Raw genomic sequence first — 57,671 nt, forward strand, 5'->3', positions numbered from 1 at the left:
TTTTAAGACATTAACTCAGTCCTCCGTAACTCCATAGGGCTGAGCTTTTTTCAACAGGTAATGATTATTCTACCTATCCTCCCTACTGAGCTACCTTACTAGCCGTGAATGAAAAATATTAGAAACATAAGTTCTCCAAAAAAGGACAAACTGTATTTGAAAAAAGAAAGGAGATGTGAGACATGACAAAAAAATTCAATAAAGGCAGCCGTAACCAAAATTCGCCGCAATTACACGGACAAACCCCTGTTAGTGGGGACAACAGCAAAGGAAATAAAAGAAATAAAGATCAGAGCTCTAAATCAGAGTAACTAATGAAACAAACCGGTCATATTCAGACCGGTTTGTTTCAATTGCAGGCACTCTTCATTGTTAAAAGAACAATTCTCAAAGGTCCCCTTCTAGCGATCATTGAATTATCCTGTGTAGACTGGACCACCTTTGATTCCAAAAAGCTTAATGTCCGCCCATAACAATAAAAAAGCTGCCTCAATGACAGCTTCCATTTCTGGAATCCTCTACGAATGACCCGATCCAGCCATACTTATCACTGGTCATAGGCAAATCCGCAGGAGCAACGATTTTTCCCAAATAACAGGTGATAAGATGCGGGGAATTCATGATTGACCCGTTGAACTTCATGTGCAAATTCCTTACTATCTTTAGGCACTGTTGAAAGTGAATCCGCTTTTTCTTGTGAATCAATATTAGCTCCTGGCGGTACAAACCTACCAGGCGGTATTCGAACGCCATTTGTTACTACTGCATTATAAGAAATAAATGCGCCTCTTCCTACAATTGCCGTATAAACAATGGAATTAAAACTAACAAATACCTTATCTGCAATATAACAAGGCCCATGGACAATCGCACCATGAGCAATGGTCACTTCATTTCCAATGAATATCGAATAACCATTTGTCCCAACTAAAATCCTTTTATTGAATAATCCATGTAAAATTACTCCGTCCTGTATATTTGAATTGGATCCTATATAAAAAGGAGTTCCTTCATCCGCACGTATACTTACATTAGGCGCTACATAGACATTGTTACGAATGGTAACATCACCTATGACACTGGAAAACTGACTGACAAATGCTGTTTTATCAATTTTAGGAAAGCGTTGAACAGGATTTAATGAAGTAATGGGGTTGGGGCTTATAAATGGTTCAAAACAGTGAGAATGGTTATTGGAAGAGGCGTTTGATCCTTTTTTTTCACCCAAGCAATTACCTCCCTCACAATCTATCGGGCTCAATTATTTTATGCAGGAAGATGGGTGGCGAATGGGCCATCATTCAGGTATCGGTCCCTTTCCTGCAGTACAGTCTTGCCTTGGTATAGAAATAGTTATTTCGCGTGTTAGAAACTAAGGATAATACCCTTCGATCCTGTTATGCACCTGCGAGTTTGTAACTCAACCAAAAGAATCACGAAGTTTCTTCGCCACTGGGGATCTAAAACGTGAAATATACCACAATCAATACAGATATCAATGGAATTAAAAAGAATGACCCCTTTTAAACAAAGATCATCCTCCTAAAACTAGCCTTATTTACTCTGTTCGTTACAGCGGGTGAGCTTTTAGCAGAAACCGCCATATCCTTGGACCGCGCCATTACCGCTACCATAACAAGTAGCTCCAACAATGATTAAGAGTATAAACAATACGACTATAAAAGCGAAACCTCCACTAAATCCACCAACACCGTTATCAGAATCACAATTTGACAATAGAAACATCTCCTTCTTTGTTTTAAGGAGGAATTAATTAAATGGGTTCCTTTACTTTATGTTCTAATTGGGATATTGGCACAATAATCTCACCGGAAACCGAATTTCATTTACGTGAATACGAAGTACGTCAAGGTGTTACTTTTTTAACATATAAATTTTACGAGGTCTTCCCCGAGGTGATTGAAGTTCTTCTCCTTTGTACTCCACTAAACCACTTTCACTCAAACCACTAATGATTCTCTGGGCATTTCGAACGGTCATGGATAAATGGGAAGCTAAGTCCGAGGACGTGAAGCCGTCCCAGCCCATACGATCGATCAATGCTTCAATCTTTTTATACGTTTTTACACTAATGTTAGCCTGATTCAATTTATCCAGCAGTTCTTTATCATTGGAACGGAAGGTATATGCCAATTGTTCTTCTTGACCTACGGACTCGATCATTACACCATCTTCCTGGATAACAACAATTCCAGAAATTTCTTTCTTTTTTGAATGACGGATCGCCTTGCGGGCATTGATTTCTGCTGAGGCAGCCGTTTCACCAAAACCAATGCCGACTGCAACAGAAACATCCATCTCAAGGGCCAGTTGTTGAACAGTACTTCGCAAGCTGCCAATTTCCCGTTTCAATGGCCTTTCGTGAACTAAATATTTGATAGCGTCCGTTTCCATTTTCGATGAGGGATCCATCTAATTTTTCACAAAATGTAAGTAATGTTTGTTTAATCTTAAGCTCCAAATGCTGCAGATGGTAACGAATATTAACCTCGTCAACAAATTGATCAAACTGATCAATTTCAATGATTTCGACACCTATAAATCAACGGCCAAATTGTACAAGCCATAAACAAAACTGTGGCCAACTTGTCTAAAATCTCAGGGATCTTCGATTGGAAGATCCCTTTTCCATTTGTGCTTATGAGCTCGCTGTTAAGATCAGGAAAGACCCAGTTTCGAAAATCGCTAAGATTCATAAAGATTAATGGTAAAAAGCCTATCCCATCACATTCATCAGATATCCTTCAATTTCGTGCTTGCTTTTTAAAATGACTATCACCTTTTCAGAGTCACTCTTTTGAAGATCGGCAAATCTGGCTTTCATTTCTTTCTTGCGAGGAAAGTAAGTGGATATGATAAATTTAATAAACTGCCAGTCTAGTTTTTCATTGCAGCCTTTAGCCATATCAGGCCTTGTTTTACCTAGATTAGACAACCAGCGTTTTATCACACGGTAAAGGCAAACACCGAGGGGAAGTTCTAAATAAATAATCGTATCGGCTAGCTCCGAACGTAGGTTAAAAGAATGACTATAATTGCCTTCCATGATCCACTTGTCATGACTCAATACCTTCTTCTGGGCAGAAATAAAAGCCTCTAAAGGAGCCTCCACCCAGCCAGGCCTCCAGTAAAATGTATCCAAATGATGCACTTCAATATTCAAATTATCTCCAAGTCTTCTTGCAAAAGTAGATTTTCCGACACCCGCGGACACTCCGATAACCATGATACGTTCCATCGATATACTATCCACTCTCCCCTTTTATGTTCATAAGAAAAGGCGACCCTTCTTGAAGAAGAATCGCATCAGTTTTAGAAAATGAAGTATGGTTGCTGCGGTGTCCTGTCAAAGAACAAGCCAGCCTTACATTTTATCTCTATTAAATCAAATGCCCTAAATGTTTCTTTACCTCGTAATCAACAAGTTTTTCATCTTTCTTAATTCGTGCCAGATAATCCGGGTTGGCGATAAGCGGACGGCCAATCGCCGCAATATCAATGATACCTTTTTCCAGTGCGGCTTCTGCTGTTTCGGGATCTAGCCCCCCCACACCAACTATGATTCCATCCCAATGGCTGCGTACCAATTCATGCATGGTCAATCCTCTTGCAATCGGTTTGGTAAATTCCATCGTGGATGGGTGAATCATTTTGACTCCTGTTTCATTGAACGCTTCAATAAATGTTTGGATCGCTTTTTCAGGGTCTTCCCACATATAAGACGGCTGGTCAATTTTCAAAGCCGAGAAACGAATAAGGGTACGTTCCGCTCCTACCGCATCAATAACTGCTTTTAGCACTTCCTTCATAAATGTCAGACGCTGTTTTAAATCACCACCGTACCGATCGGTCCTTTTATTGGAGGTGTCAGAATTGAACTGGTCTATTAAGTAGCCATGTGCACCATGAATTTCAACGCCGTCAAAACCAGCAACCATTGCATTCTTTGCCGCTTGTTTATATTGGTTCACAACTTCAGCAATATCCGTCTCTGTCATTTCTTCAGGAATGTCAAAAGGTTTGCCGAATCGTGAAACCTTACCTTCCGCAGCGATAGGTGACGGAGCCTGCGGAGGAAGTCCTCCTATAATTTCATGGTGACTTGCACGGCCCACATGCCAGATTTGCGCAATAATCGTTCCGCCTTCTGCGTGTACTGCTTCCGTTACTTTTTTCCACCCGTCGATTTGCTCTTGAGTATATATTCCGGGAACCCCAGGATTGCCCTTTGCTCTTGGTGAAATCACTACACCCTCAGTAATGATAAGTCCGATTCCATCTTGAGCGCGCTTTCGGTAATATTCAACGGTCAGGTCATTCACAACACCAGTTTCGTTATCGGCAAACGACCGAGTCATAGGAGCCATTGCCGTTCTTGTTTTTAAGTTCCATGCACCTATTGTTACAGGTTCAAACATTTTGGTTTTTATTGTTTTCATTTGAGTTCCTCCTGTTAACCGCTTTACCTGAACTGAATTTTTAGTAACTTTCATTGTGTAAGATTATCCGATAAGTGATTAATTTTCAAATAATTCAATCTGATTTTATCGCTTTTGATAAAATATGGTAATAAAGACCAGTAAAAAAGCCAGACAGAGAAACTCTATTCCCTGCTGGCTAATTTATCTTATTAGTCTCGTGCTGTTCTGATAAAAAACGATACGATCAAACCAATGATTGCAAGGACAAGGCCGAAAATAAAGGCATCTTGAACGCCTGCAGTCAATGAACCGCTAATGGCAGATGGATCGAACGGATCTTCTGCATTTGCCATATAATTTTTTTGGGATGCTGACATGATCGTAATGGCAACGGTTGTACCGATGGCCCCCGATACTTGTTGCAATGTATTCATTAGAGCCGTTCCATCCGGATAAAGATTTTTTGGCAGTTGATTCAGGCCATTTGTCTGGGCCGGCATCATGACCATCGAAACACCAATCATAAGGAGGGAGTGCATGACGATTACCATTATGATCGTTGTTTCAGTCGTTACGTTCGTCAAAGTCCATAACATGACAATCATGATAATGAAGCCTGGAACCACTAACCCTCTTGGACCGAACTTATCAAAAATGCGCCCCGTAACCGGAGACATGATACCATTAAGCACTCCACCCGGCAATAGTACCAGCCCAGCAGAAAACGCAGCTAATGCAAGACCGGTTTGCAGGTATAACGGTAAGAGAATCATGGATGACATGATGATCATGAAGGTGATGAAGACGGTTATTAACCCTAACGTGAACATCGGGTATTTAAAGACGCGCAAGTCAATCATCGGTTTATCCATATTGAATTGCCTCACAGCAAATAGGAATAACGCTATAAGTCCAACAATGATCGAGGATAGAACGATCGCATTGCTCCATCCTTGCTCTCCGACAATACTAAAGCCATAAACAATTCCCCCAAAACCAATGGTCGATAAAATAATGGAAGGTCCATCGATTTTAGGTTTGGTGATTATTGAAACGTTTTGCATATACTTGAGACCGAATAGTAAAGCGATCACAAAGAACGGCAAAGACACCCAGAAAATGTAATTCCATTTTAGATTTTCAATAATCAAGCCTGAAACTGTCGGTCCGATGGCTGGGGCAAACATGATCACCAGCCCCATCAATCCCATCGTCGCTCCCCTTTTATGAATAGGGAAAATCAATAAAATGGTATTGAACATGAGAGGTAATAAAAGACCCGTTCCGATTGCCTGGATGACACGGGCTGGCATCAAGATGCCGAACCCGGGTGCAATTGCTGCAATGAGCGTACCAATGATGGAGAACACCATTGAGGCAATGAATAATTGACGAGTATTGAACCACTGAATCAAGAGTCCCGAAACGGGAACCAATATCCCCAATGTCAATAGGTAACCCGTTGTCAGCCATTGCACGGTTGAAGGACTGACATTGAATTCTTGAATTAGATCCCCCAGCGCCATGTTTAATGCCGTCTCGCTGAATAACCCGATGAACCCTGCAATTAAAAATGCAATTAATATAGGGGTCGTCCTAATGACTGGGTTTTGTTGCTGTGTTGCATCTGCTGACATAAAATAATTCCTCCAATTACTAACTGTTCGACCTAAGCTTAAGATAATTTTTCCGCATGACTTATTTATTTATCAGCAATAATGGTATCTGTTCCGCAATGGTTTGGAGAGGTTCCCCGTTTTTCGCCGTTAAAGATAAAAGGATACCGCCTTCAATCAAAGCATTAATTACGATACTCAATTCTTTTGCCCGTTTCTCACTGAAGTCCGCTTCGAGTAATTTCTTCACATAAATGGATTGCCAATCTTCCATCGCTTCTTGACAGGCCATTCTTATTTGCTCGCTCGTCGTATATGTTTCCGCTGCAATCGTCCCGATTGGCAGTCCTAATAGATTTTCACTATGACCAAAAACCTCGGATAAATGAAAAATATGAGACTGAATGGCTTTAATAGGGTCTTCAATTTCATCAAATCCCCGTTTAATTTCATCTATCACGAATTCTTTTGTATGAATAATCGCCTCGATCGCCAATTCTTCTTTGCCTTTCGGAAAATAATGATACAGCGAACCTTTTGGGATACCACTTTCCTCAATAATGTCCTTAAGCCCCACACCGTAATATCCACGTATACGAAAAAGTTTTGAAGCAGCTTCAATAAGAATGTCTTTCGAGTTTCGTTTCTCTGCCATAGCTGGATCACTCCTTAAAATTATATCAACCGGTCTATTAGGAACTATACTTGTATATCATTGTTTTGTCAAAGATGATACTTATGTATGCATGGATATGCGATTGAAACTCATTGGAAACAAAAAAGAACACCTCATAAATGGTGTTCTCTGCAAGTTATAAAAAATCGAGAAAATCAATACCTTCTTTAAACAACCCGGAATTTTTTAAAACGCTTCCATTATTAATCAAACACATCGGCCTGCCTCAATATCTTCAAGGATTCTTGTCATGATTTTTGAAATCAAGAATAGCAATTACAAACATGCCAAAGCTTAGCATCAGGGAAATAACTTCGAAAGTACCCATTCATACATCGCCTCCTTATATCCAGCTTTTCCTGATCAGAGATTGTCCTATACAAGAAAAAGACGAAGCAGTGGCTTTTAAACAAAAATAAGCAAACCCAATCAGGGTCTGCCCTTGTACTCCATTTGAATTTCTTTTCAAAAGACCGATCGCTGTTAATAACCAAGTTTTTTTTCTACAACGTTCATTAGGGGTTTACCGTCAGAAAAAAGCTTTAAATTTCTCAGGAATAATTCCATCACACGATCTAGGTGCTTGGAAGAGTTGTAAGCATTATGTGGGGAAACCATGACGTTTTCCAGCTGCCAGAAAGGGTGGTCCTTAGGTAAAGGTTCTACTTCAAACACATCCAGAGCCGCTCCTGCTATGTGCCCATTGCTCAAGGAATGAATTAAATCTTCATCGACAATCGTATTACCTCGGCCGACATTAATTACATAACTGCCTTTTTTCATTTTATTTAAGCGTTCTTTATTGAAAAAGTATGAAGTATCTTTTGTAAACGGAAGGGCCAAGACGACAAAGTCGGACATGGAAAGGACCTCATCCACTTGATCCATTCCCATTATCAAATCAGCAGGTTCATATTCTGTGTTCCTCTTGGTGGGATTCCGGCGGCACCCAATAACGGTCATACCCAGCGCTTTACATCTCTTGGCTATTTCATGGCCAATATCACCATACCCAATTATCCCCACTGTCGCATTTTCAAGATCTTTCACTGGAATTTCAACCCACGTTTTGTTTATTTGATTTCTGATCATTGTCGGTACGCCTCTTGCTAACGAAGATAGCATCGCAATCGTATGCTCGGCTATCGGGACAGATGTGCAGCCTTTGACATTGGTGATGATGACATCGCTGTTTTGTATATCTTCATTCAGCATGGCCTCCACTCCAGCACTGTCTGAATGGACCCATTTAATCTTTGGAGCTTTTTTTATAATGTTAAGATTATCATGAAGCCCCAGCGTATATAGGACATCAAACTTTGTTAAATCAACCGTTGGCTGTGGTTCGGGTTCGCCGAATTCCCATGGCTCGACAACAACTTCCGAACAAATCTCCTTAAACTGATTGATGTATTTTTCCGGTATATCGACCCTGATATAAAGTGAGGGTGCTGCTTTCTTAGAAGCGGACATTATAATACCTCCTCAAGAACATACGATTCCTTTTTCCCTCTTTTACGGGAAGGCAATCCGTTGGGATTATGCCATGCCGTGCTTCATGGTCACTTCAAGAAATCTGGTTGCTCTTTTCTGATCCTTTCCCACAGAGGCTGGAAACTCAGCCATCCCTCATATTCCGTTCCCGTTTGTTCTGCAGTCAATTTTGCATACTCTTCTTCTATAAAAATCGGCTTACCTACAGATTCAGCCATTATCTGCGCTTGACATGAACGTTCCATCGTTATGAACCACCAAGCAGCTGAATCTACAGATTGGCCGACCGTTAACAACCCATGATTGCGGAGGATGACAGCTTTGTATTGACCTAAAGCCTTAGCAATGCGCCTACCTTCTTCGGATGCATAAACGACACCAGTAAAATCATCAAATAATGCATGATCATTGTAAAATTGGCAGGCATCTTGCGTAATCGGATCTAACAGTCTCCCTAAGGAAGACCATGTCTTTCCATAGACCGAATGAGCATGTGCCGCTGCAATCGCATCCGGCCGTGCTTTATGAATTTCAGAATGAATGGCAAAGGCAGCACCATTAATAGAATGTTCACCCTCTACAATATCGCCTTTATGATTAACCAATATAAGATCCGAAACGGAAATTTGACTAAAATGCATCCCAAACGGATTGACCCAGAAATGGTCTGTATATTTAGGATCACGGACCGTAATATGGCCTGCTATCCCTTCATCGAAACCAAACTTTGAAAAAAGGCGGAATGAAGCTGCCAACCGTTCCTTCCTGTGAATGCGTTCTTCTTCCATTGTATTGAATGTTGCCGGTTGCAGGGAAATTGTCTTTGTCATATTTCATTCCTCCTCGAATCTTTTTCCGTTTTTTTTGCTGAAACATCAATTAGCCATGGTATCCATGTCAGCTTTGCCCTTTATATCTTGCTTTACTTCACTTTCATTTTTATGATCATTATTGGAACTTAGGAGAGTGATCGTAGTAATGACGACAAAACTAGTAGCGAGCCCGTACAGAATTGGTTGAGTGGAGGAAGGTCCATTAATCACCAATCCGACAATGATAACGATCATGCTGGCGAGAATCGAGTAAAATGCCGCTGTAGCCGTGACCCTTTTCCAAAAGAAACCAAGGATGATCGGAAAGAACACAGCTCCGGATAAAATTGCGTAAGCTACATCCAATGCAACTAAAATATCTTGAATCCAAATCGAAACGATTATGGTCAATACACCAATCGTTAAAGTTGTAATTCGGGATGTTTTTAAAAATTGTCGTTCACTCATTTTTGGACCAATATATTTTTTAATGATGTCATTAACAACTAAAGTGGACGAAGCAAGCAAAGTACCTGAAGCAGTGGACATTAGGGCTGATACCACACTCGCAATGACAACCCCCAATAGACCAGCAGGTAAAGTTACCATCGCTATACTGGTAAATGCATTTTGGGGATCGCCTAAATCAGGAAGGATAATAAAAGCGCACATTCCAATGATACTGATTGCAATCGCATAAAAAACACTATATAACCCCGCTCCAATCGTTCCGCCACGAGAAACAGCTTTGGTTCGTGCAGTGAATAGACGCTGCCAAATATCTTGGCCAACAACTACCCCGAGGGTAAATAATAGGAAATATTGAAAAATCGTCTCTCCGCCAATGTTCCCTAACTCGAAATGTGATGCTGGGAGATTTTCTTTAAGCGAGCCCCACCCTCCTGCCTTAGAGATGCTCATCGGAAGCATGATAAAGAAAATACCGATCGTCATGATGACGAATTGCACGACATCAGTCATGGTGACTGACCACATACCTCCTAATATTGTATAAAATAAAACGATCCCGCCCCCGACTATCATGGAAACCGTTAAATTCCAGCCAGCCAGAACATGTAAAATTGTCCCCATCCCGATCACTTGGGTTACAGTCAGCATGAATGTATAGATAACAGAAACAAGTGCACTGATCAATCTTGTCTGAGAGTTGTAGCGCTTCTCAAGCATTTCACTGATCGTCAATACTTTTAAATTAAATATCTTATTTGTTAAAAACAGCCCAATAGCGATAATGCCGAGCCCAATCATCACCACTAGCCAAATACCGGATATCCCAAACTGATAACCTAACTTTGCTGTCCCTAGAGTGGAAGCCCCCCCTAATATAACAGCTGCTAAACAGGATAAATACATAAAATGACCAAGATTGCGTCCTGCCACAATGAAATCATCTGCTGTTTTTGCCCGTTTAGATCCGATTACTCCCACAATGATTAAAACAGAAAAATATAGAATCATGATCGATATATCCAAAATATGCATGTCCACATCTCCTTTTGGGCTTGTAATGTCCTTATCGCTTTGTAAAGAGGAAAGAAGGACTTTACCGCTTCCCCCCTTCTTTACAATTAAATGAAGAAACTAGTTATTAAATTGCGTTTCCAAATCTCCGACTCTCTCTTTCTTCTCCATTTTCCCTTTTTTTGCGAGTGCGATGAGTGTGATGAATTCATAGACAATATTAGCGGCTGCGGCAGCCGTTATTTGTCCGTGATCGTATGATGGTAAAACCTCAACAAGATCGAATCCAACAAAATCTATATTCGTCAATCCTCTCACAAATGCTAAAGCATCATCAATGCTGGCACCGGAAACTTCTGGAGTCCCCGTCCCCGGAGCATAAACCGGATCTAAAAAATCAATGTCAAAAGATAAAAACACCGGACCATTCGCAACACGCTCATGAATGACCCTTAACATCTTTTCGACCCCGATACGCTTATAATCGTTTGTCGTGTAAACTCCCAAACCTAAATCCCGGGCATCCTGAAGATCTTCGGGTCCGTACAGACCGCCCCTCATACCAATTTGAAGAGATCGCGATACATCGATGAGCCCCTCTTCTATTGCGCGGCGAAAAACGGTTCCGTGATTATACTTTTGATCAAAATAACTATCCCAAGTGTCAGAGTGAGCATCGAACTGAAGCAGGGCAACGGGTCCATGTTTTTTTGCGATTGCACGTAACTCCCCTAGTGTAATGGAATGATCGCCTCCCAATGAAATCGGAATGATCCCTTTTTCAATGACGGGGGTAAGCTCTTCTTCGATCTTTTTATATGTTTCCGAAATATACCCCGGGATGATCGGAACATCCCCATAATCTATTCCTGATATATAGTCAAAAATATTAATATCTTGTTCTGGATTATAAGGACGTAAAAGGATTGAAAAATCGCGAATGGCTTCTGGTCCGAATCTCGCACCCGTCCTAAATGATTGCCCGGAATCAAATGGAATTCCTGTAATGACAAAATCCATATTTTCATCTAACTGTTCAACAAATGGGAGCCGCATAAACGTACGCACTCCACAAAAACGGGGTGATTTGAATGAGTCTTTCGGTTGATACTTCGTCATGTAACATCCTCCTAAATTCTAATTCTACTATTATTTTTTTCACTCCATTGCAATTGCAGATGTCATACAAACTTCCATCTTTTCTAATAGAATGGATATTCATAACACCCTTGTTTGGAAATTCCCTTCTTACCTTTTACATAAGCAAGATTCAGGCCAACTATTTCGCTGCGGTATATAAGGCTTTTCATTATTTTGTTTCATCAAATGATTAAAAACTTAATCATTTTCTTGGTTTTTGATTTAATTTTTGATTATTTAGACTTTTTGATTTATATTTTAATTAAGCAGCACCCCAAAACCCAAAGGAGCGTAACGTATGTACGATGATATGCTGGAGGAAGAACTAAATAAAATTATTGAAACATCGAATAATAACATTCTCATTACCGATCAAGATGGAATCATTTTATATTCCAACCCAAAGCTTTGGGAGATTTATGGTATGAAAAGTGACTCTTATATCGGTACCTCCGTCTATCAATTAGAAAGCGAGGGCCTTCTAGCACCTTCCATCAATGCGATTGTTTTAAAGGAAAAGAAAGCGAAACGCATAATGCAAGAAACAAAAACGGGTCATGTTGTCATGTCGACTGGCTATCCCATTTTTAATAAGGAAGGTCACCTCGTTAGGGTAATCAGCTATGGTCAGGATCAAACCGAGATCCTGCAATTGCAGGATCAATTTGAGCAATTACAACGAAAAGTTAAAGGCTATCAAACGGAAGTCGAGGATTTAAGAGAAAAAGAACTGGATTACCATTATCTGATTGCCAGAAGTAATGAAACGAAGCATATTTTAAAAACGATCCATAATGTTTCAAAAACCGATGCCACGATTCTCTTATTAGGACCTTCCGGCGTAGGGAAAAGCACTTTTGCCCGTGCTGTTCATGACCAAAGCAACCGAAAGAAAGAACCATTTATCGAAGTGAATTGCAGCACGATACCTGAAAGTTTGTTTGAATCAGAAATATTCGGGTATGAGGCGGGATCATTTACAGGGGCAAATAAGCAAGGGAGGCAAGGCCTGATCGAGCAGGCTGACAGCGGAACTCTTTTCTTGGATGAAATTGGGGAACTCCCACTTGCCATGCAAGCTAAATTACTGAAAGTACTACAGGAGAAAAAGATAAAGCGCATCGGTGGAAAAAAAGAAAACCATATTAACTTCCGCCTAGTTGCAGCAACTAATCAAGATTTGAAGGAGATGGTAAGTCAAGGTAAGTTTAGATTGGACTTATTTTATCGTTTGAATGTGATTCCCATCCAAATTCCGGCATTGCATGAACGTAAAGAAGATATCCCTCTCCTAATTCAGCATTACTTAGAAAAAACCAATGATAAATACCAGAAATACAAAAAAATCCATCCATCGACATATGAAGTTTTGACCCATTATCATTGGCCCGGAAATATACGGGAATTAGAAAACTTAATTGAACGGTTAATCCTGACCATCGAAGAGCCAATTATATTTCCCGAACACCTTCCACAATCCATCACAGGGCAAGTGGAACCCCCTGAAGATTCCACCTTCCTCACAATCGAACAGGAATGTATAGAGAATTTCGATTTAAAGAAGACATTGGAAAACGTAGAAAGGCAACTGATTGCAAAAGCATGGAAAAAATGTAAAACCACATACGAAATGGCAGAACATTTGGGCATCAGCCAGCCAACAGTCATCTATAAATTAAAGAAATACAAAAAGTATTTGTAAATTCATCTGGACTGAAATCCCCCGTAATCCATGAATGGTCCTTGGCCTTCAGCCATAGATGCTGTTCAAGCTAAGGGCGCTTTTTGCCCAATGAAATAAGCCCTGAATTCATCCATCGAAAAAAAATCCACATTCAAATTGGATTCAGAAATATCATTTACGTTTCCATATTATTAAGGTTAAAGCTTACATCAATTAAACGAATGATGTCAGTGAAGCTCCTGCAACACCTGTTAGCGACCATTCACAGGAACGGTAAACACAGTGTTGGCTCCATTCACTGTAAATGACCCTGAATTTTGGTTACTTATAAGCGGAAACCGGTTGCCTCCACTATTCCTGTTGGACCGGTTTCACCTGTTATTCCTATCGATCCTGTTGCTCCGGTTGTTTCCCTGCTTTAAAGACTCAATAATTCATACTGTGAAAAATCCTCCTAGTATGTCTTCCCCACAAATGTGGTTTATTCACATCTTAGTCTGCATGTAAAAAGGCTCCCATAAAAGGAAGCCATCTATTACTAACATAGCAATCTTGCCATACACTTTATGCATTAAAGCTTTTTTCCAATTTGGAACCGCAAGATTCGCGGATGATCAACTCATCTTCCAGAACGAATTTTTTCTTTTCAATGGTTCCGCCTTTCATTAAGGTCAGCAATAAGTTCGTTGCCTTTTGCCCTATTTCGTACTTAGGCTGGTCAATGGTCGTCATATGCGGATTAAAAATCGATGCAATTTTCAAATTATCAAAACCTACGACAGCAATATCCTCGGGAACGCTCAACCCATGATCCTGGATTGCCTTTACAGCTCCCAGCGCCATTTCATCATTAAAAACGAACACTGCTTCAGGCTTGTTTTCAAGCGATAATAATTTCACCATCTGGTCATAACCTGAGTCAATGCCATAATCCCCTTCCTGGATGTATTCAGGGTTTACTTTCAAGTGATGCTTCTTCATTGCCTGCTGGAACCCCCCTAGGCGATCCCGGCTAAGAATGATGTTCATAGGCGCTGTTATATGGGCAATCCGTCTATAACCAAGCTTGATTAAATGTTCCGTTACTTTTCTGGCACTGCTTACATTGTCGATCGAAACAGTTGGAATGTCCAGTCCGTCCACGTATTCACATGCCAATACAATCGGAAACTGATTTGATAGTTTTTCCAGGCTTTCCCTATTCATTCTAGCAGTAAGGAGTAACGCTCCATCTGCCTGCTTTTTGTATAGCAAATCGATATATTCCTTTTCCCGTTCAATATCGTTCTCCGTATCTCCCAATATAACCTGATAGCCATTTTCTACAGCTGTATGCTCAATGCCCCGAAGCACTTCGGAAAAAAAGGGCCTTGTTATATCCGGAACGACGACGAGAATGATCTTTGTCTCTTTCGTCCTGAACTGACTGGCAATCATGTGAGGCTTGTAATTCATCTCTTCAATCACCTGCATCACCTTTTGTTTAGTATCCTCGCTGACTAAATCCGGCTGTCTGAGCACTCTTGAAACGGTTGCAGGAGATACGTTTGCCAATTTCGCCACATCGCTCATTTTCATACTATTATCTCCACCTGCCAATTTCTTTTTTTTATTTTCATTAAGTCCATTATAAAGTAATTTAGACTTCATGTTAAAACATCGAATTCTCTAGGCAACGTTTCTTTCAAAACATTCATGGATTTTTTCACGCCCGTTAGTGGTTCCATTGTCAAATCTTCCATTTCGAGAACGATGGGCCCTTCATAACCTATCATTTTAACGATAGTAAAAAACTCCTTCCACCAGCCACTGTCGTGTCCATAACCGAGTGCAACATAATTCCATGATCTATCTGCATATTGGTTCATCGGTTTCACATCAATCAATCCCTGGACATCATATATCCCTCTTTCTAAGCGAACATCTTTTGCATGAATATGATAAACAGCGCTTCCTAAATTCCTTAATGCTGCGATGGGGTCAACGCCCATCCAAAATAAATGACTCGGATCAAAATTCATTCCGACCGTATCACCGACTTCATGCCTCAATTTAAAGAGTGTTTCAGGATTGTAAACTAAATTGCAGCCTAGATTTTCGATGGCAACCTTTCTAACCCCGTTTTGTTTTGCCGTTGTCACAGCTTTTTCCCAATAAGGGAATGCCACTTCATTCCACTGCCAATCAAGCATCTCAAAGTGTGAGGGCAAAATGGGATGTGTCAGCCAATTTGGCGTCCTGTCGCTTGGTCCGCCGCCGGGACACCCCGACATCATGACAACCGTTTCAACACCTAAAAGCCCAGCTAGCTGAAAGGTCTTATTAACAACGGCTTTATGCATGGTTCCTTCATCTGATGGATCAAGCTGATTGCCAGAACAATTCAACGCTGCAATGCTAATCCCCCTTACATTTAATTCATTTAAAAATTGCTTTCGTTTTGCCGCATTGCCAAGAAGTCCATCGAGATCGAGATGTTGAGCCTTCGACCAATTCCCGCATCCTAGCTCCAGTGTCTCTATTCCCTGATCCACACACGTATCCAGCATCTCTTCAAATGGCATGTAACCTAAAATATCAGTAACTAAACCAACCTTCATAAGTGCTCCCCCTCTACTAAACTAGCATCGCTTTCACATCGCTTAGTTCAATTTCAAATTATGTTTTGTTGCTTTCCTTTCAAGGTGGCTCCATACAATCATAAAGAATACAGCGGTTAAACCTAATGACCCCGCAAAATAAAATCCTGAAGAAATACCTAAATGAGAAATCAATATTCCTGCAATGAAAGGTCCAGCGAACATACCAATCGCGTAGATTGCTTGATACGCCCCCATGGCCGTTGCCCTTTTTTCAAGGGAAATCGTCTCTACCGCCATTCCTAAAAACAAGGGAAAAAGAATGCCTAATGAGAATCCATTCAATCCTTGAATCAGAAAAAGCAGCCCTTTTGTTTCTGCTAATGGCGTACATGCTGTAAAAATGGCCGTTAGAGCAAAAGCTAGTTTCAGTAACTTCCATTGTCCGAATAATGGTACGAATAATTTCCCGCTAAGCATGGTGGCAATAGCATGAGGAATCATGAATGAAAAGATGACCATGCTGATCTCATCAGTCTGGAGACCAAGCTCTAAAGCAAATGTCGGGGTGAACCCGAACATTGTCGTGAAGATGATGCCATGTGCGAGAATGGATAGAAATGATACTTTTATAAGCTCCGGTTCAAGCATGACTGATACGAGTTCTTTCAATCGAATGGGCTCTTTCGGAAAATCCTCGTTCGATTCGTAAATAAAAAGTGAAAGGACGATACCAATGAGACCGATAATTCCTCCCATCCAAAAAGGTGCTTGCCATCCCCATTGATCGACAATGTACCCGCTGACCACCATTCCAAGCAGCTGTGCCAGAACCACAGCTAACGAGATACTTCCCATCGCTCGGTGAAGATCACGTTCTGAAAAATAGCTGGAAAATAAAATGGTGAAGGCTACCCAGGTGGCGGCGGCAATTCCAGCTAACGAGCGGGCCAAAAGGATCCAGCCTAAACTATCGGCCCATGCAAATGTCACGCAGCTCAATGTACTTACGACCATTCCAAATATAATAAAAGGTTTTCTTACTTTTATTAGGTCGGATAGGATTCAGAACGGAAGCCTGAAGAGAAATTGCATCAGCCCATAACTGCCTAATACCATGCCGATAAATGTATAATCCCCTCCAATCGTCTTAAGGTAAGGAGACAAAATGGGAATATAAATGAAATTTGAAAACCAAAAAATAAATGAGAGCACTAAAAATAAAAATCTATTACGTGCGTTATGTAACAAAGTCATTGCAACACTTCCCCTAACCAGCGAACTATCTTTCAGCAATGGCATCTCATGAAAAAAAGTGAATGTACAAAAAGGTGCCCGCAGCGTAATCGGGAACACCTTTTCATTCTTAAGCCTTTCCACTTGTATTGAACTCTGCCATTTTTCTCTTCACGACGGAGATGATAGCTTCTTTCGCTGGTGTGATAATGGCGCGCGGCTCATATAGTTTTCCTTCAACAGCCAATACTTCCCGAATGGTTTTTGCCCACACTTGTATGCTTTCGGTATTAACATTTATTTTGGCGTGTCCAAGTTCAATAGCTTTTTTAATTTGGTGCAGCGGAATACCTGAGCCTCCATGTAAGACAAGAGGTACATTAGTCATGTTCGAAATTAATTCCATTTCCTCAAAACCGAGTTTAGGTTCTCCTTGATACGGGCCATGAACGGAACCCAAAGCAGCAGCTAGTGCATCAATTTCTGTTTCTTTTACAATCAGCGTGCATTCATGGGGATCTGCATATTGAATACCGCCAACGAGTCCATCTTCCGTCCCACCGACTGCCCCCACTTCCGCCTCAACGGAAACGCCGTTCTTTTTGGCATAGTCGACAACCATTTTGGTGATTTCAATATTTACATCTATTGGATGATGGGAGCCATCGATCATGACCGATGTAAAACCCGCATCGATCGCTTTTCTGCATCGTTCCACATCCATTCCATGATCAAGATGAAGGGCAACCGGAACCGTAATGTCCATTTCTTCCATAAGGCTTTTTACCATGGCCGCAATCGTTTTAAATCCGCCAAGATAATCAACAAGCCTGTCCGATGCCGCAAGTATGATCGGCGCTCGTTCCTCATTGGCAGCTTGTAAAAACGACTGGGCGAATGCCAAACCATTAATATTATATTGACCCACAGCATACCTTTCTGCTTTTGCTTTTAAAAGCATCTCTCTCATTGATACTAAAGGCATTATTCCTTCACCCCCTTATTCCCGAGATTACATGATCCACTTTATGAGTTTTGCAGTGCAAAATGTTTCGAAATAACTTGAATTGTCGTTTCTTTTGCTGTCTTAATGGCTTCTTCAGCATCGAGTTCATAATATTCCGGACGGAACAATTCCACAGAGGCAACGTCGGAATAACCAATTCCCTTCAAGATGGTTAATATGCTGTCTAAATCTATGGCACCATGCCCAGGCCATACCCGGTCTTCATCCGTCAAAAAGCCGATTGGAAAATCCTCTGTATCATCAATGTGTAAAATGAAGATTTTCTGCCCATCTGCTTTCTTCAAGTCATCCAAACTTGAACCCATGGCATGGAAGTGAAAACAGTCCAGCACCAACCCAACATTATCACGGTTGACTGTTTCAACGATATCGTATGCCTGACCGAATGTATTCACAGTACATTGCGGATGCCCGACAAATTCCACTGCAATTTTGACGCCAAACGGTTCAGCGATCTCGGAAAGCTCAGTCAATACTTCCACACAGCTGTTTTTAATATCTTCTTTCAATATTTTCGCTTCCGTTACAAGCGGAACCGCCACCACATATTTCACACCCAATTTCTCCGCCATGATCATCATGTTTTTAAATTCGGCTATTATCGCCTTATGGCCGTCTTCATCTCGGTTATTAAAGAATACAAGCGCGTTGAAGGCAAGTGGCTTAATATGATTTGCATTAAAAAATTCGGCCAGTTCTTCAATTGTGTGTTCTTCCAAATACTCAGGCAATTTATCCATGGTACGGATTTCGATATAATCGTAACCGTGTTTTTCACAGTGTTTGAGATCTTTGACCAAGTTGGAATTTTCAAGTGTGGTCGCTTGGTTGAAACAAAGTTTCATTCTGTCAGCCTCCAATTCTTTCTGCTAAACCCAATCCGTCTCTCATTTTTTGAAGCATAAGCTTACTTGACCAGTCTGCTTTGTCGATCCAAGCAAATACTGCATTTGTCGCGATGCCGTCAAAATTCATTTCTTTCAGTTTTTTGAAGATCGTATCAAAGTCAACTTCGGCTTCGCCGATGTTCAAATGCTGATGGACGGTTGCCTCGACACCTGGAGGGTTGACGATATAACGGAGTCCGTTGGACGCTTTATGATTGAATGTATCAGCAAACAAGACATGTTGCAGGCGATCCCCGGCAGAATCGAACATAGGGGCAATATCGCCTTTGCCATCATCATAGAAAAATGTATGGGCTGTTGAATATACTAGGTTGATCCACGGACGATCAAGGGCACGGATCATATCCATAGCTCCCTCATGCGTTTCGATGAAATCGAATGGGTGTGCCTGCAAATTAAGTTTAACGCCTTCCCTTTCAAATACCGGAAGGAGTTCATCCATTGATTTAATGAATTTCTCTTCACAGATAACTTCATTGAATTTAGATCCGTTAAATTCACTATTCATCAAGTCAACATCCAATTCCACTGCCACTTCAATGGCGCGTTTCCAATTACGGACTGCGGCCTGGCGCCGTTCCTCATCAGGACCGGCCCAGTAGTAAAGCGGAAGCAAGGATGATATCTTCACACCTGCGTCACTGCACCAGCGTTTCAAATTTTTAATCTGTTCCTTATCCACTTTAGGATATTTATAGAATGGACAAAAATCTTCCCTCGGTGACAGTTCGATATATTCATAGCCTAGTTCCGCTGTTTTATCGACCATTTCTTTTAATGATAAATTGGCATACATCGTAGGATCCAAAGCTAGTTTCATTGGTCTTTCCCCCTATAATTTTTTTTGTTCATTGCATAATTACGTTCACTGAACAGTGATTTTTCCGGTATAAAAAACGGGCTTCTCTTCAAGGTCAACGGATTCTTTCTGTCCGGACTCCTGTGCTTTTACACAAGCATCAGCTGTTACAGCAGCAATGTATCCATCCCATGAAGTCGGACCATTCGGCTGACCTGTCTTTATAATGGAATCTATGAAATCCTGTAATTCTATGTCATATGCATCCATAAAACGATCCTTCCAATCTACCAAGATATCCGTGCTCCGTTTAGCGCCTTTCCTTGTTACGATGCTCGCTGGTTCAGGGAGATATGCAACACCGTCCTCACCAATGACTTCACATTGGATATCATATCCATATTTACAATTCACGAATACTTCAGCTTGGATGACTACCCCACTCTTCGTTTCCATTATGATAAGTTGGGGATCTTTTAAGTTAACATGCGCGCGGCTTGCTTTCTTCGGGTAAATGACTTGAACTGATTTGTAATCATCGCTGATTAACCAATGCAATACATCAATCTCATGAATCAATGTATCAACGACCGCCATTTGCGTCGTATATGTTTCATCCACTTCTGGATTGCGGTGTACACAGCGGACCATAAGCGGCTCGCCAATTTCATTTCTATCAATGGCTTGTTTCAGTTGTACGTAACCGCTATCATAACGTCGCATAAAACCAACTTGCACCAAACGCTTCCCGTGTTTCATTTCCGCTTCTGCAATTCTCCTGCTGCCTTCCGCCGTTGTCGCCAGTGGCTTTTCACAGAACACATATTTGCCAGCCTCAATCGCATTCAATACATTTTGCTCATGTGCTGGCCCCCAACTCGTAACAAGCACTGCATCGACATTTTCCGAGTTTACCAGTGATTTGTCATCCGGATATACAAGTGCCTCAAGTCCATATTGTTTTACGACCTGCCTTGCCGCCTCTTCATTCACATCGGTTACAGCCACAATTTTCCCTCCGGATAATTTGTCTGTGATTCTTTTAATATGCTCCCGGCCGATGGCACCCGTTCCTATTACACCAAAATTTAATGTCATGATCATATTCCTCCTTTTATGCATATCCGGTTTATTACTCTATAACTCTTAAATTATTTTTGTCATTTCCTTTGCAGGTTCTTTTCCATGATTGCGGAAGTTCTGTTCAAGCTGTTCAAGTGTAAGTCCTCTCGTTTCAGGTAAACATTTTTTCACAAAGGTGATAGCCATGATGCCAAAAGCGAAAAAGATATAAAATGTGGTGGACAATCCGACTTTATCTAGTAAAACCGGGAATGTTAAGCCGATTAGAAAGTTCACGACCCAAAGGAAAAATACGGTGACACCCATACCGAGCCCACGAACTTGAAGCGGGAAGATCTCTGAAAGCATCAACCAGGTAACCGGTGAAATGGCCCCCTGCTGAAAGGCAAGGAAAGTGACAGTCAAGGACAAAATGATATAGGGAAGGGCAGCCGTCCCTTCAAGAAGGGAAGATAAGACGCCAATCAATAGCAATGTGGTCGTAGTTCCTATCAAACCGGTTAAGAGCATTGGACGGCGCCCGATTTTACCAAGCAGCCAAATACCTAAAAATGTTGCCAAAACGGAAATGATACCGTTTGCAATATTCCCGATCAAAGCAGCTTTTGTCTCAAACCCTGCATCTTTTAAAATTTGGGTACCATAGTACATGATGGAATTAACGCCCGTTATTTGCTGAACGATGGCAATCCCGATTCCAAGAAAGACGATTCTCCTTATCCATGGGACGGTCAAATCTTTATATGTCGCTTTTTTAACATGGTTCTCCTCATCGAATGTCGCTTTGATTCCCTGAAATTCCGATTCAGCCTCATCCATTTTACGTATTCTTTTCAAAACCTTCAGAGCCTCTTCACTTTTGTTCTTGGACACAAGCCACCTTGGACTTTCAGGCAACCTGATCATGCCAAAGAAAAGAAGTATGGCTGGAAGTGATGCAATGGCCAGCATGTAACGCCAAACATGTGAACTGTCACCCATCGTTGTCCCAAGTATTGCGTTGAAGATGAATGCAAGCAGCTGTCCGCTAACAATCATTAATTCATTTTGGGTGACGATCCGGCCTCGTCGTTCAGCAGGAGACATTTCCGCCAAATAAGTAGGAACGGTTACTGATGCCCCGCCTACCGCAAGCCCGAGTAGAAAACGGCAGATAATCATGACCGTAACATTCGGTGCAAACGTGCATCCAATGGTGGAAAGGAAAAAAAGTATCGAAAGAAAAAGAATGTTTTTTCGGCGGCCCGCATAATCCGAAAGCCTTCCTCCCAGAAACGCTCCAAGTGCCGCGCCTAAAAGAAGTGAACTGGCAACAAGTCCTTGCGTAAGTGAATTGAGGTTAAGTTGATCCGCTTCGGACATGAACGGCAAGGCACCATTAATGACACCTGTATCATATCCGAACAAAAGACCGCCTAACGTCGAGATAATAATAATCTTGCGTAAGAATGCCATTTGATTTCCATCATTATTCAAATTAATCACTTCTTTCCCGTTTTTAATCTTGAACTAGGAGCAGCCTTTCATTTATATACTTGCGAGCGATTAATGCGTATTCCAATGGATGGGCAACGGAAGGATCTTGTTCCGCCTCTACTACAATCCAGCCTTTATAATGATTTTCCAGTAATGTATGGTAAGCTTCTACAAAGTCAATGCAGCCGTCACCAGGCACCGTGAACATGCCGGCTAAAAAAGATTCTTGAAATGATTTTCCAACTTTTCTGCACTGCTCCAGCACGCTATGCCTCACATCCTTGAAATGAACGTGCCCAATGCGGTCGATATGCTTTTGCAGAAGTGACATGCAATCGTTATCCGATACATAAATATGTCCAGTATCATATAACAGTTGCACTTTCTTTTCGGTATTTTCCATAAGGCGGTCAATTTCACTCAGTGTCTGGACGCCCGTCCCCATGTGGTGGTGATACACCAGTTTTAAGTTGTAAAGTCCTGCAATATCCCCTAACCGATTCAGGCCCGTACACAATATTCCCCATTCTTCATCAGTAAAGCGGGGCTTTTCCTTAAATACATCGTACCTTTCGCCTTGGATACTGTAAGTCTGTTCGGATACTACCGCTACATCTCCATCGACAGCCTGTAAATATTTGCAGTGTTCATGGAAATCCTGTTCTGCTTTGTCGATGCCATCACGGATGATGAAACTGCTGAACCACTGACCGGCTATTTTTAAGTTCCGAAGCGCCAGCTCTTTATTCAGGACCTCCGGTTCCGGGAAGAAACCTCCTACTTCGGTCCCCTGAAATCCCGCCACGACAATATCGCTTAAAAGGTGGGATAAGGTGTTTTCAGCTCCGATTTCCGGTATGTCATCATTACGCCAGCCAATTGGGGCAATCCCCCACGAAATCTCCTGCATTTTCCGACTTCCCCCTTTTAATATTGTTTGGCCATTTTTAATTTTTCTTGTCTCGCTTCATATGCCCTTTGTATACTTTTCCGTTCAGAGACCTCTGCCACGCCAACATTCCACCAGGAGTCATACCCATCCGTCATCGTTTTCGGCAGAACCTTCATTTCTATTAATGTAGATGCCGACTGTTTCTTTGCATCCTCCAATGCAGCTTTCAGCTCATCGACAGTATTGGCCCGATAAGTTTTGGCTCCATACCCTTCGGCTACTTTTGCGTAATCAATATTCATGATTTGGTTATCATGTGTTCTGAACTCACAGCAATATGTTCCGCTGCCATTCTCCATTTGCAGATTATTGATGCAGCCAAATCCAGAATTATCAAACAATAAAATGTTGATTTTATGATTATATTGAATGGCTGTAATCAATTCCGAATGGAGCATCAGAAAACTGCCGTCCCCTACCATTGCATAGACTTCCCGGTCTGGATGGGCAAGCTTAGCTCCTAAAGTTCCTGCAATTTCGTACCCCATGCAGGAGAATCCATATTCAAGATGGTACGTGTTTGGCACGCTTGAATGCCAGAGGCGCTGCAAGTCACCCGGAAGTGATCCGGCTGAACCGACCACCACACTTTCCTGATCGACCGTATCGTTTATTGCGATCATCGCAGTGGATTGTGCCAATTCAGTTTTTAATGCATCCGAGTATTCATTCAAGACTTGCTGTGAAAACTGGCTTTTGATTTCAGGCATGAAATTTTCACGGCTGAAAGTGACTTGACTTAAACGGGTCCGTTCGGAAAGCCACTCCTCCTTCCAATCTCCAAGCATCTCCCCATATTCGGTTTCATAGCCTACTAGTAACGCTTCAAGGTTCTCAAGCGCCACTTTTGCATCAGCGACGACCTGAAATCCATCTAATTTATAGGTTTGAAGGCGGCTGACGTTAATGTTCAAGAACTTTGTCCTTTCAAAATCAAATGCAGTTTTGGAAGACGTCGTAAAGTCCGTATAGCGGGTCCCGACACCAATTACGAGATCTGCCTGGCGGGCAGCCTTATTGGCAGCCATCGTACCGAGAATGCCGACACCGCCCAAATTCTTAGGAAAAGATGATTCCACCGTCGATTTACCTGCCTGTGTTTCCACAAGTGGAATGTTATGCTTTTCTGCCAGCTTCATCAAAATATCCCGAGCCCCGGAATATCTTGCTCCGCCACCGACGATGATGATCGGCTTCTTACTTGCTCTAATTCTCTCGGCAGCTCCTTGCAGTTCACGTTCTACCGGAACTTTCCGATCTAAATAATGGACGCGTTTTTCAAAAAAATGTTCATCGAAATCGAATGCTTCCCCTTCTACGTCCTGTGAGATGCATATCGTCGCTGGCCCGGCTTTCCCGGGATCGGTCATGACCTCGAAGGCCCGGATCAGACTGGACATGAGCTGCTCAGGGCGAGTGACGCGATCCCAATATCTTGATACTGCCAGAAAAGCGTCATTAGTTGTGATCGCCGTACTATGCTCATGCTCAAGTTGCTGAAGAACCGGATCCGGCTGACGTGTCGCAAATGTATCAGCAGGAAGTAAGAGGACAGGAATATTGTTGGCGAGTGCCGTCCCCGCTGCCGCTATCAAGTTTGCCGAGCCTGGCCCGGCAGATGTAGTGACGGCATAAATTTTCCTTCTTAGCATTTCCCGGCTGTAGGCAATTGCAGCGTGTGCCATCCCTTGCTCATTCTTTCCTTGAATCACTTTCAAGTGGCCAGCGTCCTGTTCGAGTGCCTGACCGATACCAACTACATTCCCATGGCCGAATACATTAAATATCCCTTCTACAAACGGAGACTCTTCACCATCAACATGAATGTACTGCTGATTTAAAAACTTGATCAAAGCCTGGGCTGTAGTCAACCTCACTGTTCCCATCTTCTGTTCACCCCTCTATGTAGATAAATTCCTTACACGCGCTCGGCAATCAAATCCTCTATTTCTTCTGCAACAGGCATCGCCTCAGATGAACTGTGCTTGCTTACAACTATGGAAGCGGAAGCACTGCCAAACTTCAAAGCGCTTTCAATCCCTTTGCCGCGCACTAACGCATATAAGAAAGCGGAAGCATATGAATCCCCTGCGCCGAATGTTTTCAATACTTTCGTCTTATAGGACTTCGCTTTAAATACTTCTCCTGATTTGGCATAGGCATATGAACCCTCGACGCCGTGTTTGATGACGACCAGGTCTGCGGAATGTTCAAACAAGTAACGGACGGTCCTTTCATTCGTACCTTTTTCGGTATTTTCCATTACATCATATTCATCACGTGTGCCAATCAAAATGTCTGATTGCTCTGCGACTAACGAATAGTAAACGGAGGTTTCTTCAATGGAATTCCATGTATAGGGACGGTAATCCAATTCAAATATGACTTTTACATCATTTCTTTTCGCAAGGCTGACGGCTTTTAAAACCGCCTCACGTGATGGACTTTTTGCTAAAGCCGTTCCTGAAACCAATAGAATCTTTGATTTTTTGATATATTCTTCATGCACTTCCGAAGGTGCTAAATGAAGGTCGGCTACATCATCCCGATACATCAGGATACTGCATTCTTCAGGACTTTTAATTTCCGTGAAGGCCAGTCCCGTTTTATGCCCTTCTTGATCGATTACCATATTCGATGTATCAACACCTGCCCCACGCATATAACTCTCGATGAAACGGCCGTGCTGATCATCCGCAAGCTTACCGATGAATCCGACTTTCAAGCCTAATTTTGCACTTCCGATGGCAACATTGGCAGGTGAACCGCCCACGTATTTTGTGAATGTCATGGTCTCTTCCATCGGACGGTTATATTCATTGGCATTCAAGTCGATGCAGGCACGGCCAATGGCAATCAAGTCAAATTCCTTATCGATATTAAATGTATAGTTCATCCGGTTAACAGCTCCTTTTCCTTTAACGATTCAGGATCCACTCGTGATCGGGATCATTGAAAAATTTCCATGTCCTTGTCGGACCGGCCATAACATTCAAATAATAGGATTCATAACCGTCAGGTACGCCTACCGGATGATAACCGGCCGGTACAAGTACGACATCGCCGTTTTCAACCGACATGGTCTCATCAATCGAACGGTCATCTGTATATACTCGCTGAAAAACGAATCCTTGAGGCGGGTTCATTTCATGATAATAGGACTCTTCCAATAACGACTCATTTGGTAAGTTATCCTGATCATGTTTATGCGGAGGATAGCTCGACCAGTTTCCGCTTTCTGTATATACTTCAACCACCAGAAGGCTATTCGCATACGGAGCTGAATCCGGTAATATATTATGCACCATCCGCTTATTGCTCAAAATGCCCCTATGTTCCACGTCAACATCCCCCGCTTTAATCCATTTAGTCGGAAGTTGCTTATCAGAAGGCGAATAACACAGCGCCACTCTGGCCTTGGTTATCGCTTCCAATTTGAAGCCTCTATCATTTGACACGTAAATGCTATCAGTCGGCACTTTATCAAATACACTATCGCGTGTGCCTAAATCATGGTATACATTTTCGCCAACAGCCACATTGATTTTTCCTGTAAGAGCGACAATGCAGCATTCCGTTTTATTCAACAATTCCGTATACTCAGCACAAGGAGCCAACTCCACTATTTTGAATTCAACAAATTCTAAAGGAGAATTTCCTTTCGTTACTGCTTGAACGACTGTAACACCTTCAGCGACCTCTTTTTTTACCGGTTTTTGAAGCAGCTTACTCATATGTACCTCCTTAGTTTTCAAAAAATCCGGCCCGTATCCAAACGGGCCAGCTTGCAAGGCTTTTTCGTTTCACTTATTTCACGTAGCGTGCAGTCACCATTTTTTTACGTGTATAGAACTCCACACCGTCGGTTCCATTTGCATGAAGATCACCATAGAATGAATCTTTATATCCAGAGAATGGGAAGAATGCCATCGGTGCTGGAACACCCACGTTAATGCCCAACATCCCGGCATGTATCGTTTCACGGAATTGGCGTACATCAGCAGCACTGTCCGTATAAAGGCAAGCCCCGTTAGCCAGTGCTGAAGCATTGGCAATCTCAACGGCTTCCGTTAAATCTTTGGCACGGACAACGGAGAGCACTGGTGCAAAAATTTCATCTTGCCAGATTTTCATTTCCTGTGTCACATGATCAAAAATCGTAGCTCCGAGGTAATATCCATTGCCGCTTGCTGCCTCATCTTTACGGCCATCGCGTACTAGGGTCGCGCCCTGAGCTATACCTGATTCGATATAATCAATAGTCCTCTTCTTAGCTCCTTCCCGGATTACAGGTCCTAGAAAAACGCCGTCATCCAGACCATTCCCGATCGTAATGGCATCAGCTGCCTGTTTCAATTTTTCAACTAACTCGTCCGCTATACTTTCTTCTACGACAACAACCGCAGCGGCCATGCAACGCTCACCGGCAGAGCCAAAAGCCGCACTTGTTATTTCCTTGGCTGTCATATCAAGATTGGCATCTTTCAAGACAATCGAGTGATTCTTCGCTCCCGCAAGAGCCTGGACGCGCTTCAAGTTAGCCGTGCCTGTTTTATACACATATTCTGCAACTGGCTGTGAACCGACGAAGGAGATGGCTTTCACATCTTCATGCTCCAGAAGCCCATTAACCACATCATGTGCTCCATTAACAATGTTCAGTACTCCTTTAGGAAGACCTGCTTCCTCAAACAGTTCCACAATGCGTGCTGCAAGCAATGGTGTACGTTCAGATGGCTTTAACACGAATGTATTGCCACATGCGATCGCAAGCGGGAACATCCAGCAAGGGACCATCATTGGAAAGTTAAATGGGGTGATGCCGCCGATTACACCGATTGGGTAACGGTACATACCCGATTCAATGTTTGTCGCGATATCCGGAAGCTGCTTGCCCATCATCAGCGTAGGTGCCCCCGCCGCAAACTCGACACACTCGATGCCCCGCTGTACTTCACCCATCGATTCCGATAGGCTTTTACCATTTTCGATAGTGACCAGCTTAGCAAGTTCTTCCCAATTTTCCACAAGGAGCTGCTGATATTTGAACAATATTCGAGCCCGTTTCGGGACAGCGACCTGCGACCACTTTTTAAAAGCCTCATCCGCCACTTGAACCGCACGATTCACATCTTCCCTAGTTGAAAGTGGCACCTCGGCAATTGCCTCACCAGTTGCAGGGTTGAATACAATTTCCGTTTCCTTTGAAGTGGACTCAATCCACTTACCATTTATATAGTTTTTTAATTTTTTCACCTCATGTGTTACTGAAGACATGTTTTTTCCTCCTTAAAATAAAGTATTTTGTTAGATCATCAAGCCAGTATAACCATCGCCGTCAATGAAATCGATTTCATTTGACTATGGAAGAAATCCTTCCATGTTTTTTAGGATTAATCAATAAATTTTCTAGCTCAATCCTAATATTCAAGAATATATTCTGCGAATGAAATCGATTTCATTTATTATCAGGGGTCTACCTTAAGAAAAAGTAAAGACCAAACCACTCCCCCTTAATTTATAGCCTGTACATAACCTTGATTCGGGATGAAATCGATTTCATTTACTTTATAAGGAAATACTACAATGAAAAATTTTCCCTGTAAACACTTTTTTTGTATTTTTTTAAATATTCTCTCTTCTCCACATTTCAAAACATTGATAAATATGGAAATGTGCTGAATTATTTAATAAAAAAACATCTTCAGCGGTTTTAAAAACTGACCAATACTTTATTGATATCGGTAGTGGTATTTTGATATATTAATATTCCTAAACTCAATTGACTTTATCATAGGAATTCCAGCTAACAATAATATCCCTAGTTTTTCATATATGTAAACTTTTCAGACTACCTTCCTGCTCCCCTTTTCTTTACATTTCCATGAATGTCTCCATTTCAATGAAAATAAATGATATTTTACTATATCAACAGACTTGGAGTTACATAACCTATCCCGAGATTTCATCAACAAAAAGAGGCACCCATAATGGGAGCCTGAATTTTAGTGAAGGTAAGCTATTATATGTGAATGTTAACCATTCCGTATCCTTAGCCTAACAAGATGATTGAGAAATGGGATATTCCACCCAGTTACTTATTTGTACGGAATTTAAAACAGGCTAGCTTAAGGTCAGTTATATCACTGCCTTTTTAATGGCCTTCACTTCATATAATGATCCTTCCGAACTGACGATATATTCAGGCTTTGGTTTCCCTAGGTTTGCTTTATGGCCTGCGATATGGGCTTCACTCTTTTCCCACTGCTTCCAATGCGCCTCCGACTCCCAATTGATCATGATGATGACCTCTTCATCCCCGCGTCGCACTTTTTTCACCATTACACTTAAATCGATGAACCCTTCCTGCTTTTCTATGATCCCTTCCCCGCTGAACCGTTTTACTACTTGTTCTGCATTCCCTTCTTTTACCACCATTTTTCTCATCTGAACGAACAATATGAACAACTCCAATCGATATACTTGTAATTTAATCATTTTATTCAATAACGATTCTCATTGTCAATTAATGAGACTTTTACTTAAGTGCACTACTTAAGACTCTGATTCCCAAAACAAAATAGAAAATGGATCAGGAAGTTTTGCATATCTTCCTGATCCATTTTTTATTGTCACTCACCTTTTATCTTTAAGACTTTTGGGAACATAGTCATTCAGTTTGTTAAATAAAGAAGTAATGTAGGAGCTGAGTTCGAATCGATCCTCCTGAACAAATTCAACTAAAGACACTCCATTCTTTTTCATAACTTTTTCCCCCTTTTAGTTTTTATCCCGGTGCATGAACTTTTCAGCAACTAATACCTGTGAATCCCGCCATTAGCGCACTTACACGCTTCTCTCCATCGTTTCTTTATTTGATTATACAAGAAAGCGCTTACAATGTAAAATATTATAATACTATAGATTGCTATTTACTTAGTATGTTCCAGGTAAATGAAGTTTTCTCTTCAGCATATTTATGGTTATCAGCTGTGCTGGCTTTTCAGTGTACATTCCATATCATAACTACTTGTCTTGTTCACAGAGAATAAAATTTCAGGAAATGCCCTTCAATATCTCAGTTAGACGTAGGAACTCTTCCTTATCACGATTTCTTAATGAGTCATCGATTTCTTTTTCGATTTGGGCTTTCCGGTAATCACTAAGGGCCTTTTTCAAAACCATTTCAGCCATCTCTTCAGGTTCAAGCGATGTTCCTGGCAATTGCTTCTCCATACGAAACCAACTCCTTAACCTTTTTTCTATTATACTAAATAACTTGGAGATTATTATTATTAATTAAAATCTTATCCTTTCCTCTTTTTCATTTTTCATTTCCTTATCCACATGATTTCCACTTTGTCACTCTTCTATACAAAAATATTTCTAAATATTCGGATTTCTAATCAGTAACACATTTTCTTTTTATTCACATAGTCATTTTACCCGGGAAAATCGGATCGTTTATTTCCATTACTTTAGAATTAATTATATACCATTACAGGTGAAGGGAGCTAAGTTATTCGCTTCATTTTTTCAGAAAAGTCAGAAATATATTGACCGGCATGGATAAGCCCTCTAAAATAATCTAAATAATCCAGTTTTTTACTTATATTCATTTACCATCATTTTTGTTCATTTCGGCTTTATTTATCGTTGAAAACAATATTGATGAAAAACTTAGCATTAAAGGAGCATTTATCATGAAAAAAAGTCGAGTTCTTTTCGCTAGTTTAGCGGGTTCCGTCATTGAGTGGTACGATTTCTATTTATACGGGACAGCAACGGGCCTGGTTTTTACGACGCTATTCTTTCCCAATCATGATCCAGCGATTTCACTTCTTCTTGCCTTTGTCACATTCGGGGCTGGTTACGCGGCCCGTCCAATCGGCAGCATCCTGTTCGGTCATATGGGTGATCGCATCGGACGGAAGGCAGCACTCATGTTCACCCTTATTGGTATGGGAGGGAGTTCAATGCTAATCGGTGTTCTGCCCACTTATGCCCAGGTTGGGTTGGCCGCCCCCGCCATCTTGGTGGTGCTGAGGTTGATTCAAGGAATTTCCTTGGGAGGTGAATGGGGCGGAGCCATCCTATTGGCAACGGAATCTGCTCCTAAAGGTGTCCGTGGGTTATATGGATCCATTCCCCAACTAGGGGTCCCCATCGGCTTGGTTGCCGGTTCGTTCAGCCTAACCCTCATCAGTTCCTTGACAACCGATGCCCAATTTTTATCTTGGGGTTGGCGGATTCCATTCCTTTTAAGCGGTGTACTGATCGGGTTGGCAATTTGGGTAAGGAGTGGCATTGAAGAAACGCCGGAATTTAAAGCGCAGAAAGATAGCGGCGATCTTGCGAAAGTTCCCATTATTGAAACGTTGAAACACGATTGGAGAAGTGTGCTGCAAGTGATCGGACTAAAAATTGGGGACGGCTTCTTCAATGTATTCATCATGTCCTATGTTCTCGTCTTTACTACACTGTATTTTGGTTATTCCCAAGATTCAGCTCTTACCGGTTTGACGATTGGCTGCGCTACAATGCTGATTACCATTCCTGTAATTGGTTACATTTCAGATTTCATCGATCGAAAAATCATCTATTTTGGGGGACTGACTCTCCTTTTCGTCTTGGCCATCCCATATTTCACGATGATTGGGCGTGGGGTTGGCTGGTTCTACATGATGCAGGCAGTTGTACTCGGCGTCATCTGGGGAGCCATTTTTTCTACACAAGGGACATTATTCTCGGAGCTCTTTCCAGCCAAGGTCCGTTATACAGGATTATCCGTCGGTTATCAGGTCGCGGCGGCCATTGCAGGTTTCGGTCCGCTCATCTGGACCGCCATGGCGGAATCATATGGCCCATCCCCTTTGGTATTTGGCGGGTTCATGATGGCAGGTCTCGCGATTTCCCTGGCGCTTTGTATATTATCCCCGCATTTCAGCAGAAGGAAAGAAAAGGATCAAACGCTCAAACCACATGAACTGGATTTGAACTGATTCTAAAATCTCTGGCATGAGTAATAACAGAGGCTGCACGTCCTATCACTCGGACAAGCGGCCTCTGTTTTTTTACAATGCATTACCACCCTATACTTGTTTACTTCCTACAATCTCCAAAAGATCAGTGAGCGTACGGATTTCATAGGTGGGCTTGATTCCCAGACCATTATCCTTTGATGGGGATTGTACCAGCATGTATCCAATCCATAATTCAAGCCGCCCTGTATATCTGAAGTCAAGGAGTCACCCACTATCAGCGCTTTCGATTTATCTGTGATCTTTAACTTGGAAAATGCATAATCAAAAATCCCTCTATCAGGCTTCTGAAACCCAGCCTCTTGGGAAACTATCAAGGTCTCAAAGCTATTGCAAAGGGCTGACCCGCCGATTCTTGCTGTCTGCACTGCCGTGAAGCCATTTGTTATAATAGCAAGCCGGCATCCTCCTAGCTTCTCGCAAACCTCTATAGCACCGGGCAGAAAATGTATTTCCTTTCCCAAATGTCCCAGGTACGCACGGCTGAACGCATCCGCATCCATATCAAGCCCATGCTTCAGGAACAACCGCTTGAACCTTTCCACTCCCAGAATGGTTAAATCTATATGCCCCTGTTCCAAATCCCTCCATAATACCTTACTGATTTCTTGGTAGCATCCCGCATAATCCTCCGCCCCTGTTGGCAAACCAAACTCTAAAAAGGCTTCATGCAGCGCATTCTTTTCCGATATTCCAAAGTCTAGCAAAGTATCATCAACATCAAATAATATAATTTCGTATTTCATCGCTGCCTCCATAATCATTTTAGTCCAACTTAACACATTTCCTTTAATTACGTATCGAAAATATATACTGAAAGCTTGGAAAAATTGCGGGAACGTAAAGAAGATATCATTCCCCTTACGTACAATTTTTTTAATAAGTTCAATGAAAGGTATCATGAAAATAAAGTCATTTCGGAAGAATGCTTGAACCTATTAATTCATTATTCATGGCCCGGCAATGTACGCCAGCTCGAAAACTTGATTGAACGGTTGGTCTTAATAAGTGACTCCGTTATCCTGATGTCCGACTTGCCTGAAATGATAACCGAGAACGTTGAACAGGTCACACAGATTGATCTCCCCACTACTCTCGATAAAGCACTTGATGAAACGAAACGGATATTGATCAGGAAATCTTACCAAACATACAAATCATCAAGGAAAGTCGCGAAGGACCTCTCTATCAGCCAAACGAAAGCCTCGGCATTGATCCGGGAGTACTGCGATGACTTAATGAATAAATAGGTACCATGGAAACGACAATCATTTCCCATTTCAATCCAACTGAAACATTGCGGGTATCCGTTGCTAGTTATAAAAGCATTCCATTTCATATGGGCTTCCATTGTAAATCCCGACTTCTTCTTCCTGATCCATGGTCCAGGTACGAACAGAAAATAAGGGACTTCCCCTTTGCGGGCAAGTCCCTTATTTTTATGAAGATCCTACTATTTTTTCGCCCCTCGGCTTTGTACTATTTGAATCCGGTTCTTTTGTGATGCCAATTTGATTGAATTTATCATCTATGGACAGTTTGTATGTCAAGGATCCTGTACCTGCTTCATCAGGCTTGAAAGTTCCTGCATTTCTCCGTTTTCCATCTTTCAGCAACCACACCTGATACACCTCGGAATCTTGAAGGCTAGGTAAATTCTGAATTTGAACCATTAACCTTCTTTCTTCACCTTGCTGCAAAATGTATGCAGCCCCTTCCGTATTCATATTTACTGCCGTCTTATTGGCAGGCTGCAAAGATAGCGACGTTTTAACCTCCATTGGCAGATTGATAGCTGCAAGTTCTTTTTTCAGTTGAATATTGGAATATAACAGCACAGATACCAAAACCAGAACAGCCAACAAAAGACCAGAAGTGACTGGTGTAAACTGCTTAAAGAAAAAAACACTCCAATTCTTTTCCTTTCGCACCAGAACTTCATCATCAGTCTCAAAGACAAAATTCATGACCTCTGATTTCAGGGAAGATGAAGGTTCCATTTCTTCGAAATCCCATTTCAATGAATTCCAGGCTTCTGTCATTTGTTCATACTCCCTAGTGCATTCAGAGCATTGCATTAAGTGTTCCGTGAATGCTTTTTTTTCTTTTTCTCCCAGTTCACCCGATAAAAATGAAAGCAGGTTAGCGCACTCTGTATTCATTTACAAACCACCTACTTCCAAATGCTTTTTCAACAATTTAAGCGACTGGTGAAGTCTGCTCTTGATGGTACCAACCGGTTCATTTTCAATTTTGGCAATTTCCGTTAACGAGTACCCTTTCCAATACAGTAAATCAATCAGCCTTTTTTGCGGCTTGCTTAACTTACTTTTTGCCTTGGCAATTTCACTGTGCAATAGCCCATTTTCTATATCATTATTAGGATCTTCTATGTCTATTGGATGACTCATGTCCATGTGTTTGTTATTCCGGATATGAACGCTGTCTTTACGGACATAATCCACACACACATTTCTTGTAACGGTCAAAAGCCAGCTTACAAAGTGTCCCTTTTCGGAATTGTAACTGCTTTTTGTAGTCCAGAGCTTTAAAAAGACCAACTGCACAATCTCCTTAGTTTTTTCAGCATTTCCATTTGTGAACTTAAAAATATAACCATAGATTAATTTAATATGCCGGTCATAAAGTTCTTCCAGAGCAGGACGATGCTTTTTCATGACTAATGCCATCAATTCCTTATCAAGTTTTTCTTTCAATCGCACCTGCAACTCCTCACAAGTAAATTTGGAAAAAACGTGTAACAGGAACGACCATCAGTGATCGTCCCTTTTTTCTTATTTTGGAAAAACCGTCTTGTTATTTACAATATACCAAACATTTTTCACACCTTCGCCATTGACATCTCCCGCTGCCTTATCATTCACAAAATAGTAGAGTGGAAATCCTTTGTAGGTTATCTGCTCTTTCCCTGTATCTTCTCTTTTTATGGTTCCAAAGTCATTTTCCTCAAATCCTTTAGGGACAGCAAAATCCCTTTCCATGAACGGCGGCCATTTTTTGAGACACTCACCCATGCAATTGCTTTTTCCTGATTTATCATTCTTGAAAAAGTAAAGTGTCATTCCCTTTGAATCAGCCAGGTATTCGCCTGTTGTTTCACTTTCCAATAATTTTAGGGTTACCGCTTTTTCATCGGCAGTACCACTGACCACTTGATCATTTTGGGGTGATTCATCAGCTTCATTTCCACATGCCGCCAAAACTAGGACCATCATAAAAACTGAAAATACCATCCACTTTTTCATATACTCTCACTCCTCATGAATTTTACTTCCATCCCCATTTTTGAAATACTTGATGGGATTCTTCCGTTTTAAGATAATCAATGAATTGCTTTGCCTTTTTCTTGTTATCACTCTTACTTGTTATGCTTATCGGGGTTCCTCTATAGAGCTTGTCTTCCTCAGGGAGCTGAACCAGGTCCGTTACATCCACCAGACGGTAATGCCAGGATTCATATGTAATCCAGGCGTCTAATTTAGAATTCGCCTTCCATAGATCGATAGCTTCTGCACTTGACCTCACTGAAATGTCAATATTCCTGCTAATTCCAGGAATCAATCCTTTTCTTCCGGCCAAATCTTCCCATAGCCCCAGTTGCCCGGCTCCATTAACATCCACAATCTTTACGCCCTTCTTCGTTAAATCCTCCAAAGACTGTATACTCTTTGGGTTTCCTTTTCTAACCAGGATGCCGGCTGACCGTGCATACAATTCTGTACGGTTTTTTTCATCAAGGAGCTCCGGATGATCATGCATAAAATCTGTTAGCATATAATCGGACCCTCCGTATATGATATCCGCATCCTGTTTGGCTTGATCAATCCATTTTTCTTCAGGTCCCGCTGTTACTTCAACTTTTATCCCCGTTTCTTTGGTGAATTGCCCCGCCGCTTCCTTGATAGGTCCAAGAGGTCCACCTGGTCCATAGACTTTCACGACGTCGACAGCTTGCCCCCGTTTCGGAACCATTTCCGGTGAAAATCCTAACAGTACTAGCACCAATGATATCCATCCAACAAAAATGAGCTTTTTCAAGTCTTTCTTCTCTCCCTTCTAAAAAGCCTTTGTACTATAGATAACGGGACAAACTTCAAAACGGTTTGAAAAAAATTGTTAATTTTTTTTAACCTGCTGCAAAATACATCTGGTGATATTAAGCTATTCTTCTTTTTTCTCATAAAAAAACCATTCGAAAAGTATCTTTTTTCGAATGGGGCATGACTTTAATTACATACTCTTTCAAGTCTCTAAAACCAGTGACAGAAAAGGTTAGCTTGAATTGCTTCCCTTTTTTCTCTGTCTATTTCTTTTAACAACAGCTATCACCAACAATAACAGAGGAATCAACGTTTGCATCAAAACCCCATAAAAAGGGAAGGCGATGATATCAAAACGACTGACATCCATAGCGCTAGGATACGACCAAAAGCTGAATTCTACAATCAAAATCCCTATTGGCCATACAACAGGACGATAGTCGGAGAGATTCAGCCACTGCGCGGTACCCAAAGCAGCCGCATAATAAAACACAGAAATTTTGACAAACGCTCCTACTATCCATACGGCCATGATGGCGGACTCCAAATGTTCAAAAAAGTCGGCAAAACTGATGTACCGAGATACATTCATCAGAGGATAATTCTTGGTGGATGTTGTTGATCCGAGTACAAAAAGAACGATAAGATTCACCACAACTAACGTCATCATTACAGCAAACACAGTCCTCATCCCATATTTCATTCCTTTTTTCATATCCGTTAAAAAAGGGAGGAGAAAAATCATCAGAAAAAACTCGCTGAACCATCCACCTGGTACAATCGAACCCTTGATTGGAGGCATAATTCCATTCCCTAATATCGGGAATATATTCTTAAATTCGAGATCAGGGCCCAGTAGGATGATTAAGAGGAGGATTGGAATGATAAAAACGGGAACAAACAATTGGGCAGCTCTCCCCAACACTTCTATCCCTCCGCGTACGATAAAGGCACAGAGGAGTATCATCGATGCCATGATCACGCTAATTGGGGTTTTGACCAGAAAAGAGTCGACAATATATTCTCCGTAACTTCTTAGGATTTGCCCTGTGATCGGGATATAAAAAAACAAGAATAAAAAACCGAGAATTTTCCCCGGAATCCGACCAATGATCTGTTCACTAAATTGGATAACCGTTTGTTTCGGATAAAGTTTGTGCAGTTTATAAGCGATATACACCGTCGCATACCCGATGAGAGACGCCAAAATGGGGGAGAGCCATAAATCAGTTTTTGCATATTTCGCTGTGATGCTTGGAACACCGAGAACAGCCGTTGCCACAATCGTTGGATACATCATGAATGCCATCTGTAAAGATGAAATCTTCCCTTTCTCCATCTGCTTCCTCCTTTCTGTGATAGTATGTAAATCTGGAATCACGCAACCCACTGATAGAATTACTTTTTCATAAACTCTTCAAACGGCTTAATAAAGAGATTAATCCATTCAGTACGTCCTGCCCACTGCGCGAGTACGAACTTGTGTAGCACCTAAACGATAGGATATTTAGCATAAAAAATGCCCAGTCAGCTGGTTTCGGTTCCTTTACGATTTCTTTTCCTAACAACAGCAATCACCAACAATAACAGAGGAATAATCGTTTGCATCAAAATACCTTGTAAAGGGAAGACGTTGATATCATTACGACTGACATCCACAGAGCTAGGCAACGACCACAAACTGAATATGACAAGCAAAATCCCTATCGGCCATACAATAGGTCGGTAGTCGGAGAGATTCAGCCACTGCGCTGTACCTAAAGCAGATGCATAATAAAAAACGGAAATTTTCACAAACGCCCCCACTATCCATACCGCCATGGCGGCGGATTCTACATGTTCAAAAAAGTCTGCCAAACTGATGTATCGAGATGCATTCATCAAGGGGTAAAGCTTTGTGGATGTTGTTGACCCAAGTAAAAAAAGAACCGTAAGATTCACCACAATTAACGTCATCATCACGGCAAACACAGACATCATACCGGATTTCATCCCTTTTTTCATATCCGCCAAGAAAGGAAGGAGGAAAATGATCAGGAAAAACTCGCTGAACCATCCACCCGGTACAATCGCACCCTTGATTGGAGGCATTACACCATCCGCCAATACCGGGAATATATTCTTAAATTCAAGATCGGGAATCAGCAAAAGGATTAAGATACAGATTGGAAAAATGAAAACAGGTACAAACAATTGGGCAGCTCGCCCCAACACTTCTATTCCCCCGCGTACGATGAACGCACACAGAAGCACCATCGATGCCATGATCACACTAATCGGGGTACGTACCAGAAAAGAGTCGACAACAAATTCTGCGTAACCTCTAACGAGTAGCCCCGTGTTCTGGATATAAAAAAACATGAGTAAAAAACCGAAAATTTTCCCCGGAATCCGACCAATGATCTTTTCAGTGAATTGGATCACCGTTTGTTTTGGATACAGCTGGTGCAGTTTATAAGCGATATACACCGTCAGATACCCTATTAGTGCGGCAAAAATTGGGGACAGCCATAAATCAGTTTTGGCATATTTCGCTGTGATGCCGGGAACCCCGATTATAGCCGTTGCCACAATCGTCGGATACATCATGAATGCCATCTGTAATGATGAAATTTTCCCTTTCTCCATCTGCTTCCTCCCTTCTGTGATAATTTGAAATCATGCAACCTACTGATAGACTCACTTTTCCATAAACTCTCCAAATGGCCTGAAAAGAGTTTCGATCCATTGAGTGGGTCCTGACATCTGTGGGAGGTTGAACATGGACAGAATCAAGCCAGTGAGGAGCAGTGTAAGAAAGGCCATTTTATCTTTTTTAGGATTTTGTTTCATTCTCGGCCATTCATACAAAATGATTAGAGCTACAACCACGCTTGTACAAAAAAAAGCCCCCCATCTCACTTGTCCTTCACCTCTTTCTCAGACAAACCCGCCGGTTTGTTTATAAAGCCCTGTCTTCGAATATGGGCCGCAACATCGACTTCCACTTCCATTTCCGCGAATATCTCATCCCAGTGGTTATCGACCTTATTAAACTGTTTAGGATATTTACGATAGAAATCTTTACCTAACCCTAAAATGTCCGCTTTCTTATGCTGGGTATTCAGAAAAGCCATCTCGATGCGTTTTTCTATATCTTTTTGATATGCTCGTTCTGCAGCATTTAGAGACTTAGGATTTGAAAGGTTTAAATTCGTTCCATTTTGTATAACAGCTCCATCTGTAATTACCTTCACCGATAATCTCCATTTTTCATTGATAATTTGCGGAATGATCTTGACTTTGGCTGACACTGGACTTAAAGATATCTCCCCTTTTACCCCTTTGGGTTTTATGGTCACGGTATATGATTCCACTTCATCCCTTAACCACAATAGCCCTCTTGTTTCTTTTTCCGTCATCATCCCAGTCATTTTATCTTTTTTGAACACGGCTGTCCCGGCAATGTAAGGAATTCCCTGTAATTTCGTTTGCCCTTTCTCTGGCGGTAAAATTTTAACGAATGGAAGTGCAGCCGCTTGAGGTATACCCGTTAACATTTCATCTAAATCCTGCATAGTGACCAGCATCCCAATATGTAAATCAGATAGTTCCCTAAGCACTTCCCCTGAATAGTTTTCCAGGGGTGGTAGAGATTCAAGGATAGGCTTCGCTTTCCCCTTGCTGACATACACATTTGCTTTCTCTCTTGGCTGCGGATGGCGCAGCAAAAAATCCAGCTGCTCTTGAATTCCTTCCTTCGCTAACTTTTCACCGAATACAAATATTTTACAATGTCCCCAAAATACTTTTCGCGGAAGCTTGCTTTGAAGCTTAGACAATGCATCTGAAATATTGGAGCCTTTTTCATATCTCACCAATGTCGTAACCGCACCCCCTCCTTGACTGCTCCCTCCTCCTTGACCGCCGCCTCCACTACTTATTGAACTTGGAATAAAAACTTGGACGGATAGTTCGATTTGATCATTATCGTTCTTATCGATGGCGGCTGCTGTGACAATCGCCAAATCAGTGATTTCTATTCGATCCCAACAACCGCTTAGAAAAGGGGTTGTTCCACTAATACCGAGCAAAAGAAGGACGCTTTTCATGAAATGACGCCTCTTTACTTTCTCCAATATCTTTGTTCTCCTCCAACCATTATTCACTCCGTTTCACTTCCCCTTTTTGAATTTGGTCCCTGTTCCGGCGCTTGACGGTATACATTAGAATCGCCTGTAAGGCGCGGGCGTGTATCCATCTTCCACCAAGGAGCCCTCCACAGCACATCTTTCAGCTCTTGACCTTTTAACGGTGCCAGTGGAGTTAAGTAGGGAACGCCGAAGGAACGCAAGCTGCATAAGTGTATGACTATGGCAATGATCCCCATCATGATACCAAGCAGTCCTAATGTACCGGCAAGCAGCATCATTGGAAAACGCAGCATCCGGAAAGCAATTCCGGCAATATAACGAGGCATCATAAAAGAAGCGATTCCCGTAATCGCAACTACAATGACCATTGGCGCTGAAACCAACCCCGCTTGTACGGAAGCTTGACCAATCACTAGCGCTCCAACAATGCTGACAGCAGAACCTACCTGCTTCGGCAATCGAACCCCTGCCTCTCTTAGTGCTTCAAAGGTAATTTCCATAGCCAATGCCTCTACTATTGCAGGAAAAGGGACCGCTTCCCGTGATGCCGCGCTGCTTAGCAGGAGTGCGGTTGGGACCGCCTCATGATGGAACGTCAAAATAGCAACATATAGGGACGGAAGCAAAAGAGATAATCCCATAAAAAAATAACGTAACCAACGGATAAAAGTGCCTGCCAAAAAACGTTGAGCATAATCCTCTTGTGATTGAATCAAAGAAAAGAAGGATATTGGTGCAATTAAAGTAAAAGGGGTTCCTTCTACAAGAATGACAGCCCGTCCCTCCAGCAAGCAAGAACAGGCTACATCCGGCCGTTCTGTCGTCATGATTTGAGGGAAAGGTGAATACGGATTGTCCTCAATCATTTCCTCGATATACTCGCTTTCTAAAATACCGTCTATTTTAATTCGTTCCAACCGAGTTGTAATCTCTTCAATCAGTGTTTTATCCGCAAGCCCATCAATATAAGCAATCGAAACATTCGTCCTGGTATAAGTTCCGATCTTCATCGATTGTATTTTAAGGGCAGGACTTTTAATAATACGTCGCAATTGGGACGTGTTTACCTCTAGAGATTCAATAAATCCCTCTCGTGACCCCCTAACTCCCCCCTCTGCCATAGGTTCTTCAATCGCCCGCTTTTCCCATTTGGACAATCCTAAAGAAAATCCATCGCTTTCCCCTTCATATAGAAGGATCGGGTTTCCAGTGGAAATCGATTCAATGCAATCCGCCAACATATTCACTTTTACCACTTTAGGAACGGGCATTTTATGTTCAATAAACTCATTTAATGGCTGTGGCTCTTTTGATGACTCTTGCATTAGTGGAGATAGAACATACTGCTCTATCGCCTCGATGTCTGAGAGTCCCGCAATGTAAATAAGCATGGCTCTCGTCTTTCCGAAAAGTAAGAACGAACGGAACATGACATCCGAGCAATTATCATAAACAGAACGAAGTGTTTCTACATTTAGACTGAAATTCGCATCAAGTGCATCTGCAGGCTTAGAATCTTGGTAATTATTCTGTACACTGGATTTTTTTTCTTTCGTTTTCTTTAATAATCTACCCACATTACGAATCAAGCTGGTTACCCCCATTTTTTTGCAGGTCGCTCTAACTCCATTTTTCTATGTTTCTTCATTTAGGGTATTTTATACAGAAAATCCTGTGTCCGGCATGAACTAATTTTCATGGAAAAGCCATGTCATAAGTTGATTTTGAATAAACCGTAAACTCTTGTGATATCCTGTTTGTAATTAATGACTAAGGGGTATATCAAAAACCCAGGCTCCATATTAATAGAAAATTTGTCTCTGGCTAAGCATTGTTTTTTGAACAAGCTACATAGGACCATAAAATAGGGGTTATTTTTTAAAGGATGGATATTGCTTTTAAAATACCTCTGTTTTTTTATAAGTTTCATGGGCAATCAGACTAAAACATTAGAAAATAAGGGAGATTCTATGTCATTCTTAATCACATTGCTCGGGTTATTGGTGTCCACAATAATCGCTACAATATTAAATGCTATATGGCCTCGTATCCCACTTCCGATATATCAGATATCCATGGGAGCAGTGTTCTCATTATTACCATTTCAATTATCATTTGATTTTCATTCAGAATTATTTATGATCTGTGTCATTGCTCCGCTGCTCTTTACAGAAGGAAAAAATACGTCTCGTAAAGAAATGCTTGAATTGCGTAAGCCCATTCTGTTATTAGCCTTTGGGTTAGTATTTGTGACGGTTTTTGCAGGAGGCTTTTTCATCCACTGGTTAATACCTGATATGCCGATGGCTGTCGCTTTTGCTTTAGCAGCAACAATTACCCCTACGGATGCGGTAGCGGTACAATCGATTACAAAAGGATTGAAATTGCCTGGAAATATGATGCCCATCCTTGAAGGTGAATCACTTTTCAATGATGCTGCCGGAATCGTCGCTTTTAAAGTTGCCCTGGCAGCTGCCTTAACTGGAGTGTTTTCTATAAAAGATGCTTCGCTTAATTTTATATTTGTAGCTTTAGGCGGTATCTTTATTGGTATCCTATTGGGCTATTTAATCGTTAAATTACGATTATTTTTACGGGTTCATGGACTTGAAGAAATCCCAATGTCCATTGTCATTGAACTAATTACGCCTTTTGCCATTTACATGGTAGCTGAGGAATTCCATGTTTCCGGGATCTTGGCAGTGGTTGCTGCAGGTGTAATTCATGGCATCGAGCGGGATCGCCTTCAGAGTTCCACGACTAAATTGCAAATTGTATCAACTAATACATGGTCTGTATTAGGTTATGTCTTGAATGGACTTGTATTTGCTTTGTTAGGATTTATGTTGCCGAGTGTTTATCAGGACATTGAGTCCAACTTAAATAGGGGCATTCTTTTTGGGATAAGTGTCTTGATCGTTCTTTTATTATTGGTGATCCGTTTTATATGGGTATACATCCTGCATGATACTTTTACGAAAAACAGAGTGAATCCATTAGAGCAATTCATTATGTCCAGGGTTCATCCAGAAGATAGCAATCACACCGATGAAGAGAATGTTTCAAGATCCCGATTTGCATTTTTGACATCCGTTTGCGGCATTCATGGAACCATTACATTAGCTACAGCTTTATCCATACCATATTTCATGCGGGATGACACTTTATTCCCGATGCGTAATACAGTCTTGTTTATCGCAGCTTGCGTAATATTGTTAAGCGTCACCTTGGCTACGGTTCTCTTGCCATTACTGGTAAAGAAACCGATTGAATTCAAAGATGAGCGGCTAACCTCTGAGGAGGCCTATAAAATTGTTTTAAATAAAACGATCAATCAACTGAGCAAAGAAGCAACCATCGAAAATCAGAAAGCGGTCCATCAAGTAATGGAAGATTTAAATGAACAACTGATAGATTTGGAACGGGGAATAACGAATCGACCGGATGATCGGACAATACGCGATTTAGTGGAGCTTGGAGCCAATAAGGAATTGGAAGTCGTTTCTGGATTAGTCGAAAAAGGGACTATATCTGAAACAGCCCTTGAACTATATAAAGTGTATCTTTCAAGAACCTCGAATTATATGCAAAAATCCTCCCTGAAAAGGGCTTGGATCAATTTACAGGCCATTCTTTTCAAGAAAAAGATCAATATCAAATGGGATAAGAAATGGGAAGCGAAATTAGAGGACTCCATCGTTAAAAATGCGGACCTGATCAGGGAGTTCCGTAAAGCACAAAAAGAAGCTTCAAAGGAAGCCATTTTATTGATCAAACAACAAACTGCACCTGAAAACCGCCATGAAGTCATGCTTGTCATCCAAAGATATAATCGTTATTTGAATCCGTTCGGAACATTAAGTGAAAAAGAAGCAAAACGCTTTGAAGAGTTGGTGAGTCAATTTCAGTTGAATGCGATGCAAATCGAACGTGATATCATTGCGCAAATGGTTGAAGATGAGCAAATATCCATACAAACAGCAACTGAGCTTAGACAAAACTTAATCTACGATGAAATGATCATGATACAAAATTGATAAAATATTAAGAGACTCCGATGCAATAGGAAGCGGTGTCTCTTTATTTACATTCCAGGGCAAGGATGAATACCTCAGGAAAAATGAAATGAAATGAAATGACTGTAGATCAAGCAGGTATAAGGGCTTTCATCGAAATTCCAGAGGATTCATGGCATCTGTTCCCATTATTCTTTATGGCCCTCACAATGGAGTTAAATCGCCGTTTTGCAGCTTTTACAATTGAACCTAAATCAGTTAATAAAAGTATCATGAAGCTGGCAGGTCAATACAACGAACTCTTCTTTGAATTCAAGATGCATCGTAATGACAATGAAAAAAAGCATGTTCGTTTCTGTGTTTCACGAGTATTCGCTCCAAACTCACGAGTAAAAACATCAAACTCACGAGTAAAAGCATCAAACTCACGAGTATTCGCTCCAAATTCACGAGTATTCGCTCCAAATTCACGAGTATTCGCTCCAAATTCACGAGTAAAAGCATCAAATTCACGAGTAAAAGCATCAAATTCACGAGTATTCGCTCCAAATTCACGAGTATTCGCTCCAAACTCTCCAGTAGAAGCCCAATGCCCCCTTCCAATTTACTCGGTTGATCAATCCTCTGTGCCGATTCTTATCAATTCCTTCATTCATTATTTTTCACTTGGAAGCGAAAGTAGAGATAGAAAGCTTTCGAAAATCCCCTGTTTCGTCCGTACCATTATGGAATCTTGCTCTGTGAATAAACAGATGATTTCTTCTGCCCGGAAAACATGCTGCATTTCTCCTTTTCTGCCGACAAAATACGGTCTTTTCCTCTCCTTCAAGCGCTCATCAATTCCTGCACTTCCTCATTCCATTCATGATTGCGGATAAGCACCTCTATCGCCTTGATCTCCTCATCTATCTCTACGTTTATTTTCATCCATGCGACCTCCCTTTGCTTATAATGTAAGTATATTAATATCTTAATATTTGGCTTGTAATTTCCAGCTACATGCCACTTTATTACGATAACATGCTTGAAATGGATACTCAGATACACTAAATAACCGTCCAAATAATTGGACGGCTTTGATAGTACATCTAATTCCGAATTCGATGTGTTTACATTAATTAAGATTACTCTTTGCTTGTAAAAGTACTTGGCATCACCACAGCGATTACCTCTCCACGGGCGCAAAGTTTATCGAGTGCAAATACCTCTGTTTCGATTCTCCATTTCTTAGGATGAATTTCATGAATCGTCCCAATGGCCATTAATGGCACATCATTTGGGGTTGGCTTTACGAACTCCACATTCAGTGACGCAGTCACGAACCTGGGTGGTTCCACTCCATCTCCAATTTCATGACCGTTTTTACGGTGTAAAGCCAATGCAGCGGAACCTGTTCCGTGACAATCAATTAAGGAGGCAATCAAGCCGCCATAAACAAATCCTGGAATTGCAATATGCTCTGGGCGTGGTGTATAGATAGTCCTTGTTTGCTCGTCTTGCCAACCCGTTCGAAAATGATGACCATCTTTGTTTAAGCGACCGCATCCATAACACCATGCAAATGCATCTGGATAATCATCTTGAATCGCTTTTAGCACATTCTCCTCCATCATCTCTCCCCCCCTTTTTCAGAATATTATAACACCATTAAGGAATAAGGGGTCTATTTGGATACATGCTGAAAGGTTAGTTTTTTGAAATTCCATGAATCTTTTTGAGCTTACTACCAAGTTTTAATTTTCATAGAATAGTAACCTGAGGCAGCTTTAATCGAAAACACACATAAAAAGTTTGCAAGAATCCCTGCTCCTTTACTCCATATAATTGAGAAAGGCCCCTGTAAGCCAGAAGCATTCAGGAGCTTTCCTTTGACTGATATAGAGTTAAGAAGTGTTTACCTTCTTATTAAAAGTTAAGCCTTTTTCTTAAATCCCAATACTTGAATGTCATTTTACCCATTTTCGACTTCGAAAGTGAATCATATTTACGTCCAAGTGCTTGATTTTGTTTTTCTAGCTTAGTAATTTGTTTAAGTTGAACTGTGTTCAGTTTTTTTAATTGCTTTACTTCTTTAGCTAATTCTTTATTTTTCCCTTTCATATCATATTTTTCTTTATCAACAATTGCCCGTTCTTTGATTGAAATCTCCACATCTTTTGGTTTTAATTTAGGATTGCCAAATGTTTCAAATCCTATCGTTTTTAAATAGGGGATGTTATTTTGAAAATTTCGTTCAAAGTTCCCATACCTTTTATGGATGTGGAGAAATGTATAACATCCAGCTTTATCTGCTGAAATGATTTGACCATACCTAGACAGTTTAAACAGTTTTTCGACTCGTTTTATTTCTTCAGGTATGTTTTTGACAATATAGGTGAAAACCTGGTCAACATTAAACTCCGCAGGCAATATTTTCACTTTTTTTAATGATGTATGCCTAATCAGTTCATCAAAGTCATCATCATCAATATAAAACATATTCGCACTTTCATTCACATAATCGGTAATGCGCTTGCTCCATAATGGTCCTTGCAGTTTTTTTATTGCTTCCGAAAATAAAAACTGCCTGCTAACTTGATACATTCGTTGTGCCGCAAACTCATATATATCCTTATTACATAATGCTAATTTGACAGCGTCACGGAAATCCTTCTCTGTAACAGCATATAACGGGTAATCTTCGCCAAAAAGCTTCATATGCATTTTGGTTGGATTCATTATTACAGCCTTCCTTAAAATCCCATACTCCAATAGCTTTGTAGACAGTTCCAGACTGCTGTCCATTTCCTCACTTCTCCAGGTTATCCCAATATCACTATTCACGATTAATTGTTGGGCATTCTCCCTTGTCAAAGCACCGTACCATGTAAGCCCATCCGTATTTTTAAGGAGGTATGCCGCTTCTTCCTTAAACTGAGAATCATCTTTAACCCATTTGAATTTATCCCCCGCCACATCAAGTGATAGATTCGGGATCTCACGTTTTAATTCTTTAAAAGCAGTAATTATGGGAATGGTCTTCCAATCCGGGTCGAATTTCCCTGTATATACAAGTTTGTTTTTTAACCGGGTCTGCCCTTCCGCTGATTCAACGTTTGGTATCATCGGGGTAAGCAGGGAAACTTTGTTTTTTTCTTTATTCAAATTAAGGATCTCAATGACAAATTCGCACATCTCTTCTGTTTGACATAAGAAATACGCACACTGATCATATATATTTTTGATGCTCTCGAATTTCTCTTCATTAACATCCTGACCTATGTGAGTCAATCCTGTAGCATAAACTAATGTATTCTTTATGATTTGCTTATGCTTTACGATTTTTTCAACAGTCTCAATGCTTCTAACAAATAGCCAATCATAGTCATTTTGACTCCAATAATGAGAAATGAGCATTTCAGCTACATCGAAATCAATGACTCCTTTTTTTACCCATTCATCACCGGCGGCATTAAAAAAAGGATCGACAAAAGGATTGAGAATGGTTATATTATCAAATTTCTCAAGTGGCTGAATTAAGATATCACGTTTGACCGGGCTAGCTAAAAGTAAGTCAACTTCGATGTTTGAATCTAACGCAATGGTCGATGCTAAGGAAGATAAAAATACTGCAGATCCATCCATTGAATTCATATCAATAAAGCCAAATAGAAGTACCTTCATTTTTCTGTTTTCAACTAGTTCATGTGAATTCAAAGTTTTCACTCCAATGACTGAAATCTGATATGAATTTTTATTTCTTTATTTGTTCTTTAATAGATGATTTAAGCGCAAGATATTTTAATGTGAATTTCCCTGCATATGTAACATTGAATTTGTGTTCTAACAACTTAAGTCTTCGTATTTCTTTGTTAAGCTTAATATTTTCCATTTGGGCCATCTTACTTTTTTCTACTTCTTCTCGCAGCCTATTATTTTCTTTAGTAACTTTCTCAATGGTTTTTTGTTTTTCCATGCCATTGCTCTCTATGAGCTCCAATGTCATGGACATCATGTCTTTCATTTGTAATTCGAGTTCCTCATACATCGTTTTCCAATATTCGTTTCGTTCGTCCATATTGAAAAAACTCCCCTCCATTAACCTTGGATGATCTCCAATTCTCTTTTTATAACAACATCAACAGCGCATTTTTCCCGAATCGACTGAGAAGCTTGTTTTGACACTCTTAAAAATACGTCCGAGTTGTAATATAAGCGCTCTATTGCATCGGCAATATCGGTAGGAGACTCAGGTTTTGTTAGAAGGCCAGAAACGTCATGTTTAACGAATTCCGGAATTGCCGTAATATCTGTTGAAATCGGCACTAGTCCGCTCGACATTGCCTCACACATGGAAACCCCTTGAGAATCCAAACGGGTCGGGCAAAGGAAAATTCCATACTCCTTATGTAATGCAGCGATTTTCTCCTGAGATAGGAAACCTTTATGAATCGTTACATTCTCAAAATCCCGGATTGGCTCAACGGTTTGATCGAACAATTTTCCATCGCCATAAAATGCAAATTCCAACTTATCGAAGTATGGTCGCTTCGATAGTTCCAGCACTGCTTTCACCGATAGGTCATTGGCGTATTTTCGTGAAGCGTATGGCCTGATTGAAAGGACTTTTGTCCGCATTTCAGCTGGCTTTTCAATAAAGGTAAACAGATTGTCATCTATGACATTAGGAATGATTACTGAATTTTTCGATTCTGCTCTTGCATCACATTCCGCTATATGCTCTTTGAACCATTTGGAGATATGAACAAAGGTTGTATCCAATTCATTCGTTTGATAAAACCAATTCATAAAAGAAAGCTGTGATACATAATAGTCGTCCGACATTTCAAGTATCTTCCTCAAGCTTTCAGGGCTTTCAAGAAAATTAAACCATCTTCTATGCCATGCCTCCGTCTCAAATCCATGTATCCAGGTGATAATCGGTAAATCCGTATTCGTTTCTTTTATCGCTTGTACCATTTTTGGATTAACAAAATGAATGAGCGCTTTTTTATGTATTTTATGATTTAAGAAAATGCGCAAATGCTGTTCAGTTCCTCGATAAACAGGCACATCTTCATACGTATACTTTTCCGCTTTTTTATAGGCAGGATGCAAAACAAAGACATCCACCTTCAAACCCTCATCCAGATAAGCCTTGACTCTTCGGTGGATAAACCCATTCCGATATAGCTGATCTTCATGTGGATAAGCATTCGTAATGATCACATATCTATCTTTTTCACTAAATGTAAGCTCATATAGATTTATAGATTCCTCCATTTTTGTTCACTCCTACTATTCAGTCATCTTCAATCAGCCTGCTACTTATCTGTAAATGAAGGATTTTAAAAGATCCTATTCCAACCACTATTAAAACCGTCAATCGATTATAACAAACATGTATTACTGAATATTGACACCAATGTGAGAATTCTGTAAATAAAAGTAAAGTTTTCATGAACTTTTATATGTTTTTGTAAAGTTTCAGTGTGTATAAACAAGCAAAATAAAAAGGACTATCCAGTTACCGGAATCGCCCTCTTATATTTCCCCAAAGCTTAGACTTGATTATTTTTGTATCCATAATGTGGTTATTGGTTTAGTTACCAGTCAGTTGACTTTTTTCTACCTTCCAGAATTATTCAAGCATGTTTTTGTAAGAATAGAATAGAATCGAAAAAAGACCAATTTGCTGAAGAGAGTGATATAGATGGAGGAAATTACCTTTAAAGCATGTGCAATCACTAATGAAATCGATTTGAACAAAATCGCCATTCATTGCGGCATCCCCAAAAAATTCACCTGGGAAGAGCCTTTAATTCTTAAAGGCGATATTCTACGTTCCATCCTTTATAAAAATGTGGACGAATCGCAGCAGGTGCTGGTTTTTTCCTTTGGCAGCATCGTCTTCATCAATTACTCACACGCGGATGAGATCAAGGCATTTTCCTCCTTTATCCATTCATTCGAGCCGGACATTGATCTCGTCAATGTAGATAGATATACGGATGATTACAGCCTTCACTTCAGTGAAACTGAAAACATCAATTTGACAGACGAATATGTAGTTGTTCCTAAATATGAATTTTTCTACCCTGAATTAATTTCCACCATTCTCGCAAAATCGGTGGCCCTTGAAAAAACTGAGGAACAACTAGGAAAAATCCACGACAAGCTTGAAGCCATGATTGACCGACTGGAAAAAGGCAAGCTCAGAATCGGTAATAAGGAACTAGCGAGGACGACGGCAAAAATCGTACGTCACGAGTACAATACCCTGGCATATATCATGATTCTGGATAAACCTGATATTACATGGACAAGCAGCGTTGCCGGCGAATTTTATGACAGAATGCTTGAATTTTTTGAATTGAATGATCGGTATAAAATCCTGAAAAGTAAAACCGAAATTTTATATAACATTATGGATGGGTTTTCTAACATCAGCCATTCGATCAGGGGACTATTCGTTGAATGGATCATTGTAATTCTCATTGTCTTTGAGATTCTTCTGACGATTTTAGAAATTGTAGGATGGATTCCATGAGTTCTTAATCAAATCGTAAGGAATACTTTCCAAAAAAATAAGCATCGTTTTGATGCTTATTTTGCGTTTAACCACTTATCATATTTAAACTGACTATATACTGTCGTTTAATTACATTCTTTTTCCTATCGGGTCGAAGCATTCCGGATGTTATCTATATTCCCCTTAATCCAAAGCAAAGTGGAAAATGAATTCCTCCCCTTCTTCTCCATTAAATCTGTATCCTTTGTCAATGAATCCAGCTTTTTTATATAAATTTATCGCTGGGACATTCGAATGATGCACCGTTAGAATAATCTCATCTTTATCTGGATGACTTAGTTTGATCATATCAGGCAACACTTTTAACGTCTTAAAAGCTAGCCCTTTTTTTTGATGGCGCAAATCCAAGGAGAATGATTTAAGAAGAATCGCATTCTCATTACTTGTATATTGATTTCCCGCTTTATCCGTATATAAGGCAAAACAACCAATCAAATCCTCATCTAAATAAATGACAATGGGGAGGTTATATTTATCCTTCCTGAAGTCTTCGATAACTTTTAAAGGTAAAGAAGTATAGATTGCTTGCTCTATAGGTAAACAATAATTGCTCAGCGCCTCATGGTCAGTTTCCATAATAAAAGGTCTAATAATTAATCCAGCCATCATACTTGCACCCCATTTTCACATTTCTGATAAAGCCATATTAACAGAAACTAAAGTTTTACACTCCACTGTAAAGTAATTTTCAAGAAAATTCGTTCACAAAAAAAGGAATGGTTTTGTTTACCATTCCTTCAGACTGTGGACAAACTCAATGAAAATCAAGTTTGCCTGCATTTTTTATTTGAATAGTTCAGTTGATTTCAGAGATTCACTCCCTTTCCCCCGACTGTCTGCCAAGCCTCCTAGGCACAAGCGCCTGTGGGGTCTCGGCTAGCCAGTTATTCGGCAGGAGTGTCGCAAATCTCTTCAATCCAATGAGGCTTAAAGTAAAAAAAACATCAATGATAATCTAGTCTTGTTTTAATTTCACGGTTCAGGGTGGGGCCAATCCGAACTCCCTTTTATCAAAAAATTGATGGAACAGCCAGACTGTAGACGAATTGGAAAAGAGCCAGTTTCCCTAAAATATTTCTTTTATAAAATTCCAGTTGATTGGAACGGAAGGTACGAGACTCCTGCGGGAAAAGCGTGGCCAGGGAGACCCCGCAGGCGAGCGCCGAGGAGACTCCCGGACCGCCCGCGGAAAGCGAGTGCCTGGAGTGGAAATCATCCCTTTCCACCGATTGTCTGCCAAGCCTCCTAGGCACAAGCGCCTGTGGGGTCTCGGCTAGTCAGTTATTAGGCAGGAGTGTCGCAAATCTCTTCAATCCAATGAGGCTTACAGTAAAAAAACATCAATGATAATCTAGTCTTGTTTTACAAATCATGGTTCGGGATGAGAGCATTCAGAATCCCCTTTTGTGTTTCCAATCCTATTTTCTTCTGTTTTTGGACTCATGATGTTAAATCATTTAGACGCTGATAATTCGCTTTCGGTTACCCATTTATGGTTCTTCACTTTTTCTCCACCCGTAGTCGGTGTGAAATCGACCATATAAACAGTCGTTTTTTCAGCAGATTCAACTTCAGCGACTGCCCCGTTCATCCCTTCCATATGAGAAGCATTTACTGTGACCTCCGCTCCGGGTTCATACGTCACTTCACCTGCATCTTTGATTTCTTCGTGAATGATCCATTTATGATTTTCCACTTTTTCTCCGCCAGTTGCAGGCGTATACGAAATTGCATAAGCAGTCGTATCAAAGGCACCCACTATTGTTGCTTCCGCCCCTTTCATGCTTTCCATATGACCTGATTCGATAATCGCTTGACTTCCAACTTCATAAGTTGGATTTTCTGCCGCTTTTAATCCCTCCGGAACATCACCCGAGCTAGAATGGTTCATGTCCATTTCACTATGTTCCTTTACTTCTTTCTCTTCTTTGTTTTTATCATCGCTGTTGGAACATGCTCCAAGGACTAAAAACACGGCCGCAAATAGGGATAAGATGGTAGGCAATTTTGTTCTTTTTTTCATATTGAATAAAACCTCCTTTATGATTACACCCATCTTACCAATTAAATATGCAGAAAATATGGAGTACACTCGTGACTGAATTTAACCTGATGGCGTTCTGGATAAAAGTGAACAGCCATCGAGCGTGGTTTAACGAGGAAAAAGAATGGTTTAGTGATAGTGGTTATTTGAGGTATTCAATCCTGCCGGGTGCTTGGAAATCAAGCAAGAAGGACTTGGTCAAAAGTCCTTCCTCTGTCTAGTCTTCCAAAGTTGATTGTTCGATTTTTTGCATGATATGTGAAAGGTTCATGGTGGCATGTTTTTTATAATCCCTGCCTATGGATTTGAATAACCCTTTCGCTATACCTATTAACATGATTTTCGTATGTCCATCCGAAATAATGGACTTATTAGGGAAACTTGATTCAGCATATGCACCGCCAATTTTATTAGCTGTTTCCTTAATAAAATCAATGACTTTAATTTCCTGGGTTTTTCCTTCGATATCGATTTTATAAATAATTTGATTTCTCCAAAGCTTTAGCTCAATCCTTTGTTTAGTATAATCGAAGAGTTCTTCCGTAATATGATCATGATCATTGCTCATTTGATTGGAGTCTTTAATGGGATACAATTTCGGGTTAGGATTGATTTTCTTTATTAAGGATTGGTCAATTGTGACCTTTTCCCGCTTTATACGCGTATTTTTCGTTTCACATAGAATCAGCCTTAACTGTCCGGCAATTATATTGTTGAATTCTTGTAATCCAAAGAATTCAACAAGCATTACACTATATTCCAAAATGGTGATGGCTTCATCGAATTTTCGTTTAGCAGCTGCATTCGATCTAGTAAAAACCAATCGGTTCTTCTTCTCCATATCCTTCTCACCCCACTGAATTCGAATCTATTGAATAAATAGTAAAACATCCGTAATGGATGTTTCAGAGGCAGACAAATTCGTAGAAAGCCAGTTTGCCTACAGTTTTCAAGCGTTCTCAGAAATTCGCTCCTTTTCCGCCAAAAAGCATCCAGCGGGTTCTCTACCGGCCAACTATTCGGCAGGAGTGTCGCAAATTAATATAGTAATAGTTTTCTAAGTCTTGCATATCAAAGACATCCTATGGAATGACCATTCTATTCATAAAAAAATGTCGAGGTTGGACAATCTTTCGATAAGGATGCCTTTGATATTCAGATTTTTTTCTATTATCTATCGAAGTGCTGTTTCATTAACTCTTTAAATCGTGTTCCATCTATTTCTTCTTTCGTCATTTTTCCATTTTCCCACTGTGTAAAGGAAGTATCGGTTAAAGTGATGTTCCCGCTGTTTGTCAAACGGGTGATTAATGGATGCTTATTGAATGGCGATTGGGGATTTTCCCTGATGATCGTTTGGACCTCATTAAGTTCCGCTACATTTCCCACGGGTTGTGAAGAATCGAAAGCATAGCCTATTCTCCAATCGCGATCTTTATGTTTCAGTTTTAATTCAAGGATATGATCTCCATGATCGGTACTTTCTTTTTTTATCCTGAATTCTCCATTTCGGGAAACGACCGTTTCTCCGTTCAACGGAACTGGTTTCAATGGCAGATTCCCGCCAAAACCCGTATCAATCAAATAGGTTTGGCCCTCATGGTTCAATAGAATGGTGACATGTGTCCTTCCTATGGTCATCCACCCCTGATTATAGATGACACCACGAACCAAAGATACATCAAAGTCATTTTCCATCAGGAAAAAATAAAGAGCTGAATTCAATTCATAGCATAATCCCCCCTCATTCCTCACGAGGACTTTGTTCATGATATTCGCTTTATCGATATCACTCAGATGGGATGCCATGATTGATAAGTTTTCAAAAGGAATGGTTTTCGCTGTCTTATCCAGAATTTCGTCTAATTTCTCAAATGTCAGTTTCACATCTTCCTGGAGCCCTATTCTTTTCCTGAATAATGCATTCAATTCATTCATTAAGATTCCCCCCTTAGACAGATACCGGCGAAGCGTATCTTGACTTTGTATATATTCATTATACTTTGTCCATATTTCATCCTTCAATCAATCCGCCATTAGCTCACCTTTGCCATATCACATGAAAAGAGGTCGCCCAATCATGTATTAATCCTGGGCAACCTCCCCCATTCATGCACCGAGGCAGTTTTTCTTTAATCATTCATTTACCTGTAAGATGATTTTACCTACATTCTTATTCGCTTCCATATGTTCATGCGCCCTTTGTACCTCTTCAAAAGGGAAGACATGGTCCACGATTGCCTTGATTTCATTTTTGCGGAACAATGTCATTGCCTTTTTAACGAATTCTTCCGTTAACTCTTTTTTATATTCATCACTCCGAGGAGTTAGTAGAGTGCCTTTTAATTGAACTCTTTTTAAGAGAAGTTCCATCAGGTTCACCTTCTCGACTACAGTTCCGCCTAGAATGCCTATCAGCACCCATCGTCCATCAGTTTTTATGCTTTTAAGGTTTTTCTCCCAGTAAGAAGCACCGATGAAATCCAGGATAACATCCACTCCTTGATTATTTGTAGCTTTCAGGATTTCCTCATCAAAAGATTGTTCTTTATAGTTGATACAGATATCCGCTCCTAGTGAGTGACAGAAATCCAATTTTTCCTTTGAGCCGGCTGTAGTGATGATTTTCGCTTTTGTCAGTTTTTTTGCCAGTTGGATAGCTGCTGTGCCTACACCGCTTCCGCCAGCATGAATCAATACCGTTTCTTGATCCGTCAATTCACCTAGCCAAAACAAGGTTTGGTACGCAGTCAAGAATACTTCAGGAATCGCTGCCGCTTCTTCAAATGACAGGTTATCCGGTATCTTCATTGCACGATCAGCCGGCATCAAAGCATATTGAGCATAACCGCCTCCGTTTACAAGGCCCATCACCCTCGTCCCCGATTGTATATTTGCTCCTTCCCCTGTTTCCACCACTTCCCCGGAAACTTCAATCCCCAATATTGGATTGGCCATATAACCGCTTTTCCCTTCCCGGGAAACAATATCCGTTCTATTTATCGCAGACGCTTTAACCTTTATTAATATTTCCCCTTTACCGGGCACGGGCTTTGAAAAATCTTTAAATAGTAATTGTTCTGCACCACCCGGTTCTTTAACCACTACTGCTTTCATTTGCCCCACTCCTTACCATTAAATTAGTGACCATCCTTTTAAAATGGTTTGTCTTGAAGATGGAAACTATCCTACTCCAAAAAATATCCACAAGCAAATAATTAGGTTTTGGCAAAAAAAAGTCGATGTCCCTTTCGGGGCCATCGAGCTTTTTTTGAAAAGTTTATATTACCTTTTATTAAGCGATTGACTTCTATCCAGGTCATGATGCAATTGTGCTGCCGGAACCTTAGGGTTAGGAATCTGTCCTTTTGCAACTGGTTCAGCTACATAAACAAAATCTCCCGTACCATCTGGGGCGCTTCCTGTTGCCCACAGGCCGTCTGCCGATTCATTACCTTCCGACAAGTTCCAGAATTCGTACGCTTCCGGTTGAGATTCCATTTCCGCTTCCGGTGGGAATGATGCGGGAACCACCACGCCATTTTTTTCTTCAAGTTCTGCAATGGCCGCCATCCATTGATATTGGTGGTAACGATCACGGGCTAACATTTTACGGAAGGTAGCACGTACCCCTTCATCTTTGGTCATATGATATAAACGGGCCACTTGAAGGCGTCCTTGGCTTTCAGCATGCAGATTGGATCGCATGTCCGCTAATAAATTTCCGCTGGCTACGATATAAGATCCGTTCCAAGGCACCCCATTCGAGTTGGTTGGCAGTCCGCCAAGACCGCTTACGAGCAAATGCTGGGGATTGATACCACCCATAATCGCTGCTGTAGCAGGATCTTTTGCGGCTTCTGCTTGATCTTCCGGAGAAGCGCCATCAAGCAATTGACTAATGAGTGAACAAAGCATCTCTACATGTCCAATTTCCTCTGTACCGATATCCATCAGCATATCTTTGTATTTTTCTTCTCCACGGCAGTTAAATCCCTGAAAAAGATATTGCATCATGACAGTCATTTCCCCAAACTGTCCACCTAACACTTCCTGAATTTGACGGGCAAGCATCGGATCTGGTCGATCTACCTTAACTTCAAATTGCAATTCTTTTTGATGGCGAAACATATTAACTCCTCCTTTTTTTATATGATGTACGGTTTTTTATTACCCGCCTGTACATGCTTAAAACCATAATTCAGTTATAACGAACAATAATTAGAAGAAATTTACATACCATTAACATTGATGCCTGAACTAAAAAGCCAAGGATTTTCTTTGTGCTATGAATCGCTCAATAAATAAGATATATAAAAGGTCCATTTACCTGTCTATAACTTTAAAATACAGGGTAAAGTAGAAAGAACCATATATAGGAAAAAGGAGGATGGAAAAT

Annotated in this window: 54 protein-coding genes and 1 pseudogene (1 of these 55 only partly in view); 7 read left to right on the forward strand and 48 right to left on the reverse strand. The window is 40.9% G+C overall.

Annotated elements, in window-relative coordinates:
* Positions 1–182: 182 nt before the first annotated feature.
* A complete protein-coding gene (locus tag ACFX4H_RS11160) occupies positions 183–311 on the forward strand; it encodes a hypothetical protein (protein WP_258832991.1) in 129 nt (42 codons plus the stop codon).
* 236 nt (positions 312–547) lie between these two features.
* On the opposite strand, the gene ACFX4H_RS11165 is transcribed toward ACFX4H_RS11160, so the two are convergent.
* The 12 genes from ACFX4H_RS11165 to speB all read right to left on the reverse strand — a co-directional run bounded on the left by ACFX4H_RS11165 (position 548) and on the right by speB (position 11,641).
* Positions 548–1,228: an LbetaH domain-containing protein gene (locus ACFX4H_RS11165; RefSeq protein ID WP_034315211.1), complete on the reverse strand. Its 681-nt coding sequence runs from the start codon at positions 1,226–1,228 to the stop codon at positions 548–550.
* A gap of 359 nt (positions 1,229–1,587) precedes the next feature.
* Positions 1,588–1,746, reverse strand: a complete 159-nt coding sequence (locus tag ACFX4H_RS11170) for a YjcZ family sporulation protein (protein WP_082201299.1) — start codon at positions 1,744–1,746, stop codon at positions 1,588–1,590.
* Positions 1,747–1,875: 129 nt separating this feature from the next.
* Positions 1,876–2,415: a helix-turn-helix domain-containing protein gene (locus ACFX4H_RS11175; RefSeq protein ID WP_377435222.1), complete on the reverse strand. Its 540-nt coding sequence runs from the start codon at positions 2,413–2,415 to the stop codon at positions 1,876–1,878.
* 322 nt (positions 2,416–2,737) lie between these two features.
* Entirely contained in the window at positions 2,738–3,259 is a 522-nt protein-coding gene (locus ACFX4H_RS11180; RefSeq protein WP_377435223.1) for a P-loop NTPase family protein, read from the reverse strand.
* A gap of 142 nt (positions 3,260–3,401) precedes the next feature.
* Positions 3,402–4,460: an alkene reductase gene (locus ACFX4H_RS11185; RefSeq protein WP_063592024.1), complete on the reverse strand. Its 1,059-nt coding sequence runs from the start codon at positions 4,458–4,460 to the stop codon at positions 3,402–3,404.
* 191 nt (positions 4,461–4,651) lie between these two features.
* Positions 4,652–6,079: an MDR family MFS transporter gene (locus ACFX4H_RS11190; RefSeq protein WP_377435225.1), complete on the reverse strand. Its 1,428-nt coding sequence runs from the start codon at positions 6,077–6,079 to the stop codon at positions 4,652–4,654.
* A gap of 61 nt (positions 6,080–6,140) precedes the next feature.
* Positions 6,141–6,713 (reverse strand): TetR/AcrR family transcriptional regulator, encoded by a 573-nt coding sequence (locus ACFX4H_RS11195; protein ID WP_063592026.1) that lies wholly within the window; start codon positions 6,711–6,713, stop codon positions 6,141–6,143.
* Positions 6,714–6,969: 256 nt separating this feature from the next.
* A complete protein-coding gene (locus tag ACFX4H_RS11200; RefSeq protein WP_220126990.1) occupies positions 6,970–7,062 on the reverse strand; it encodes a putative holin-like toxin in 93 nt (30 codons plus the stop codon).
* 155 nt (positions 7,063–7,217) lie between these two features.
* The gene (locus ACFX4H_RS11205) at positions 7,218–8,207 is read right to left on the reverse strand and encodes a D-2-hydroxyacid dehydrogenase (protein ID WP_187050501.1); all 990 of its coding nucleotides are present in this window, start codon (positions 8,205–8,207) and stop codon (positions 7,218–7,220) included.
* Between the two features lie 89 nt (positions 8,208–8,296).
* A complete protein-coding gene (locus tag ACFX4H_RS11210; RefSeq protein ID WP_098864951.1) occupies positions 8,297–9,058 on the reverse strand; it encodes a class II aldolase/adducin family protein in 762 nt (253 codons plus the stop codon).
* Between the two features lie 45 nt (positions 9,059–9,103).
* Positions 9,104–10,543, reverse strand: coding sequence for a sodium:solute symporter family protein (locus ACFX4H_RS11215; protein WP_057275591.1), 1,440 nt, complete (start codon positions 10,541–10,543; stop codon positions 9,104–9,106).
* A gap of 99 nt (positions 10,544–10,642) precedes the next feature.
* Positions 10,643–11,641 (reverse strand): agmatinase, encoded by a 999-nt coding sequence (gene speB / locus ACFX4H_RS11220; protein ID WP_063592030.1) that lies wholly within the window; start codon positions 11,639–11,641, stop codon positions 10,643–10,645.
* Positions 11,642–11,960: 319 nt separating this feature from the next.
* Here speB and ACFX4H_RS11225 point away from each other — a divergent pair, with 319 nt between their 5' ends.
* On the forward strand, positions 11,961–13,364 hold the full coding sequence (locus ACFX4H_RS11225; protein WP_377435227.1) for a sigma-54 interaction domain-containing protein: 1,404 nt from the start codon (positions 11,961–11,963) through the stop codon (positions 13,362–13,364).
* Between the two features lie 546 nt (positions 13,365–13,910).
* On the opposite strand, the gene ACFX4H_RS11230 is transcribed toward ACFX4H_RS11225, so the two are convergent.
* From ACFX4H_RS11230 to ACFX4H_RS11300, 15 genes are all read right to left on the reverse strand, one after another.
* Complete coding sequence (locus ACFX4H_RS11230) at positions 13,911–14,924, reverse strand: LacI family DNA-binding transcriptional regulator (protein WP_249598567.1); 1,014 nt, start codon at positions 14,922–14,924, stop codon at positions 13,911–13,913.
* 68 nt (positions 14,925–14,992) lie between these two features.
* Positions 14,993–15,946 carry a sugar phosphate isomerase/epimerase family protein gene (locus ACFX4H_RS11235; protein WP_377435229.1) on the reverse strand — a complete coding sequence of 318 codons (954 nt, stop codon included), beginning with the start codon at positions 15,944–15,946 and terminating at the stop codon, positions 14,993–14,995.
* Positions 15,947–15,988: 42 nt separating this feature from the next.
* A complete protein-coding gene (locus ACFX4H_RS11240) occupies positions 15,989–16,990 on the reverse strand; it encodes an MFS transporter (protein WP_377435306.1) in 1,002 nt (333 codons plus the stop codon).
* Between the two features lie 301 nt (positions 16,991–17,291).
* On the reverse strand, positions 17,292–18,146 hold the full coding sequence (gene fba, locus ACFX4H_RS11245) for a class II fructose-1,6-bisphosphate aldolase (RefSeq protein WP_377435230.1): 855 nt from the start codon (positions 18,144–18,146) through the stop codon (positions 17,292–17,294).
* A 41-nt stretch (positions 18,147–18,187) separates the two neighbouring features.
* Positions 18,188–19,033, reverse strand: coding sequence for a 2-keto-myo-inositol isomerase (iolI, locus tag ACFX4H_RS11250; RefSeq protein ID WP_377435231.1), 846 nt, complete (start codon positions 19,031–19,033; stop codon positions 18,188–18,190).
* Between the two features lie 4 nt (positions 19,034–19,037).
* A complete protein-coding gene (locus tag ACFX4H_RS11255) occupies positions 19,038–19,916 on the reverse strand; it encodes a sugar phosphate isomerase/epimerase family protein (protein WP_053533868.1) in 879 nt (292 codons plus the stop codon).
* Between the two features lie 45 nt (positions 19,917–19,961).
* Positions 19,962–20,993, reverse strand: coding sequence for a bifunctional inositol 2-dehydrogenase/D-chiro-inositol 1-dehydrogenase (gene iolG, locus ACFX4H_RS11260; protein ID WP_377435233.1), 1,032 nt, complete (start codon positions 20,991–20,993; stop codon positions 19,962–19,964).
* A 48-nt stretch (positions 20,994–21,041) separates the two neighbouring features.
* The gene (locus ACFX4H_RS11265) at positions 21,042–22,454 is read right to left on the reverse strand and encodes a sugar porter family MFS transporter (protein ID WP_249598550.1); all 1,413 of its coding nucleotides are present in this window, start codon (positions 22,452–22,454) and stop codon (positions 21,042–21,044) included.
* A 22-nt stretch (positions 22,455–22,476) separates the two neighbouring features.
* A complete protein-coding gene (iolE, locus tag ACFX4H_RS11270; protein ID WP_377435235.1) occupies positions 22,477–23,364 on the reverse strand; it encodes a myo-inosose-2 dehydratase in 888 nt (295 codons plus the stop codon).
* Between the two features lie 17 nt (positions 23,365–23,381).
* Positions 23,382–25,292, reverse strand: a complete 1,911-nt coding sequence (gene iolD / locus ACFX4H_RS11275) for a 3D-(3,5/4)-trihydroxycyclohexane-1,2-dione acylhydrolase (decyclizing) (RefSeq protein WP_063577285.1) — start codon at positions 25,290–25,292, stop codon at positions 23,382–23,384.
* A gap of 32 nt (positions 25,293–25,324) precedes the next feature.
* Positions 25,325–26,302, reverse strand: coding sequence for a 5-dehydro-2-deoxygluconokinase (gene iolC, locus ACFX4H_RS11280; RefSeq protein WP_323602170.1), 978 nt, complete (start codon positions 26,300–26,302; stop codon positions 25,325–25,327).
* Positions 26,303–26,324: 22 nt separating this feature from the next.
* Positions 26,325–27,140 (reverse strand): 5-deoxy-glucuronate isomerase, encoded by an 816-nt coding sequence (gene iolB / locus ACFX4H_RS11285; RefSeq protein WP_063577287.1) that lies wholly within the window; start codon positions 27,138–27,140, stop codon positions 26,325–26,327.
* A 73-nt stretch (positions 27,141–27,213) separates the two neighbouring features.
* The gene (locus ACFX4H_RS11290) at positions 27,214–28,683 is read right to left on the reverse strand and encodes a CoA-acylating methylmalonate-semialdehyde dehydrogenase (protein WP_262870870.1); all 1,470 of its coding nucleotides are present in this window, start codon (positions 28,681–28,683) and stop codon (positions 27,214–27,216) included.
* 861 nt (positions 28,684–29,544) lie between these two features.
* Positions 29,545–29,865 carry an antibiotic biosynthesis monooxygenase gene (locus ACFX4H_RS11295; RefSeq protein WP_262870871.1) on the reverse strand — a complete coding sequence of 107 codons (321 nt, stop codon included), beginning with the start codon at positions 29,863–29,865 and terminating at the stop codon, positions 29,545–29,547.
* Positions 29,866–30,462: 597 nt separating this feature from the next.
* Entirely contained in the window at positions 30,463–30,642 is a 180-nt protein-coding gene (locus tag ACFX4H_RS11300) for an IDEAL domain-containing protein (protein ID WP_034315231.1), read from the reverse strand.
* Between the two features lie 467 nt (positions 30,643–31,109).
* Here ACFX4H_RS11300 and ACFX4H_RS11305 point away from each other — a divergent pair, with 467 nt between their 5' ends.
* The gene (locus ACFX4H_RS11305) at positions 31,110–32,408 is read left to right on the forward strand and encodes an MFS transporter (RefSeq protein WP_034315234.1); all 1,299 of its coding nucleotides are present in this window, start codon (positions 31,110–31,112) and stop codon (positions 32,406–32,408) included.
* A gap of 90 nt (positions 32,409–32,498) precedes the next feature.
* Here the strand turns inward: ACFX4H_RS11305 and ACFX4H_RS11310 are convergent.
* Positions 32,499–33,193: pseudogene (locus ACFX4H_RS11310) on the reverse strand (YjjG family noncanonical pyrimidine nucleotidase).
* Positions 33,194–33,277: 84 nt separating this feature from the next.
* Here ACFX4H_RS11310 and ACFX4H_RS11315 point away from each other — a divergent pair.
* A complete protein-coding gene (locus ACFX4H_RS11315; protein ID WP_377435237.1) occupies positions 33,278–33,697 on the forward strand; it encodes an AAA-type ATPase lid domain-containing protein in 420 nt (139 codons plus the stop codon).
* Positions 33,698–33,886: 189 nt separating this feature from the next.
* On the opposite strand, the gene ACFX4H_RS11320 is transcribed toward ACFX4H_RS11315, so the two are convergent.
* The 8 genes from ACFX4H_RS11320 to ACFX4H_RS11355 form a co-directional block, all read right to left on the reverse strand.
* On the reverse strand, positions 33,887–34,609 hold the full coding sequence (locus ACFX4H_RS11320; RefSeq protein ID WP_377435239.1) for an anti-sigma factor: 723 nt from the start codon (positions 34,607–34,609) through the stop codon (positions 33,887–33,889).
* A complete protein-coding gene (locus ACFX4H_RS11325) occupies positions 34,610–35,164 on the reverse strand; it encodes an RNA polymerase sigma factor (protein ID WP_214774926.1) in 555 nt (184 codons plus the stop codon). It lies immediately after the preceding gene.
* A 78-nt stretch (positions 35,165–35,242) separates the two neighbouring features.
* Positions 35,243–35,713 (reverse strand): COG4315 family predicted lipoprotein, encoded by a 471-nt coding sequence (locus ACFX4H_RS11330; protein ID WP_377435241.1) that lies wholly within the window; start codon positions 35,711–35,713, stop codon positions 35,243–35,245.
* 22 nt (positions 35,714–35,735) lie between these two features.
* Entirely contained in the window at positions 35,736–36,461 is a 726-nt protein-coding gene (locus ACFX4H_RS11335; protein ID WP_377435308.1) for an extracellular solute-binding protein, read from the reverse strand.
* Between the two features lie 279 nt (positions 36,462–36,740).
* A complete protein-coding gene (locus ACFX4H_RS11340) occupies positions 36,741–37,847 on the reverse strand; it encodes a GerAB/ArcD/ProY family transporter (protein WP_377435243.1) in 1,107 nt (368 codons plus the stop codon).
* A 188-nt stretch (positions 37,848–38,035) separates the two neighbouring features.
* Complete coding sequence (locus tag ACFX4H_RS11345; protein WP_377435245.1) at positions 38,036–39,136, reverse strand: GerAB/ArcD/ProY family transporter; 1,101 nt, start codon at positions 39,134–39,136, stop codon at positions 38,036–38,038.
* Between the two features lie 269 nt (positions 39,137–39,405).
* Entirely contained in the window at positions 39,406–40,626 is a 1,221-nt protein-coding gene (locus ACFX4H_RS11350) for a Ger(x)C family spore germination protein (RefSeq protein WP_377435247.1), read from the reverse strand.
* A 26-nt stretch (positions 40,627–40,652) separates the two neighbouring features.
* The gene (locus ACFX4H_RS11355) at positions 40,653–42,245 is read right to left on the reverse strand and encodes a spore germination protein (protein WP_377435248.1); all 1,593 of its coding nucleotides are present in this window, start codon (positions 42,243–42,245) and stop codon (positions 40,653–40,655) included.
* Positions 42,246–42,611: 366 nt separating this feature from the next.
* Here ACFX4H_RS11355 and ACFX4H_RS11360 point away from each other — a divergent pair, with 366 nt between their 5' ends.
* Positions 42,612–44,678, forward strand: a complete 2,067-nt coding sequence (locus tag ACFX4H_RS11360; protein WP_377435250.1) for a Na+/H+ antiporter — start codon at positions 42,612–42,614, stop codon at positions 44,676–44,678.
* Positions 44,679–44,969: 291 nt separating this feature from the next.
* Here ACFX4H_RS11360 and ACFX4H_RS11365 read toward each other — a convergent pair whose 3' ends face one another.
* The 6 genes from ACFX4H_RS11365 to ACFX4H_RS11390 all read right to left on the reverse strand — a co-directional run bounded on the left by ACFX4H_RS11365 (position 44,970) and on the right by ACFX4H_RS11390 (position 49,919).
* Positions 44,970–45,212 (reverse strand): hypothetical protein, encoded by a 243-nt coding sequence (locus ACFX4H_RS11365; protein WP_377435251.1) that lies wholly within the window; start codon positions 45,210–45,212, stop codon positions 44,970–44,972.
* Between the two features lie 100 nt (positions 45,213–45,312).
* On the reverse strand, positions 45,313–45,486 hold the full coding sequence (locus ACFX4H_RS11370; protein WP_377435253.1) for a hypothetical protein: 174 nt from the start codon (positions 45,484–45,486) through the stop codon (positions 45,313–45,315).
* 295 nt (positions 45,487–45,781) lie between these two features.
* Entirely contained in the window at positions 45,782–46,267 is a 486-nt protein-coding gene (locus ACFX4H_RS11375; protein WP_377435310.1) for a PaaI family thioesterase, read from the reverse strand.
* 295 nt (positions 46,268–46,562) lie between these two features.
* Entirely contained in the window at positions 46,563–48,353 is a 1,791-nt protein-coding gene (locus ACFX4H_RS11380) for a glycosyltransferase family protein (protein ID WP_377435254.1), read from the reverse strand.
* A 37-nt stretch (positions 48,354–48,390) separates the two neighbouring features.
* The gene (locus ACFX4H_RS11385; protein ID WP_152607885.1) at positions 48,391–48,714 is read right to left on the reverse strand and encodes a hypothetical protein; all 324 of its coding nucleotides are present in this window, start codon (positions 48,712–48,714) and stop codon (positions 48,391–48,393) included.
* Between the two features lie 20 nt (positions 48,715–48,734).
* Positions 48,735–49,919 (reverse strand): glycosyltransferase family 4 protein, encoded by a 1,185-nt coding sequence (locus ACFX4H_RS11390; RefSeq protein ID WP_052137176.1) that lies wholly within the window; start codon positions 49,917–49,919, stop codon positions 48,735–48,737.
* Positions 49,920–50,349: 430 nt separating this feature from the next.
* Here ACFX4H_RS11390 and ACFX4H_RS11395 point away from each other — a divergent pair, with 430 nt between their 5' ends.
* Positions 50,350–51,186: an RMD1 family protein gene (locus tag ACFX4H_RS11395; protein WP_377435256.1), complete on the forward strand. Its 837-nt coding sequence runs from the start codon at positions 50,350–50,352 to the stop codon at positions 51,184–51,186.
* Positions 51,187–51,351: 165 nt separating this feature from the next.
* Here the strand turns inward: ACFX4H_RS11395 and ACFX4H_RS11400 are convergent, their stop codons facing one another.
* The 6 genes from ACFX4H_RS11400 to ACFX4H_RS11425 form a co-directional block, all read right to left on the reverse strand.
* Positions 51,352–51,837 carry a GNAT family N-acetyltransferase gene (locus ACFX4H_RS11400; RefSeq protein ID WP_377435257.1) on the reverse strand — a complete coding sequence of 162 codons (486 nt, stop codon included), beginning with the start codon at positions 51,835–51,837 and terminating at the stop codon, positions 51,352–51,354.
* Positions 51,838–52,681: 844 nt separating this feature from the next.
* Complete coding sequence (locus tag ACFX4H_RS11405; protein WP_063592058.1) at positions 52,682–53,251, reverse strand: YdhK family protein; 570 nt, start codon at positions 53,249–53,251, stop codon at positions 52,682–52,684.
* A gap of 238 nt (positions 53,252–53,489) precedes the next feature.
* Positions 53,490–54,113: a hypothetical protein gene (locus ACFX4H_RS11410; RefSeq protein ID WP_241637795.1), complete on the reverse strand. Its 624-nt coding sequence runs from the start codon at positions 54,111–54,113 to the stop codon at positions 53,490–53,492.
* Positions 54,114–54,442: 329 nt separating this feature from the next.
* The gene (locus ACFX4H_RS11415; RefSeq protein ID WP_377435259.1) at positions 54,443–55,210 is read right to left on the reverse strand and encodes an arylamine N-acetyltransferase family protein; all 768 of its coding nucleotides are present in this window, start codon (positions 55,208–55,210) and stop codon (positions 54,443–54,445) included.
* 198 nt (positions 55,211–55,408) lie between these two features.
* Positions 55,409–56,389: an NAD(P)H-quinone oxidoreductase gene (locus ACFX4H_RS11420; RefSeq protein WP_377435261.1), complete on the reverse strand. Its 981-nt coding sequence runs from the start codon at positions 56,387–56,389 to the stop codon at positions 55,409–55,411.
* A gap of 168 nt (positions 56,390–56,557) precedes the next feature.
* Positions 56,558–57,403, reverse strand: a complete 846-nt coding sequence (locus ACFX4H_RS11425; protein ID WP_034305265.1) for a manganese catalase — start codon at positions 57,401–57,403, stop codon at positions 56,558–56,560.
* A 266-nt stretch (positions 57,404–57,669) separates the two neighbouring features.
* On the opposite strand from ACFX4H_RS11425, the gene ACFX4H_RS11430 reads away from it, so the two are divergent.
* Positions 57,670–57,671, forward strand: partial view of a DUF2243 domain-containing protein gene (locus tag ACFX4H_RS11430; RefSeq protein WP_063596621.1) — a 2-nt sliver only. Its footprint extends 517 nt past the window's final position; a 2-nt sliver of its 519-nt coding sequence is all that appears in the window; its start codon straddles the right edge of the window (only 2 of its three bases are visible, at positions 57,670–57,671); its stop codon lies beyond the right edge, outside the window.

Source organism: Peribacillus sp. YIM B13477 (assembly GCF_042787955.1).
GTDB lineage: Bacteria > Bacillota > Bacilli > Bacillales > DSM-1321 > Peribacillus > Peribacillus frigoritolerans.

Coding starts and splice junctions, on each gene's coding strand:
- ACFX4H_RS11160 (WP_258832991.1), top strand. CDS start 183: ATGACAAAAAAATTCAATAAAGGCAGCCGTAACCAAAATTCGCCGCAA.
- ACFX4H_RS11170 (WP_082201299.1), bottom strand. CDS start 1,746: ATGTTTCTATTGTCAAATTGTGATTCTGATAACGGTGTTGGTGGATTT.
- ACFX4H_RS11175 (WP_377435222.1), bottom strand. CDS start 2,415: ATGGAAACGGACGCTATCAAATATTTAGTTCACGAAAGGCCATTGAAA.
- ACFX4H_RS11180 (WP_377435223.1), bottom strand. CDS start 3,259: ATGGAACGTATCATGGTTATCGGAGTGTCCGCGGGTGTCGGAAAATCT.
- ACFX4H_RS11185 (WP_063592024.1), bottom strand. CDS start 4,460: ATGAAAACAATAAAAACCAAAATGTTTGAACCTGTAACAATAGGTGCA.
- ACFX4H_RS11190 (WP_377435225.1), bottom strand. CDS start 6,079: ATGTCAGCAGATGCAACACAGCAACAAAACCCAGTCATTAGGACGACC.
- ACFX4H_RS11195 (WP_063592026.1), bottom strand. CDS start 6,713: ATGGCAGAGAAACGAAACTCGAAAGACATTCTTATTGAAGCTGCTTCA.
- ACFX4H_RS11200 (WP_220126990.1), bottom strand. CDS start 7,062: ATGGGTACTTTCGAAGTTATTTCCCTGATGCTAAGCTTTGGCATGTTT.
- ACFX4H_RS11205 (WP_187050501.1), bottom strand. CDS start 8,207: ATGTCCGCTTCTAAGAAAGCAGCACCCTCACTTTATATCAGGGTCGAT.
- ACFX4H_RS11210 (WP_098864951.1), bottom strand. CDS start 9,058: ATGACAAAGACAATTTCCCTGCAACCGGCAACATTCAATACAATGGAA.
- ACFX4H_RS11215 (WP_057275591.1), bottom strand. CDS start 10,543: ATGCATATTTTGGATATATCGATCATGATTCTATATTTTTCTGTTTTA.
- speB (WP_063592030.1), bottom strand. CDS start 11,641: ATGACGAAGTATCAACCGAAAGACTCATTCAAATCACCCCGTTTTTGT.
- ACFX4H_RS11225 (WP_377435227.1), top strand. CDS start 11,961: ATGTACGATGATATGCTGGAGGAAGAACTAAATAAAATTATTGAAACA.
- ACFX4H_RS11230 (WP_249598567.1), bottom strand. CDS start 14,924: ATGAAAATGAGCGATGTGGCGAAATTGGCAAACGTATCTCCTGCAACC.
- ACFX4H_RS11235 (WP_377435229.1), bottom strand. CDS start 15,946: ATGAAGGTTGGTTTAGTTACTGATATTTTAGGTTACATGCCATTTGAA.
- fba (WP_377435230.1), bottom strand. CDS start 18,146: ATGCCTTTAGTATCAATGAGAGAGATGCTTTTAAAAGCAAAAGCAGAA.
- iolI (WP_377435231.1), bottom strand. CDS start 19,033: ATGAAACTTTGTTTCAACCAAGCGACCACACTTGAAAATTCCAACTTG.
- ACFX4H_RS11255 (WP_053533868.1), bottom strand. CDS start 19,916: ATGAAACTAGCTTTGGATCCTACGATGTATGCCAATTTATCATTAAAA.
- iolG (WP_377435233.1), bottom strand. CDS start 20,993: ATGACATTAAATTTTGGTGTAATAGGAACGGGTGCCATCGGCCGGGAG.
- iolE (WP_377435235.1), bottom strand. CDS start 23,364: ATGCAGGAGATTTCGTGGGGGATTGCCCCAATTGGCTGGCGTAATGAT.
- iolD (WP_063577285.1), bottom strand. CDS start 25,292: ATGGGAACAGTGAGGTTGACTACAGCCCAGGCTTTGATCAAGTTTTTA.
- iolC (WP_323602170.1), bottom strand. CDS start 26,302: ATGAACTATACATTTAATATCGATAAGGAATTTGACTTGATTGCCATT.
- iolB (WP_063577287.1), bottom strand. CDS start 27,140: ATGAGTAAGCTGCTTCAAAAACCGGTAAAAAAAGAGGTCGCTGAAGGT.
- ACFX4H_RS11290 (WP_262870870.1), bottom strand. CDS start 28,683: ATGTCTTCAGTAACACATGAGGTGAAAAAATTAAAAAACTATATAAAT.
- ACFX4H_RS11300 (WP_034315231.1), bottom strand. CDS start 30,642: ATGGAGAAGCAATTGCCAGGAACATCGCTTGAACCTGAAGAGATGGCT.
- ACFX4H_RS11305 (WP_034315234.1), top strand. CDS start 31,110: ATGAAAAAAAGTCGAGTTCTTTTCGCTAGTTTAGCGGGTTCCGTCATT.
- ACFX4H_RS11320 (WP_377435239.1), bottom strand. CDS start 34,609: ATGAATACAGAGTGCGCTAACCTGCTTTCATTTTTATCGGGTGAACTG.
- ACFX4H_RS11330 (WP_377435241.1), bottom strand. CDS start 35,713: ATGAAAAAGTGGATGGTATTTTCAGTTTTTATGATGGTCCTAGTTTTG.
- ACFX4H_RS11340 (WP_377435243.1), bottom strand. CDS start 37,847: ATGGAGAAAGGGAAGATTTCATCTTTACAGATGGCATTCATGATGTAT.
- ACFX4H_RS11345 (WP_377435245.1), bottom strand. CDS start 39,136: ATGGAGAAAGGGAAAATTTCATCATTACAGATGGCATTCATGATGTAT.
- ACFX4H_RS11355 (WP_377435248.1), bottom strand. CDS start 42,245: ATGGGGGTAACCAGCTTGATTCGTAATGTGGGTAGATTATTAAAGAAA.
- ACFX4H_RS11360 (WP_377435250.1), top strand. CDS start 42,612: ATGTCATTCTTAATCACATTGCTCGGGTTATTGGTGTCCACAATAATC.
- ACFX4H_RS11375 (WP_377435310.1), bottom strand. CDS start 46,267: ATGGAGGAGAATGTGCTAAAAGCGATTCAAGATGATTATCCAGATGCA.
- ACFX4H_RS11385 (WP_152607885.1), bottom strand. CDS start 48,714: ATGGACGAACGAAACGAATATTGGAAAACGATGTATGAGGAACTCGAA.
- ACFX4H_RS11390 (WP_052137176.1), bottom strand. CDS start 49,919: ATGGAGGAATCTATAAATCTATATGAGCTTACATTTAGTGAAAAAGAT.
- ACFX4H_RS11395 (WP_377435256.1), top strand. CDS start 50,350: ATGGAGGAAATTACCTTTAAAGCATGTGCAATCACTAATGAAATCGAT.
- ACFX4H_RS11400 (WP_377435257.1), bottom strand. CDS start 51,837: ATGATGGCTGGATTAATTATTAGACCTTTTATTATGGAAACTGACCAT.
- ACFX4H_RS11405 (WP_063592058.1), bottom strand. CDS start 53,251: ATGAAAAAAAGAACAAAATTGCCTACCATCTTATCCCTATTTGCGGCC.
- ACFX4H_RS11410 (WP_241637795.1), bottom strand. CDS start 54,113: ATGGAGAAGAAGAACCGATTGGTTTTTACTAGATCGAATGCAGCTGCT.
- ACFX4H_RS11415 (WP_377435259.1), bottom strand. CDS start 55,210: ATGAATGAATTGAATGCATTATTCAGGAAAAGAATAGGGCTCCAGGAA.
- ACFX4H_RS11420 (WP_377435261.1), bottom strand. CDS start 56,389: ATGAAAGCAGTAGTGGTTAAAGAACCGGGTGGTGCAGAACAATTACTA.
- ACFX4H_RS11425 (WP_034305265.1), bottom strand. CDS start 57,403: ATGTTTCGCCATCAAAAAGAATTGCAATTTGAAGTTAAGGTAGATCGA.